Annotated in this window: 56 protein-coding genes (2 of these 56 cut by a window edge); 17 read left to right on the forward strand and 39 right to left on the reverse strand. The window is 72.6% G+C overall.

What is annotated here, in order from left to right; all coding sequences use genetic code 11:
- On the forward strand, positions 1-135 hold the final stretch of the coding sequence (locus DMB42_RS07950) for a YeiH family protein (protein WP_125632114.1). It extends 963 nt beyond the left edge of the window; only the last 135 of its 1,098 coding nucleotides appear in the window; the start codon falls outside the window, past its left edge; its stop codon occupies positions 133-135.
- A 36-nt stretch (positions 136-171) separates the two neighbouring features.
- On the opposite strand, the gene DMB42_RS07955 is transcribed toward DMB42_RS07950, so the two are convergent.
- The 20 genes from DMB42_RS07955 to DMB42_RS08050 form a co-directional block, all read right to left on the reverse strand.
- The gene (locus DMB42_RS07955) at positions 172-711 is read right to left on the reverse strand and encodes an OsmC family protein (RefSeq protein ID WP_125632116.1); all 540 of its coding nucleotides are present in this window, start codon (positions 709-711) and stop codon (positions 172-174) included.
- Positions 712-733: 22 nt separating this feature from the next.
- Positions 734-1,354 carry a VOC family protein gene (locus DMB42_RS07960; RefSeq protein ID WP_125632118.1) on the reverse strand — a complete coding sequence of 207 codons (621 nt, stop codon included), beginning with the start codon at positions 1,352-1,354 and terminating at the stop codon, positions 734-736.
- A complete protein-coding gene (locus DMB42_RS54820) occupies positions 1,351-1,917 on the reverse strand; it encodes an alkylhydroperoxidase domain protein (RefSeq protein ID WP_125632120.1) in 567 nt (188 codons plus the stop codon). Before DMB42_RS54820 ends, DMB42_RS07960 begins: the two co-directional genes overlap by 4 nt.
- On the reverse strand, positions 1,914-2,498 hold the full coding sequence (locus DMB42_RS54825; RefSeq protein ID WP_125632122.1) for a CMD domain protein: 585 nt from the start codon (positions 2,496-2,498) through the stop codon (positions 1,914-1,916). Before DMB42_RS54825 ends, DMB42_RS54820 begins: the two co-directional genes overlap by 4 nt.
- Positions 2,495-3,487, reverse strand: coding sequence for a putative FMN-dependent luciferase-like monooxygenase (locus DMB42_RS07975; RefSeq protein WP_125632124.1), 993 nt, complete (start codon positions 3,485-3,487; stop codon positions 2,495-2,497). The genes DMB42_RS54825 and DMB42_RS07975 overlap by 4 nt, the downstream gene beginning before the upstream one ends.
- Positions 3,484-5,031 carry an ABC transporter ATP-binding protein gene (locus DMB42_RS07980; protein WP_125632126.1) on the reverse strand — a complete coding sequence of 516 codons (1,548 nt, stop codon included), beginning with the start codon at positions 5,029-5,031 and terminating at the stop codon, positions 3,484-3,486. Before DMB42_RS07980 ends, DMB42_RS07975 begins: the two co-directional genes overlap by 4 nt.
- Positions 5,028-5,816 carry an ABC transporter permease gene (locus DMB42_RS07985; protein WP_125632127.1) on the reverse strand — a complete coding sequence of 263 codons (789 nt, stop codon included), beginning with the start codon at positions 5,814-5,816 and terminating at the stop codon, positions 5,028-5,030. The genes DMB42_RS07980 and DMB42_RS07985 overlap by 4 nt, the downstream gene beginning before the upstream one ends.
- Entirely contained in the window at positions 5,813-6,742 is a 930-nt protein-coding gene (locus DMB42_RS07990; protein ID WP_125632128.1) for an ABC transporter permease, read from the reverse strand. Before DMB42_RS07990 ends, DMB42_RS07985 begins: the two co-directional genes overlap by 4 nt.
- Entirely contained in the window at positions 6,739-8,361 is a 1,623-nt protein-coding gene (locus tag DMB42_RS07995) for a TIGR04028 family ABC transporter substrate-binding protein (RefSeq protein WP_221762047.1), read from the reverse strand. The genes DMB42_RS07990 and DMB42_RS07995 overlap by 4 nt, the downstream gene beginning before the upstream one ends.
- 47 nt (positions 8,362-8,408) lie before the next feature.
- Complete coding sequence (locus DMB42_RS08000) at positions 8,409-10,037, reverse strand: ABC transporter ATP-binding protein (protein WP_125632129.1); 1,629 nt, start codon at positions 10,035-10,037, stop codon at positions 8,409-8,411.
- Positions 10,034-10,879, reverse strand: a complete 846-nt coding sequence (locus DMB42_RS08005; protein WP_125632130.1) for an ABC transporter permease — start codon at positions 10,877-10,879, stop codon at positions 10,034-10,036. The genes DMB42_RS08000 and DMB42_RS08005 overlap by 4 nt, the downstream gene beginning before the upstream one ends.
- 6 nt (positions 10,880-10,885) lie before the next feature.
- Complete coding sequence (locus DMB42_RS08010) at positions 10,886-11,791, reverse strand: ABC transporter permease (RefSeq protein WP_125632131.1); 906 nt, start codon at positions 11,789-11,791, stop codon at positions 10,886-10,888.
- Positions 11,788-13,389, reverse strand: a complete 1,602-nt coding sequence (locus DMB42_RS08015; RefSeq protein ID WP_125632132.1) for an ABC transporter substrate-binding protein — start codon at positions 13,387-13,389, stop codon at positions 11,788-11,790. Before DMB42_RS08015 ends, DMB42_RS08010 begins: the two co-directional genes overlap by 4 nt.
- Positions 13,386-14,477 carry an LLM class flavin-dependent oxidoreductase gene (locus tag DMB42_RS08020; RefSeq protein WP_125632133.1) on the reverse strand — a complete coding sequence of 364 codons (1,092 nt, stop codon included), beginning with the start codon at positions 14,475-14,477 and terminating at the stop codon, positions 13,386-13,388. Before DMB42_RS08020 ends, DMB42_RS08015 begins: the two co-directional genes overlap by 4 nt.
- Entirely contained in the window at positions 14,474-15,508 is a 1,035-nt protein-coding gene (locus tag DMB42_RS08025; protein WP_125632134.1) for an LLM class flavin-dependent oxidoreductase, read from the reverse strand. Before DMB42_RS08025 ends, DMB42_RS08020 begins: the two co-directional genes overlap by 4 nt.
- A complete protein-coding gene (locus tag DMB42_RS08030; protein WP_125632135.1) occupies positions 15,505-16,674 on the reverse strand; it encodes an LLM class flavin-dependent oxidoreductase in 1,170 nt (389 codons plus the stop codon). Before DMB42_RS08030 ends, DMB42_RS08025 begins: the two co-directional genes overlap by 4 nt.
- Positions 16,671-17,993, reverse strand: coding sequence for an NtaA/DmoA family FMN-dependent monooxygenase (locus DMB42_RS08035; protein WP_125632136.1), 1,323 nt, complete (start codon positions 17,991-17,993; stop codon positions 16,671-16,673). The genes DMB42_RS08030 and DMB42_RS08035 overlap by 4 nt, the downstream gene beginning before the upstream one ends.
- Entirely contained in the window at positions 17,990-18,901 is a 912-nt protein-coding gene (locus DMB42_RS08040; protein ID WP_125632137.1) for a glutathione S-transferase C-terminal domain-containing protein, read from the reverse strand. The genes DMB42_RS08035 and DMB42_RS08040 overlap by 4 nt, the downstream gene beginning before the upstream one ends.
- On the reverse strand, positions 18,898-19,416 hold the full coding sequence (locus DMB42_RS08045; protein WP_125632139.1) for a flavin reductase family protein: 519 nt from the start codon (positions 19,414-19,416) through the stop codon (positions 18,898-18,900). Before DMB42_RS08045 ends, DMB42_RS08040 begins: the two co-directional genes overlap by 4 nt.
- Positions 19,417-19,751: 335 nt before the next feature.
- The gene (locus DMB42_RS08050; RefSeq protein ID WP_125632141.1) at positions 19,752-21,092 is read right to left on the reverse strand and encodes a lanthionine synthetase LanC family protein; all 1,341 of its coding nucleotides are present in this window, start codon (positions 21,090-21,092) and stop codon (positions 19,752-19,754) included.
- Positions 21,093-21,202: 110 nt separating this feature from the next.
- On the opposite strand from DMB42_RS08050, the gene DMB42_RS08055 reads away from it, so the two are divergent.
- Positions 21,203-21,742 (forward strand): hypothetical protein, encoded by a 540-nt coding sequence (locus DMB42_RS08055; protein ID WP_125632143.1) that lies wholly within the window; start codon positions 21,203-21,205, stop codon positions 21,740-21,742.
- Here DMB42_RS08055 and DMB42_RS53025 read toward each other — a convergent pair.
- Complete coding sequence (locus DMB42_RS53025; RefSeq protein WP_185844517.1) at positions 21,728-21,943, reverse strand: hypothetical protein; 216 nt, start codon at positions 21,941-21,943, stop codon at positions 21,728-21,730. The two genes, DMB42_RS08055 and DMB42_RS53025, sit on opposite strands and share 15 nt — an antisense overlap.
- Here DMB42_RS53025 and DMB42_RS08060 point away from each other — a divergent pair.
- Positions 21,942-22,823 (forward strand): NAD(P)H-binding protein, encoded by an 882-nt coding sequence (locus DMB42_RS08060; RefSeq protein ID WP_185844518.1) that lies wholly within the window; start codon positions 21,942-21,944, stop codon positions 22,821-22,823. The genes DMB42_RS53025 and DMB42_RS08060 overlap by 2 nt on opposite strands.
- Positions 22,824-22,859: 36 nt before the next feature.
- On the opposite strand, the gene DMB42_RS08065 is transcribed toward DMB42_RS08060, so the two are convergent.
- Positions 22,860-23,348 (reverse strand): helix-turn-helix domain-containing protein, encoded by a 489-nt coding sequence (locus DMB42_RS08065; protein ID WP_125632147.1) that lies wholly within the window; start codon positions 23,346-23,348, stop codon positions 22,860-22,862.
- A gap of 69 nt (positions 23,349-23,417) precedes the next feature.
- On the opposite strand from DMB42_RS08065, the gene DMB42_RS08070 reads away from it, so the two are divergent.
- Positions 23,418-24,836 carry an MFS transporter gene (locus tag DMB42_RS08070; protein ID WP_221762048.1) on the forward strand — a complete coding sequence of 473 codons (1,419 nt, stop codon included), beginning with the start codon at positions 23,418-23,420 and terminating at the stop codon, positions 24,834-24,836.
- Here DMB42_RS08070 and DMB42_RS08075 read toward each other — a convergent pair.
- The 6 genes from DMB42_RS08075 to DMB42_RS08100 form a co-directional block, all read right to left on the reverse strand.
- Positions 24,833-25,834: a LacI family DNA-binding transcriptional regulator gene (locus DMB42_RS08075; protein WP_125632148.1), complete on the reverse strand. Its 1,002-nt coding sequence runs from the start codon at positions 25,832-25,834 to the stop codon at positions 24,833-24,835. The two genes, DMB42_RS08070 and DMB42_RS08075, sit on opposite strands and share 4 nt — an antisense overlap.
- Positions 25,835-25,841: 7 nt before the next feature.
- Positions 25,842-26,708 carry an RNA polymerase sigma-70 factor gene (locus tag DMB42_RS08080; protein WP_260477555.1) on the reverse strand — a complete coding sequence of 289 codons (867 nt, stop codon included), beginning with the start codon at positions 26,706-26,708 and terminating at the stop codon, positions 25,842-25,844.
- 57 nt (positions 26,709-26,765) lie between these two features.
- Positions 26,766-28,058 (reverse strand): ArsB/NhaD family transporter, encoded by a 1,293-nt coding sequence (locus DMB42_RS08085; RefSeq protein ID WP_125632152.1) that lies wholly within the window; start codon positions 28,056-28,058, stop codon positions 26,766-26,768.
- Positions 28,059-28,208: 150 nt separating this feature from the next.
- Entirely contained in the window at positions 28,209-28,970 is a 762-nt protein-coding gene (locus DMB42_RS08090; RefSeq protein ID WP_125632153.1) for a hypothetical protein, read from the reverse strand.
- A gap of 177 nt (positions 28,971-29,147) precedes the next feature.
- Positions 29,148-29,447, reverse strand: a complete 300-nt coding sequence (locus DMB42_RS54140) for a CGNR zinc finger domain-containing protein (protein WP_221762049.1) — start codon at positions 29,445-29,447, stop codon at positions 29,148-29,150.
- 138 nt (positions 29,448-29,585) lie between these two features.
- Positions 29,586-32,327, reverse strand: coding sequence for an AAA family ATPase (locus DMB42_RS08100; protein ID WP_260477556.1), 2,742 nt, complete (start codon positions 32,325-32,327; stop codon positions 29,586-29,588).
- Between the two features lie 102 nt (positions 32,328-32,429).
- On the opposite strand from DMB42_RS08100, the gene DMB42_RS08105 reads away from it, so the two are divergent.
- Positions 32,430-33,044: a LysE family translocator gene (locus DMB42_RS08105; protein ID WP_125632155.1), complete on the forward strand. Its 615-nt coding sequence runs from the start codon at positions 32,430-32,432 to the stop codon at positions 33,042-33,044.
- A gap of 3 nt (positions 33,045-33,047) precedes the next feature.
- Complete coding sequence (locus tag DMB42_RS08110) at positions 33,048-33,587, forward strand: TetR/AcrR family transcriptional regulator (protein ID WP_125632157.1); 540 nt, start codon at positions 33,048-33,050, stop codon at positions 33,585-33,587.
- Between the two features lie 16 nt (positions 33,588-33,603).
- Here DMB42_RS08110 and DMB42_RS08115 read toward each other — a convergent pair whose 3' ends face one another.
- The 6 genes from DMB42_RS08115 to DMB42_RS08140 are packed head-to-tail and all read right to left on the reverse strand — an operon-like array spanning position 33,604 to position 42,125.
- The gene (locus tag DMB42_RS08115) at positions 33,604-34,800 is read right to left on the reverse strand and encodes a hypothetical protein (protein WP_125632159.1); all 1,197 of its coding nucleotides are present in this window, start codon (positions 34,798-34,800) and stop codon (positions 33,604-33,606) included.
- A gap of 9 nt (positions 34,801-34,809) precedes the next feature.
- Positions 34,810-35,190: a RidA family protein gene (locus DMB42_RS08120; protein ID WP_125632161.1), complete on the reverse strand. Its 381-nt coding sequence runs from the start codon at positions 35,188-35,190 to the stop codon at positions 34,810-34,812.
- Positions 35,191-35,199: 9 nt separating this feature from the next.
- Positions 35,200-36,276: an alanine racemase gene (locus DMB42_RS08125; RefSeq protein ID WP_260477557.1), complete on the reverse strand. Its 1,077-nt coding sequence runs from the start codon at positions 36,274-36,276 to the stop codon at positions 35,200-35,202.
- Between the two features lie 43 nt (positions 36,277-36,319).
- Positions 36,320-37,849, reverse strand: a complete 1,530-nt coding sequence (locus tag DMB42_RS08130; RefSeq protein WP_125632166.1) for an amidohydrolase family protein — start codon at positions 37,847-37,849, stop codon at positions 36,320-36,322.
- Between the two features lie 8 nt (positions 37,850-37,857).
- Positions 37,858-41,445, reverse strand: coding sequence for a DUF4153 domain-containing protein (locus DMB42_RS55955; protein WP_125632168.1), 3,588 nt, complete (start codon positions 41,443-41,445; stop codon positions 37,858-37,860).
- Positions 41,442-42,125, reverse strand: a complete 684-nt coding sequence (locus tag DMB42_RS08140; protein WP_260477558.1) for a response regulator transcription factor — start codon at positions 42,123-42,125, stop codon at positions 41,442-41,444. Before DMB42_RS08140 ends, DMB42_RS55955 begins: the two co-directional genes overlap by 4 nt.
- Positions 42,126-42,197: 72 nt before the next feature.
- Here DMB42_RS08140 and DMB42_RS08145 point away from each other — a divergent pair, with 72 nt between their 5' ends.
- The 4 genes from DMB42_RS08145 (at position 42,198) to DMB42_RS08160 (ending at position 45,904) form a co-directional block, all read left to right on the forward strand.
- Positions 42,198-43,052: an arylamine N-acetyltransferase gene (locus tag DMB42_RS08145; protein ID WP_125632172.1), complete on the forward strand. Its 855-nt coding sequence runs from the start codon at positions 42,198-42,200 to the stop codon at positions 43,050-43,052.
- A gap of 39 nt (positions 43,053-43,091) precedes the next feature.
- On the forward strand, positions 43,092-44,159 hold the full coding sequence (locus DMB42_RS08150; protein ID WP_125632174.1) for a protein kinase domain-containing protein: 1,068 nt from the start codon (positions 43,092-43,094) through the stop codon (positions 44,157-44,159).
- A complete protein-coding gene (locus DMB42_RS08155) occupies positions 44,156-45,607 on the forward strand; it encodes a glycosyltransferase family 39 protein (protein WP_125632176.1) in 1,452 nt (483 codons plus the stop codon). The genes DMB42_RS08150 and DMB42_RS08155 overlap by 4 nt, the downstream gene beginning before the upstream one ends.
- Before the next feature lie 105 nt (positions 45,608-45,712).
- A complete protein-coding gene (locus DMB42_RS08160) occupies positions 45,713-45,904 on the forward strand; it encodes a hypothetical protein (RefSeq protein WP_125632178.1) in 192 nt (63 codons plus the stop codon).
- Between the two features lie 20 nt (positions 45,905-45,924).
- On the opposite strand, the gene DMB42_RS08165 is transcribed toward DMB42_RS08160, so the two are convergent.
- On the reverse strand, positions 45,925-46,236 hold the full coding sequence (locus DMB42_RS08165; RefSeq protein WP_125632180.1) for a DUF3817 domain-containing protein: 312 nt from the start codon (positions 46,234-46,236) through the stop codon (positions 45,925-45,927).
- A 2-nt stretch (positions 46,237-46,238) separates the two neighbouring features.
- Positions 46,239-47,021, reverse strand: a complete 783-nt coding sequence (locus DMB42_RS08170; protein WP_185844519.1) for an SURF1 family protein — start codon at positions 47,019-47,021, stop codon at positions 46,239-46,241.
- 105 nt (positions 47,022-47,126) lie between these two features.
- Between DMB42_RS08170 and DMB42_RS08175 the strand changes: the two genes are divergently transcribed.
- From DMB42_RS08175 to DMB42_RS08185, 3 genes are all read left to right on the forward strand, one after another.
- On the forward strand, positions 47,127-47,306 hold the full coding sequence (locus DMB42_RS08175) for a hypothetical protein (RefSeq protein WP_125632182.1): 180 nt from the start codon (positions 47,127-47,129) through the stop codon (positions 47,304-47,306).
- A gap of 153 nt (positions 47,307-47,459) precedes the next feature.
- Complete coding sequence (locus DMB42_RS08180) at positions 47,460-48,332, forward strand: metal-dependent hydrolase (protein ID WP_125632184.1); 873 nt, start codon at positions 47,460-47,462, stop codon at positions 48,330-48,332.
- A complete protein-coding gene (locus tag DMB42_RS08185; protein WP_125632186.1) occupies positions 48,325-49,779 on the forward strand; it encodes an NAD(P)/FAD-dependent oxidoreductase in 1,455 nt (484 codons plus the stop codon). Before DMB42_RS08180 ends, DMB42_RS08185 begins: the two co-directional genes overlap by 8 nt.
- Positions 49,780-49,788: 9 nt before the next feature.
- On the opposite strand, the gene DMB42_RS08190 is transcribed toward DMB42_RS08185, so the two are convergent.
- Together DMB42_RS08190 and DMB42_RS08195 are read right to left on the reverse strand one after the other, a co-directional pair.
- Complete coding sequence (locus DMB42_RS08190; protein ID WP_125632188.1) at positions 49,789-50,502, reverse strand: glycoside hydrolase family 25 protein; 714 nt, start codon at positions 50,500-50,502, stop codon at positions 49,789-49,791.
- Between the two features lie 244 nt (positions 50,503-50,746).
- Positions 50,747-52,471 (reverse strand): gamma-glutamyltransferase family protein, encoded by a 1,725-nt coding sequence (locus DMB42_RS08195; protein WP_185844520.1) that lies wholly within the window; start codon positions 52,469-52,471, stop codon positions 50,747-50,749.
- Between the two features lie 95 nt (positions 52,472-52,566).
- Between DMB42_RS08195 and DMB42_RS08200 the strand changes: the two genes are divergently transcribed.
- Both DMB42_RS08200 and DMB42_RS08205 read left to right on the forward strand, forming a co-directional pair.
- Positions 52,567-53,676 carry a sensor histidine kinase gene (locus tag DMB42_RS08200; protein WP_125632190.1) on the forward strand — a complete coding sequence of 370 codons (1,110 nt, stop codon included), beginning with the start codon at positions 52,567-52,569 and terminating at the stop codon, positions 53,674-53,676.
- On the forward strand, positions 53,673-54,320 hold the full coding sequence (locus tag DMB42_RS08205) for a response regulator transcription factor (RefSeq protein ID WP_125632192.1): 648 nt from the start codon (positions 53,673-53,675) through the stop codon (positions 54,318-54,320). The genes DMB42_RS08200 and DMB42_RS08205 overlap by 4 nt, the downstream gene beginning before the upstream one ends.
- Here DMB42_RS08205 and DMB42_RS08210 read toward each other — a convergent pair.
- Positions 54,301-55,806: an FAD-dependent oxidoreductase gene (locus tag DMB42_RS08210; protein ID WP_125632194.1), complete on the reverse strand. Its 1,506-nt coding sequence runs from the start codon at positions 55,804-55,806 to the stop codon at positions 54,301-54,303. The genes DMB42_RS08205 and DMB42_RS08210 overlap by 20 nt on opposite strands.
- 57 nt (positions 55,807-55,863) lie before the next feature.
- On the opposite strand from DMB42_RS08210, the gene DMB42_RS08215 reads away from it, so the two are divergent.
- Positions 55,864-56,061 carry a helix-turn-helix domain-containing protein gene (locus DMB42_RS08215; RefSeq protein WP_221762062.1) on the forward strand — a complete coding sequence of 66 codons (198 nt, stop codon included), beginning with the start codon at positions 55,864-55,866 and terminating at the stop codon, positions 56,059-56,061.
- Positions 56,058-56,181 carry the start of a Clp protease N-terminal domain-containing protein gene (locus DMB42_RS08220; RefSeq protein ID WP_229824380.1) on the forward strand. The gene runs 350 nt beyond the window's last position, so the window shows 124 of its 474 coding nt (coding positions 1-124); its start codon is at positions 56,058-56,060; the stop codon falls past the right edge of the window. The genes DMB42_RS08215 and DMB42_RS08220 overlap by 4 nt, the downstream gene beginning before the upstream one ends.

A 56,181-nucleotide genomic window follows, 5' to 3' on the forward strand; every position in this document is an offset into this window, starting at 1 on the left:
CTGGAGTTCCGGGTCTCGGCGCTGCGGGAGGCCGGGTGGCGGCCGGTCGTCGTGTTCGCCACCGCGACAGTGGTCAACGTGGTCGTCGCGCTGGCCCTGGCCCTGGCCCTGTTCTCCGGCTTCACGGCCGGCTGACGGCCGGCCCCGCCTTCGGGGGGCGGGGCCGTCCGGCTACGCGACGGGCAGCCCGGCGGGGTCCGCCACCCGCACGATCGAGCCGCTGATCTCCTGCGGGTTGCGGATCAGGTTGAGGATCGGGCACACCCGCTCGACCTCGGCGTGCAGCCTGGCCAGGTCCTCGTCGGAGGCGGGCGAGGCGATCTGCACCTCGTAGGCGAAGTTGTGCGGGTGGACCGGGACGCCCTGGTCGCCCGGGAGCTGGGCCCTCGGGTCGTACTCGGCGCGTACGTCCACCTCCAGGGAGTCGATCGGCACCTCCAGCTCGGCCGCCTTGATCAGGAAGATGTGGGTGACACAGCTTCCCAGCACGCCGGCCTGCAGCTCCGGCGAGCCGGGGCCGAGGTCGTAGCCGGCGAAGTCGGGGCCGCTGTCGCTGATGATCTGGAAGTCCCTGATCCTGATCCGCCGGATCCCGCTGCGGCCCTCGGCCGTCACGTGGGCGTGCAGCGGCACCGGGCCGTTCGACGGGGCCTCGCGGCGGGCCAGCAGGGCGGCGCGCTTGTGCGCCAGGTACTCGCGAAGGGTGCTCATGGGTCTTTCTCTCTCGAAGGGTTCAGCTCAGGGTCACGTGGCCGAGCGGCGTGTCGATCACGGCCCGCAGACGGGCCTCGGGCCCCTCGGAGACGTCGCGCGTCACGCCGAGCGCGGCCAGGTCGCGCCGCAGCGCCTCGGGGTCGGGATGGACGGCGGCGAAGGAGACCAGGCCGACCTGCGGGAGGTCCGTGGCGGCCGGGTGGGTGGTCGTGCCCCAGTCGATGAGGAAGGGCACGGGCCGGACCGCCGCCGGGTCCTCGCGCCGGGTGAGCCGCCACTCCAGCAGCTCCCCCGACGGCGTACGCCGGGACAGCGGCTGCACGTCGCCGGGGTCGTAGCCGCCGCGGCGGGCCAGCTCCACGGTCTTGTCGATGTCCTCGGGATGCACGGCCCAGGCGGCCAGGCGCGGCTCGGTCAGCGTCTCCAGCCCGAACGCGCGCGGCCGCACCCCGGCCTCCGGGTCCGGCCCGATGATCTCCAGGTACTCGGTGGGCCCGAAGCGCACCAGGTAGTTGGCGGTGCCGCCGGGGTGGCTGCCGCCCGCGACGGGCCGTACCCCGGTGCGCGCGGCGAAGTCCTCGACCCCCGCGAGCAGGTCGGGAACGGCGTAGACGAGGTGGTCGAGGTGACGGTCGGTCATCGGTGGTCCTCCGGTTCTCCGAGTGAGAGCATGAGCCGGTTCGCCCAGTTGAAGAAGGCGGCGGCGTGGATGGTGTCGCTGATCGCCAGGTCGTCGAGCCCGGCCGCGCGCAGCGCCGCGATGTGCTCGGGCCCGAACTCGACGGGCGTCGCGGCGAGCGCGACCGAGGCGTCGATGACGGCCCGCCAGCGGCCTTCCTGTGGCGCGTCCACCCCGTCGTCGAGCAGCCGCTGCACGTCCTCGTGGCGCTTGGAGTGGTGCGCGGCGAAGCGGGCGTGCACCGACGCGCAGAACACGCAGCCGTTACGCCGCGAGGTGGCGGTCGCGGCCAGCTCGCGCTCGGCGCGCGGCAGGCCGCCGTCGGCGTTGTAGAAGATGTCGTTGTCGGTCTTTGTACGCGCGTGCAGGATCTCGGGGTCGCGGGCCAGCAGCAGGAAGTACGGCGACGACGCCCGTGCCCGGTCGACCAGCGCCTCGTAGTGGGCCTCGGTCAGCTCCTCCGGCGCGAGCGGCGGCAGCCAGGGCTTCCAGCCGAGCTGTTCCTGGGTGAATCCGGTCGTCATGCCGCGACCTCCGCGTTCAGCAGCCGGAGCCCGCCGACCACGCGTACCTGGAAGGCGAGGAAGGCGACGAGCTGCGACAACGTCACCACGCCCGTGGGGCCCCAGCCCGCCGCGGCCAGCGCCTCCAATGCCTGCCCGCTCGCCTCGCGCGGCCGGAAGACCAGCAGGTGCGCGTGCTCGAACGCGGCCGTGAGCCGGACGCCCAGATTGCCGGGTTCGCGCACCTGGTAACGCAGGCCCTCGTCGCTCTCGGCGGCCAGCGGCGCGGGATAGACCCCGTACGGGCCCGCGGTGGCGCCCGCCTCGATCTCGGCCTCGACGGCCTTGAGCAGGCCGGGGGCCAGGTCGGCGAGCCGGTCGGCGTAGAAGCCGGCGACGACGGCGTCGCGATGGAGTCCGGCCACGAAGGCCGCGACGGCGTCGCGTTCGACGAGGGTGACCTCGCCCTCCTCGTCGGGCGTGAACAGCGCGTCGAAGCCGCGCTGGGCGTGCTCGCGCGCGGCCGGCCGCAGGTCGCGCAGCTTGTCCAGGCGGGAGCCCGGTCTTATCCCGGCCAGATGGTCGATGACGTCGTTGATCATGTCGAGCTCATTTCGGTGGAGGGGAGCCAGCCGAGCGCGGGCGCGACCTCGGTCGCCAGCAACTCGATGGAACGCAGGACGAGCGGATGCGGCGGGTCCACCGAGTGCACCTGGAAGACCAGGTCGGTGGCCCGTTCGAGGGTCGGGTCGGCGCACAGGCTGTCGATGACGTCCTGCGGGGTGCCCACGTGCACGTCGAAGGCGGCGATGCGGCTGTCGAGGTCGTCGGCGGGCAGCTCCCACGGCAGCCGGCCGCGGCCGAGGCCCAGCTCGGCCACGCGGAGCGCCTCGGCGCGACTGTCGGCCACGAACGCGGTCCGCGAGGCCACGATGCGCGGGACGGCGCCCTCGGGCAGGTTCTCGTGGTAGGCGTCCACGATCGGCCGCTGGAGATCGGCCAGCGTCGCCTGCGGGTCGTCGGCCGGCCGCGGCTGCGTGCGCGACAACATGAGCCCGTTGCCCGCCCGGCCCGCGCGTGCTCCCCCGGAGGCCGAGAACGTCGCCTCCCAGATCGCGCCGAGCAGCCGGGGCGCGGGCGGGTAGAGCCGGCTGCCGCCGCCCAGATCCTCGCCCGACCAGGCCCTGACCAGCACCGACAGGTGCTCGGCGTACAGGGCGGCGCGGTCCGCGCTGTCGTGCCCGAACGGCCCGAACGACGACGGCGTGCCGCCGCTGCCGACGCCGACCTCCAGCCGCCCGCCGGTGAGCAGGTCGAGCACGGCGGTGTCCTCGGCCACCCGTACCGGGTGCTCGAGGGGCAGCGTGATGATGCCGGTGCCGAGGCGGATGCGGCTGGTCCTGGCCGCCACGTGGGCGAGGAAGACCAGCGGCGCGGGCAGCCCGCCCTCCGCGCCGTCGAAGTGGTGCTGCGCCACCCAGGCGGTGTCGAACCCGAACGACTCCGCGTGCGCGATCTGCTCGGCGGCCAGCCGGTAGCGCTCCGCCGGGGGCGCCTCGTCCAGGACCCGGGTGAAGAAGCCGAGCCTCATCGGACCGGCTCCGGGATGGCGGCGAGCAGCTCGCGGGTGTAGTCGTCGGCCGGGTCGGTGAAGACCCGCCGGGTGGATCCTGATTCCACGATGCGTCCTTTGTTCATGACGGAGACGGTGTGCGAGATCTGCCGCACCACCGCCAGGTCGTGCGAGATGAAGAGGTAGGTCAGGCCGAGGTCACGCTGGAGCTGTTCGAGCAGCTCGAGGATCTGCGCCTGGACCGTGACGTCGAGCGCCGAGACGGCCTCGTCGAGCACGAGCACCTCCGGCCCGGCGGCCAGCGCGCGGGCGATCGCCACCCGCTGCCGCTGCCCGCCCGACAACTCGCGCGGCCTGCGGGACGACACGTCCTCGGGCAGCGCCACCCGGTCCAGGAGCTCCCGCGCGCGGGCCCGGCGGGCGGCCCGGTCGCCGAACCGGAAGTTGCGCAACGGCTCCTCCACGATGTCGGCGACCGCCTGCCGGGGGTCCAGCGACCCGTACGGGTTCTGGTGCACGAGCTGGACGTGGCGGCGGAAACCGCGGCCCTCGGGCGCCCCGGCGACGGTGACCGTTCCCGAGGTGGGCTCGGCGAAGCGTACGACCATGCGCGCGGTGGTGGTCTTGCCGGAGCCCGACTCCCCCACGAGCGCGTGCGTGGTGCCGCGCGGCACCTCGAACGAGACGCCGTCCACGGCCCTGAAGGCCCGCGGCCCGGACCGGAACTCCTTGACCAGGTCGCGCACCACGATCGCGGGCTCGGCCGCCACCGGCTCGCGGAAGGGACGCGCCGACAGCGCGGGGGCGTCGCGCAGCAGCCGCCCGGTGTAGGCCGCGGCGGGCGCCGCCAGGATCTCCCTGGTCGGGCCCTGCTCCTCGACGCGGCCGTCCTTCATGACGACCAGCCGGTCCGAGCGGCTCGCGGCCACGCCGAGGTCGTGGGTCACCAGCAGCACGGCCGTGCCGAACTCGGCGCGCAGGTCGTCGATGAGGTCCAGGATGCGCCGCTGCACGGTGACGTCCAGGGCGCTGGTGGGCTCGTCGGCGATGATCAGCCGGGGTTCGAGGGCGACGGCGATGGCGATCAGCACGCGCTGCCGCATGCCGCCGGACAGCTCGTGCGGGTACTGGCGGGCCCGCGTCTCGGGGTCGGGCAGGCCGACGCGGGTGAGCAGCTCGACGACTCGGCGTCGCATGGCCGCCCGGTCGCCGCGCTTGTGGATGCGCAGCACCTCGGCGATCTGCGCCCCGACCGTCTTGACCGGGTCGAGCGAGTTGGACGGATCCTGCGGGACCAGCCCGATCTGCGCCCCGCGTACGGACTCCATCCGCCGCGGCGACCAGGTGGCCAGGTCGTTCTCCCCCAGCAGGACGCGGCCGCCGTCGAGGGAGGCGTTGCGCGGCAGCAGGCCGATGATCGAGTGCGCGGTCGTGGTCTTGCCGGACCCCGACTCGCCCACGACGGCGACGACCTCGCCCGGCTCGACGGTGAAGGAGACGCCCCGGACCGCCGGGCGGCCGTCGTAGGAGACCGCGAGGTCGCGGACGTCGAGCAGGCTCACGAGGACTCCTTGGCGATCGAGCGGCTGATCCGGCCGGCGGCGAGCACGACCGCGACCACCACGGCCCCGGGCAGCGTGGTCAGCCACCACGAGGTGGCCAGGTAGTTGCGGCCCTCGGCGATGAGCAGGCCCCACTCGGGCGTGGGCGGCTCGGCGCCGTAGCCGAGGAAGCCGAGCGTCGAGATGGCCAGGATGGCCACGCCGAACTGGAGCGCGGCCAGCGCGATGACCGGACCGAGGGAGTTGGGCAGCACGTGCCGCCACAACACGGCGGGGAAACGCCCGCCGCTGCCGAAGGCGGCCTCGACGTAGTCCGTACGGCGCACCCGCACGACCTCGGCCCGCGACAGCCGGGCGAACGCGGCGACCGAGCCGATGCCGACCGCGACGGCCACGTTCACCGTGCCGGGGCCGAGCAGGATGATCACGACCAGGGCCAGGAGCAGCCCGGGGACCGACAGCAGCACGTCCACGACCCGCATGACGGCGGCGTCCAGCACCCCGCCCGCCGACCCGGCCAGCAGCCCGAGCAGCGTGCCGAGCAGCAGGCCGACCGCGACGGCGACGAACGCCCCCGACAGCGAGTGCACGGCTCCGTACACCACCCGCGCGAACACGTCGCGCCCGACGGCGTCGGTGCCGAACAGGTGCTGCCCGCTCGGCGCCCGCAACTTCTCGACCGGTACGCCGGCGATCGGGTCGTAGCCGGTGAACAGGCCGGGGACGACCGCCCACAGCAGCACCACGGCGATCACCGTCCAGGACAGGATCAGGCCGGCCCTCACGACGCCGCCTTCAGGCGCGGGTCGAGCACCGGGAACAACACGTCCACCACCAAGTTGACCAGGACGAACACCGCCGCGGCGAGCACCACGACGGCCAGCATCACCGGCGTGTCCTGCGCGGTCACGGCCTGCTCGGTGAGCCGCCCGACGCCGTTGCGGCCGAAGACCGTCTCCGTCACGACCGAGCCCGCGATCAGCTCGCCGAACGTCAGGCCCGCCACGGTCAGCGTCGGCAGCACGGCGTTGCGGGCCACGTGCCGCCACAGGATCCACCAGCGGGTCGCGCCCTTGGCCGCGATCACCGGCACGAACGGCTGCGCGTACACCTGGTCGATGCCACGCGCCAGCACCTGCGCGATGGGTGCGGAGATCGGCACGGCCAGCGTCAGCACGGGCAGGACGAGCTGTTGCAGCTCACTTCCCCCGATGACCGGCACCAGCCGCAGCCGGAACGAGAACACCTGGATCAGCAGGATCCCCAGCCAGAACGCCGGGACCGAGATGAACAACGACGGCACCGACAGCAGGGCCCCGCGCAGCCACGACGTCCTGCTGTAGCTCGCCACGAATGCGATGACCACGGCGAGCAGCACCGCCAGGACGAACGCCGCCGAGGCCAGCCGGGCCGTCTCGGGCAACGCCTCGCCCAGCCGCTCGACCACCGGGGCGCCGGTGTCGATCGAGTAGCCGAAGCCGCCGGTCAGGAAGCCGGACAGGGTGCGGAAGTACTCGGCGACGGGCGAGCCGCCGCTGTAGTACGCCCGGATCTCGGCGATCTGCTGCGGCGACAGGCCGAGCTCCGGGTTCTGGAACTTGATCAGGATCGAGTCGCCGGGCAGCAGTTGCAGCAGCGCGTAGCTCGCCGTGAAGGCGGCCCACAACACGAGCACCGCCTGCCCGGCCCTCGTCAGGACGTACCTGGTCATTGCTGGGTCTTCCAGGTCGAGTAGAACCACGGGCGGGCGACCGCCTCGAAGGCCACACCCTGGACGTACGGCGCGCCGCCGTACACCTGGGGCTCCTCGAACAGGGGGATGGCGTAGCCCTGGTCGATCACGTACCGCTGGATCTCGCCGACCTTGGCGTTGCGCTTGGCGTTGTCGGGCTCGGCGGACTCCTCCTCCAGCAGGCTGTCCAGCTTCTTGTCCTTGGAGAGGATGACGTCGCGGTTCTGGCTGTGGAAGTGGCTCTTGATCACGTCCTGGTCGGCGCGGCCGACCATGCTGTGGGCGACGCCGGTCTTCTCGGCGTCCTTGATGTCGACGGCCTGGGTGCCGGCGTCGGCGGGACGGATCTCCAGTTGCACGCCGAGCTTGGCCCACTGCTGGCCGACGAGTTCGAGCGTCTGCTTGGACAGCGGCTGCGGGCCGGCGACGAAGACCCCGAGCCGCAGCTTGGCGCCGCCCTTCTCCCGGACGCCGTCGGCGCCCTTGGCCCAGCCTGCCTTGTCGAGCAGGGCGTTCGCCTTGGCGGGGTCGTAGACCAGGTCCTTCGACAGGTCGGCGTACCCCTGGGCGAGGTGGCTGAGCACCGAGGTGGCGCGCGGGTAGCTCGCGGTGAACAGGGTGTCGACGACCTCCTTGACGTCGGTGCCCGCCTGGAGCGCCTTGCGCACGTCGAGGTCCTTCAGGATGCTGTTGGACGGCCGCAGGTACAGGCCGTTGTTCACACCCCTGGTCGGCTCGGCGTAGATCTGGAAGCCGGCGTCCTTGACGGTCTTCTCGTCGTACGCCTGGACGTAGCGTACGAAGTCGGCCTGACCGGACGTCAGCGCACCGACCCGCACGTTGTCCTCAGGCGTGACGATGATCTTGATCTCGTCCAGGTACGCCCGCCCCTGGTGCTTGGAGGACGGCGGCGCCCAGTTGTAGTCCTTGCGCGCGGCCAGGTCGATCTCCTTGTCGACGACCTGGTTCTTCAGCGTGAAGGGCCCCGAGCCGACGATGTTCTTGAGCTGGCACTGCTGCTCGTACGGCAGCGAGATCGTCTTCTTCGACACCAGCCCCGCCCCGATGACCGAGGTGCCCTGGAGGAACCCGGGCGAGGGCTTCTTGAAGTGGAACTTCACGGTCAGCGGGTCGACGACCTCGCTGCGCTCGTAGTTGTTGACGAACTCGGCGACGGGCAGCTTCAGCGCGGTGTCGCCGAGGCCGTAGACGTCGAAGTTGTCCGCGACGGTGGCGGCGTCGAGCGGGCTGCCGTCGCTGAAGGTCACGCCCTGGCGCAGGTGGAAGGTGTACTCGGTGGCGTCCTCGTTCACCTCCCACTTGGTGGCGATCCACGGCTCGATCTCCAGCGTCTGCGGGTTCTGCCAGGTCAGCTTGTCGGTGATCTGGTTGAGGATGCCGCCGTTGGGATAGAAGCCGGCGGCCGGCAGGTAGAGGCAGGTGGGCGGCTGGTGCTCCAGGTAGGTCAGCGTGCCGCCGTAGACCGGCTGACCACTGGTCGGGGCCGCGCCGGCAGCACCCCCTTGACCGCCACAGGCGCCGAGGAGCCCCACGACGGCGAGCATGACGGCTGCGGTGCGCAAGTTGGATGAGGACATGGGGGTACTGCCTTTCAGACAAAACATACCTAAAAAGTAGGAAAAGGCTACAGCAATCGTGGGACCGAAGCCACCAGGGCCCTCGTGTAGTCGTGCCGCGGCCGGGTGAACACCTCGCCGACCTCGCCCTCCTCGACGACCTGGCCGTCCTTCATGACCAGTACGCGGTCGCTGACGTGGTGCACGACACCCAGGTCGTGTGAGATGAACAACATCGCCGTACCGTCCTCGGCCTGGATGTCGGCGAGCAGGTCGAGCACCTGCGCCTGGATCGAGACGTCGAGGGCGGAGACCGGCTCGTCGCAGACCAGCACGTCCGGGCGCGGGCCCAGGGCCCGCGCGATGGCGACGCGCTGGCGCTGCCCGCCCGACAACTCCCGGGGACGGCGGCCGGCCGCCTCTGGGGGCAGGCCCACGCGGGCCAGCAGGTCGAGCACGCGGGCCCGGCGCTCGCCGGGCGGCAGCCGTAACGGCTCGGCGACCAGGCGGCCGACGGTGTGGCGGGGGTCGAAGGAGTCCAGCGGGTTCTGGGAGACGAGCTGGATCCTCGGCCGCAGCGGGCGGCGGCGGCTCTCGGGCAGGTCGCTCCACGGGCGTCCGTGCAGGCTGACCCGGCCGCCGTCGGGCTCCAGCAGGGCCAGGGCCAGCCGGGCGAGCGTGGTCTTGCCCGAGCCGGACTCGCCGACCACGCCCAGGGTCTCGCCCTCGTGCAGGGTGAAGGAGACGTGGTCCACCACGACCCGCCGCCCGTACGAGCGGGTGAGGTCCGTACCGGCCAGCACCCGCGCGTACGGGTCCGGCTCGCGTACGGCGATCGGCGGGCCGCCGGTGAGCCGGGTGCCCCGGGAGGCGGCCGAGGGCACGGCGGCCAGCAGCGCGCGTGTGTACTCGTGCGCGGGCGCGCCCAGGACGTCCCGGGTCCGGCCCTCCTCGACGACCAGGCCGTCCTTCATGACCAGGATGCGGTCGGCGATCGAGGACACGACGGCCAGGTCGTGGCTGATCAGCAGCAACGCCGTACCGGCCGCCTTGCGTTCGGCCAGCAGCCGCAGGATCTGGGCCTGCACGGTCACGTCGAGCGCCGTGGTGGGCTCGTCGGCGATGATCAGCCGGGGGTCGGCCGCGATGGCCGAGGCGATCAGCACGCGCTGCCGCAGCCCGCCCGAGAGCTGGTGCGGGCGCTGCCCGGCGCGCAGGGCGGGCTCGGGCACACCGGCCGCCGCCAGCAGGTCGAGCACCCGTTCCGCGCGCCGGGCGCGGGGCACGACGTCGTGCGTGGCCAGCACCTCGGCGATCTCCGCGCCCACGGTGCGCAGCGGGTCGAGCGAGACGAGCGCGTCCTGGAGCACCAGCCCGGCGAACCGGCCGCGCAGCCGCCGCCACTCCCGCTCGCCGAACGCGAGCGCGTCCTGACCGGCGACCGTGAACGAGGACGCCGACACGGCCGAGCCGGGCCCGGTGAGCCCGAGCAGGGTACGCGCGGTGACGCTCTTGCCCGACCCCGACTCCCCCACGATCGCCACGCACTCGCCGGCGGCGACCGACAACGAGATCCCGTGCACGACCTCGGCCCCGCCGAAGCTCACCCGCAATCCCTCGACGGCGACGAGCGCGGCCGAGGACGCGGGCCCGGGTGGTGCGGCGGGCGCGGTGTCCGCGCCCCGGACGGCGGTCATGAGCTTCTCCCTTCGAAGCGGCGCTGGAGCCGGCGTCCCACGACGGTCAGGCAGACCACGGTCAGCGTGATCGCGATGCCCGGGAACAGCGCCTCCCACCAGGCGACACGCAGGTAGTTGCGGCCCTCGGAGAGCATCGCCCCCCATTCGGCGGCGGGCGGCTGCGGCCCCATCCCGAGGAAACTGAGCCCCGAGCCCGCGATGACCGCCGTGCCGAGCCCGATCGTGGCCAGCACGGGGATGGGCCCGAGCACGTTCGGCAGCACGTGCCCGAACGTGATCGCCAGGCGGCCGCGGCCGAACGTACGCGCCTGCTCCACGTAGCCCGAGTGGCGCACCACGAACGTCTGGGCGCGGATCACCCGGGCGTAGTTGGGGATCTGCGCGACGGCGATCGCGAAGATCACGTTGACCGTGCCCGGCCCGGTGATCGCCACGACGAGCAGGGCGAGCAGCAGCTCGGGCAGCGTGGACAACACGTCGAACGAGCGGGCCAGGGCCTCGTCCAGCCATTTCGGCGACAACCCGGCGGCCAGGCCGAGCAGCACGCCGGCGACGACCGCGAGCACGGTGGCGCCGACGCCGATGCTGATCGAGTGCCGGGCGCCGTGCACGACCCGGGAGAGCACGTCCCGGCCGAGATGGTCGGTGCCGAGCGGGTGCGCGCCGCCCGGCGGGGACAGCGCGCCGAGCAGGTCGGCGGCCAGCGGGTCGACCCCGGTGAGCAGTTCGGGCGCCAGCACGGCCAGCGCCAGCACGGCGAGGAACAGGACCGGCACGGCCACCCGGAGCCCGGCACGGGCCGGACGGCGGCGCGGCAGCACGACAACGGGCACGCCCATCGCCGCTCAGCCCCTCGTCCGCGGGTCGATGACGCGGTAGGCCAGGTCGAGCAGGGTGCTGATGGTCACGTACGCGACCGCGGACAGCAGCACCACGGCCATCACCACCGGCATGTCCCGTCCCGTGACGGCCTCCATGGCGACCCGCCCGAGCCCGGGACGCCCGAACAGCACCTCGGTGATCACCGCCCCGCCGAGCAGCGTGCCGGTGAACCATCCGGCCAGCGTCACGGCGGGGATCAGCGCGTGCCTGAGGGCGTGCCGGGCCACCAGCGCGCGCTCGGTCAGCCCGCGAGCCCTGACGGTGACCGCGAACGGCTGCTCCAGGGCCCGTTCGAGCCCGCCGCGCAGCACCTGGCCGAGCACGCCCGCGATCGGCAACCCCAGCGAGAACGCGGGCAGCACCAGCGCGATCGGCCCCGTCGCCCCCGAGACCGGGAACCAGCCGAGCGTGAAGGAGAACACCGAGAGCAACACGATCCCGATCAGGAACGGCGGCACCGACACCGACACCAGCTCGGCCAGCGAGCCGGCGCCGCGCAGCAGCGGCCCACGCCCGGCGGTGACGATCGCGATCACCCCGGCGAGCACCACGCCGATCCCGGCCGCCGCGAGCGTGAGCTGCGCGGTGGGCAGGATCTGCGTGGCCAGGACCTCGCCCACCCCGAGCTGGAGCTGGTACGAACGCCCGAGGTCGCCGTGCACCAGCCGCCACAGGTAGGACAGGTACTGGACGATCTCCGGCCGGTCGAGCCCCCATTCCTGGACGATCCGCGCCCGGATCTCCGGCGTGTCGGCCCCGTCGCCGATCAGGATGTCCACGGTGTCGCCGGGAGCGAGCAGCAGCGCGAGGTAGGAGGCCGTGGCCGCCGCCCACAGGACGGCGAGCCCGGTCCCGAGCCGTCTGATCACGTCCCGATCCGTACGTCGTAGGCCCCGGCGGGCGTGCCGGACGCGGGGTCGAAGCCGAGCCCCTGGACGCTCTTCCACGCGGCGATCTGGTCGGCCGGCACGTAGAGCGGGAACACGACGGCCTTCTCCCGCACCACCGCCTGCTGGACCTGGGCGTAGAGCTTCTTCCGAACGGCCTGGTCGGAGGTGGCCGACGCCCGCGCGAGCCACCGGTCCACCCGGCCGTCGGCGAAGTGGGTGCGGTTGATCGCGCCCTCGCCCGGCAGGATGAGGTTGAGCGCCGCGCCGACGTCGGAGTCGCCGCGCGAGTTCTCGAAGATCTCGTACTCGTTCTCCTCGACGGCCTTCTGCGCGCTGCCCTGATCGACGATCTTGACCTGGAAGTCGATGCCCGCGCTCTGCTTGACCTGCGCCTGGATGGCCTGGGCGAGGATGTCGCGGCGGTCGCGGACGAACGGCGCCGAGGCGACCGTGCGCACGGTGAGCCGCCGGCCGTCCTTGACCCGGAAGCCCTCGGCGTCGCGCTGTCTCCAGCCGGCCGCGTCGAGCAGCTCGTTCGCCTTGGCCGGGTCGCCGGCGTAGGCGTTCTCCAGCGTGGCGTCGTAGAACGGGCTGCGCTCGCCGACGACGCTCCACGCCCTGGTGGCGGTGCCCTGGTAGACCGACCTCAGGACGGCGTCCACGTCCACGGCCTCGCGGAACGCCTCGCGTACACGCTGGTCGTCGAAGGGGGGACGACCGGTGTTGAAGTAGTAGGAGAAGGAGGTGCCGGAGTTGAGCGAGGTCCGCAGGGCCAGATCGGGGTCCTTCCGGATCAGGGCCACCTCGGTGGCCGGGACGCCCTCGATGACCTGCACCTGGCCCGACGTGAGCGCGCCCACCCGGACCGCCGCCTCCGGCAGGAACCGGTAGGTGATCTCGGAGAGGTAGGCGGGGCCCTGGTGCGCGGCCCCGGCGGGCGGCCACTTGTAGGCGGGGTTGCGGTGGTAGCGGATCTCCTGGCCGGCCACGTACCGGTCGAGGACGAACGGCCCGGTGCCGACCAGGTCCGTGCCGCCGAACTTGAGGTCCTTGGCGTGCTTGAGCGAGGCCGGCGAGATCTGCCCGGCGTACGGGGAGGCGAGGAAGTCGAGGAACAGCCCGTCCGGCTCCTTGAGCGTGATCTTGACCGTGTACGGCGAGACCACCTCGGCCCTGTCGAAGGCCCGTAACTGGATCGCCGAGACGGCCGGGTTGTAGCCGGGCACGCGGAACTGGTCGAGGTTGGCCTTCACCGAGGCGGCGTCGAACCGCGTCCCGTCGTGGAAGGTCACGTCCCGCCGCAGGTCGAGGGTGTAGGTCAGGCCGTCGTCCGACGCCTTCCAGGAGGTGGCCAGCCAGGGGTGGAAGGTGCCGTCCTCGGCCCGCGAGAGCAGCGCGTCGAACTGGTTGAACACCAGCAGCCGGACCTTGTTCTGCGCCCACTGCTGAGGGTTGAGGGTGATCGGCTGCGTCTCGATCGCCCAGGTCAGGGTGGTGCCGGGGGCCTGCTCGGCGGGTCCCTGGGCGCCGCACGCGGCCAGCGTGAGCGCCAGCAGGACGGGAGACAGGCGCCTCACGGTCGTTCCCAGGCTTCGGCGAGCAGCTCGTAGGAGCGCACGCGGTCGGTGTGGTCGTGGGTGATGGTGGTGACCAGCAGCTCGTCGGCCCCGGTGACCCGGCGCAACACACGCAGCCGTTCGGCCACGGTCTCCGGCGTGCCGACGAACTGGGTGTCGATCCGGTCCTGGACCAGCTCCCGGTCGGCGTCGGACCAGACGTGCGCGGCCGCCTCCTCCGGCGTCGGGTACGGCATCGCGCCCGCCCCGGTCCTGATGCTGCGCACCCACAACCCGTACGGCGAGGCCAGCTCGCGCGCCCTGGCCTCGTCCTCGGCGACGACCGCGTCGGCCGACACGATCACGTACGGCTCGGCCAGCTCGTCCGACGGCTTGAACGCCTCCCGGTACGCCTCCACCGCCTCCAGCACGCTGGACGGGCTGACGTGGTAGTTGGCCGCGAACGGCAACCCGCGTTCCCCGGCGACCTGGGCACTCTGCCCGCCGCTGCTGCCGAGGATCCATACCTGGAGGTCGGCCCCCTCCCCGGGCACGGCGTGCGCCTCGTGGGTGCCCTTGAGCAGGGCCAGCACCTCGTCGATCTGGTCGGCGAAGTCGGGTGTCTCCGCTCCCGGCTGCTGGAGCAGGGTGGCCTGGAAGGCCAGGTGCGGATGCCGGGCGAGCCGCGTCCAGTCGAACGGCGGCGGGATGAGCAGCCCGTCCACCACCCTGGCCTCCTGCCGTTCCGGAGGCCGGGCGTGGGCCAGTTCGGCCCTGCGCTGCCCGGACCGCCCGATCCCCAGATCGAGCCGCCCCGGATACAGCGCGTCGATGAGCCCGAACTGCTCGACCACCGACAGCGGTGTCTGGTGACCGAGCTGCACGGCTCCCGAGCCGACCCTGATCGTCGTGGTGGCCGCCGCCACCAGGCCGATCAGCACGGCGGGGGCCGAACTGGCCACACCCCGGGCGAAGTGGTGCTCGGCCAGCCAGTAGCGGCCGTAGCCGAGCGCCTCCGCACGGCGGGCGAGGTCGATGGTGTTGCGCAGCGCGTCGGCCGCGGTGCCGCCCGAGCTGATGGGGGCCAGGTCGAGGATGGACAGGCTCATGACGCGCTCCCCGGGAACGGGCGGCTGGGGATCTCCTTGCGCAGCACCGGCGCGATCTCGGCCTGGAACAGCTCCAGCGTCTCCCTGTGCTGCCCCGGCGTGAGGCCGTCGGCGTCGGCCTGCAAGTGCATGACCTCGTGCCCGAACCGCTTGTGGTACCGCAGCACCTTGTCGATGATCTGCTGCGGGCTGCCGACCAGGATCGAGCTGCGCTCGACGGCGTCCTCCAGCGTGGGGAAGACCGGCTCCACGCCGACCCGCCGGAACGTCTCCAGGCGGGCCTCGTAGATCGGCCGGTAGACGGCGAGAGCCTCCTGCGAGGTGCGGGCCGCGTAGAAGCCCGCGGTGCCGGCCCCGACCAGGGCGTCCGCGGGGTCGTGGCCGTAGTGCTCCCAGCGCTCGCGGTAGTGGTCGATCAGCTCGGCGTACGGCTCGATGGGGTTGGTGACGTTGGCGGAGAACAGGGGGTCGCCGTAGCGGGCGGCCAGGTCGACCGACTCCTTGCTGGTCGCGCTGCCGTGCCAGACCCTGATCGGGCGTTGCAGCGGGCGCGGCCAGGTCTCTGCGTCGGTCAGCGAGGGACGGAAGCGGCCCTCCCAGGTGACCTTGTCCTCCCGCCACAGGCGGCGGAACAGCTCGTACGACTCGCGGTTGCGCTCCCACTGGTCCTCGGTGGTGACGTGGAAGAGCTTGGCCTGCGCCGCGCCGTTCCCCTTGCCGACGATCAGTTCGAGCCGGCCGCCCGACAGGTGGTCGAGCGTGGCGTAGTCCTCGTACGCGCGGACCGGGTCGAGCAGGCTCAGCGTCGTGACCGCGGTGAACAACCTGATCCTGGACGTCCTGGCCGCGATGTTGCTGAGCACGACCGGGGGCGAGGAGGAGATGAAGGGGCGCTCGTGCCGCTCGCCGACCCCGTACCCGTCGAAGCCCAGTTCCTCGAAGAGCACCGCGTTCTCGACGACCTCGCGGAAGCGTTCTGTGGGTGATCTGCCGTCGTTGTGGACAATCAATGTGATGCCCAGAAATTTCATGACACCTCCGCGTACCTGCTCGCCGGGCGCGGCAGGCCGAGGAGCCCGCGTAACGTCCCGGCTTCGTACCTGCTCCTGAATGCCCCGCGCCCGCGCAGCTCGGCCGTCAGCTCCCGGCTGATCCGCTCCAGGTCGTACGACACCGCCCCCGGCCGCAGCCGGAACCCCTCGATCCCGGCCCGCCGCCACTCCAGCAGCAGCCCGGCCAGCTCTTCCACGCTCCCGGTGAAGATCGCCGCGTCGGAGGCCAGTTCGGCCCCGTCCAGCTCGTCGAGCCGGGCCTTGCGCCGAGCCGCGTCCGGGCCCAGGAAGACGACCAGGTCGGCGAAGATCTTCAGCTCGCCGGACAGGCCCCTGACCTCCTCGACGACGGCCCGCGCCTGCTCGGCCGAGTGCGGCGTGACGAAGACGACGTCGGCGCTGCTCGCCGCGAACTCGTACGGGAGCCGCGCGTGCGCCAGCGCGGTCACCACCGGCTGCCCCTGCGGCGACCTGGGCGTGATGGACGGGCCCTTCACCGAGAAGAAGCCGCCCTCGAAGTCGATGTAGTGGAGTTTGTCCCGGTCGATGAACCGGCCGGTGGCCACGTCCCTGATCTCGGCGTCGTCCTCCCAGCTGTCCCAGAGCCGCCGGACCACCTCCACCGCGTCGGCCGCCTCGGCGAACAGGGCACGTACGTGCGGGTCGGCCGACAGGTCCACGCCGCCGGGCCGGTTCAGCACCTGGTCGAGCGGGGGGAACCGGCGCCGTCCGAAGTGGGCCGCCTCGGCGGCCCGCGCCGAGACCTGCGGCCGCCAGCCCGCCCGGCCGCCGCTGACGTGGTCGAGCGTGGCGATGCCGATGGCCACGTGGAACGGCTCGGTGTGCGTGGTGGTGGCCGTCGGCACCAGCCCGATCCGGCTGGTGAGCGGCGCCAGCCGGGCCGCGAGCAGCACCGCGTCGAACCGGCCGCGTACCTGGTCGGCGCGGTCGTCGGGGCCGTCGGGCAGGGTGGACTGAAGTCCTAGGGCGTCCTCGATGGTGACGAAGTCGAGCAGCCCGCGCTCGGCCTCGAGGTCCAGGGCCGCCCAGTGGCGGGCCGAGAACAGGTCCGCGGCGGGGGCCTCGCGCCAGGCGGCGGGGTGCCAGCCCGCGCCGTCCAGCGCCACGGCCAGATGCAGCGTCATGACAGCTCCAGGTGGTCGCGCAGGGTGGTCCCGGTGTACTTGGTGCGGAAGACGCCGCGTTCCCGCAGCACGGGCACCACCCGGTCCACGAACTCGTCCAGCCCGCCGGGGGTCAGGTGCGGGACGAGGATGAACCCGTCGGCCGCGTCCGCCTGCACGTGCTCGTCGATCTGCCGGGCCACGCTCTCCGGCGTGCCGACGAACGTCTGCCGCCCGGTCACCTCGATGACCAGCTCACGGATGCTCAGGCCCTTCTCCCCGGCCAGCGCCCGCCATTTGGCCGCCACCTCGGCCCGGTCCTTGATCGGCACCCGTCCTTGGGAGACGCCTTCCGACAGGTCCGGCTCGATGTCGGGGAACGGTCCATCAGGGTCGAAGCCCGACATGTCCCGCCCCCACACCTGCTCCAGGAACGCGATCGCGGTCTGCGGGCCGACCTGCTGCCGCCGGATCCGGGCCGCGTTCTCGGCGGCCTCCTCCTCGGTGTCGCCCAGCGCGAACGTCACGCCGGGCATGATCTTGAGCTGGTGGGGTTCGCGGCCATACCTCGCCAGGCGGCCCTTGACGTCGGCGTAGAAACGCCGGCCGTCCTCCAGCCTGCCGTGCGGGGTGAAGATGACGTCGGCGTTGGCGGCGGCGAACTCGCGGCCGTCGTCCGAGTCGCCGGCCTGGATGATCACCGGGTGCCCCTGCGGGCCGCGCGGCAACGTGAACCGGCCCTCGACGGTGAAGTGCCTGCCCCGGTGGCTGACCGTGCCGACCGCGCCCACCCGCAGGAACCGGCCCGCGCCCTGGTCGGCGAGCACGGCGTCCGGCTGCCAGGAGTCCCACAACTCGCGGGACAGGCGCACGAACTCCGCGGCCCGCTCGTACCGGTCGGCGCGGTCCAGGTAGCCGCCCCGGCGGAAGTTCTCGCCGGTGAAGGCGTCGGAGGTGGTGACCACGTTCCAGGCGGCCCGGCCCTCGCTCAGGTGGTCGAGCGCGGCCAGCCGCCTGGCCAGCTCGTACGGCTCGTTGAAGGTGGCGTTGACCGTGCCCGCGAGCCCGAGCCGCTCTGTGACCGCGGCCAGGGCGCTGAGCACGGTCAGCGACTCGGGCCTGCCCACCACGTCCAGGTCGTGGATGCGGCCCTTGAGCTCACGCAGCCGCAGCCCCTCGGCCAGGAAGAAGAAGTCGAACGTGCCGCGCTCGGCCGTCCGGGCGAGATGGACGAACGAGGCGAAGTCGATCTGGCTGCCCGACCGGGGATCGGCCCATACGGTGGTGTTGTTCACGCCGGGGAAGTGCGCGGCGAGGTGCACCTGCTTCTTGCGCGTCACCGGCCCCGCCCGTGCGGCGTGTTCCAGGCTCCGGGCAGGCCCTCGATGCTCTCGCCGAAGGCCGGGCGCTGGTAGAGGTCGCGGGCGTAGCCCCAAAGGTGCTCGAAGTCGGGCAGCTCACGCTCGCTGATGAGGTGGTCGTGGTTGTGCAGCCCGTCGAACCTGACCAGCGTCACCCACAGCCGCACGTCCGCCTCGGTGATCGTGTCGCCGGTCAGGAAACGCTGCTCGGCCAGGCGTTCGTCCAGGCGTTCCAGTGCCGAGACGACGCGGTGGCGCTCCTCCTCGCGGGCGGCCACCGTGCCGGCCGGGGCCACGCGGGTGACGCCGGTGTTGACGTCGTGGTAGATCCACGCGTTCAGCTTGTCGATCTCGGCGCGCAGGTGCTCGGGGTAGAGGTCGACCGAGGTGTCGGCCCACTTCTCGAACTGGGTGGCCAGGTCGATCGTGATGTCGGGGAAGTTGTTGCTGACGATCCCGCCTCGTACCCGGTCCCAGAGCACGGGCACCGAGACGTGGCCCGGATAACCCCGCTCGGTGGCGTCGTACGCCTGCTCCAGCAGGGTGAACCCGTTGACCGGGTCCGGGCCCCTGTGCTCCCTGAAGGCCCAGCCGCGGCCGTCGCGCTCGTCGTCCACGTACGACAGCGAGACCACGTCCTCCAGGCGCTTGAGCCTGCGGACGATCACGGCTCGCTGGGCGTACGGGCAGGTCCAGGCGACGTAGAGGTGGTAGCGGCCGGGTTCGGCGCGGTAGCCGCTGGTCCCGTCGGCGGTGACGCGGTTCTGGAACGGGTAGATCGGGCGGTCCCAGCCGGCCGACAGGTGCAGGCGGCCGGGGCCGTAGCGGCCGTAGGCGACGCGGTCGACAGGGCTGGCGTAGACCGGCGTGCCGGTGGTGGCGGTCACAGGTTCTCCTGGTGGGGTAGGAAGCGGCCGAACCGGCCCTGGTGATAGAGGAGCGGGCGGCCGGTGTTGTGCGTGGCCGCCTCGCCGGCCGGGCCGACGACCAGCACGTGGTCACCGACCTCGACGGTCTCGTACGGCAGGCAGATCAGGTGCGCCGAGACGTCCGCGAGCAGCGGCGCGCCCAGCGGTCCCGCCCGCCAGTTCGTGGGCGCGGCGAACCTGTCGACGCCCTTGCGCGCGAACCGCGCCGCCAGCTCGGCCTGGTCGCTGGCCAGGATGTTGACCGCGAAGTGGTCGGCGCCGCGCAACCACGGCCAGGTGGTCGAGGACTGGTCCACGTAGAAGGAGACGAGGGGCGGTTCGAGGCTGACCGAGGAGAACGAGGTGGCGGTGAGTCCGACCGGGATGCCGTCGCTCTGCGCGGTGATCACCACCACCCCGCTGGCGTGCACGGCGAGCGCCTGGCGGAACACATCGGCGCCGACGGACTGCTGGTCGGGCAGCGTGTCGGTCATGCGCTCGCCTTCGTTCTGGACGGGCGGACAGGTCTGATTGCGATCACGGGAAGGCTCCTCACGGGAGAGAAGGCGTGCTCACGCGGCTCCCGGCGGCGCGGCCGGGAGCGCGGAAAGGGGGTTCGTCAGCGGAGGCGTGGACGGCGTCGGCCACGCTGGAGCGCTCAGAGGAAGGCGGGCTGCTGCTGGTCCGTGATCAACGACACTGGGCGCTGGCGACGTGGCCGAAGTCCACGTGCGGGCGCCTGGTCAGGAGAGTGCCCTGGCTCATGTCAACGACGCTAAGCCGCCGGAAGCCGGAAGTCAATATTCCCTACTGGTTTTAAAGGGAATACCTATTGTGCGGAATCGCGAAGTTTGGCCGGTGGCACCGGGATCGCCGGGAACGGGTTGTCGGGCAGCAGGATGACCCGGCGCGCCTGCCGGGGCTGCATGGCCGCGTCGAGGTGGAGCAGGGCGGCCCCGACGCCGGCCGCGCCGACCATGTAGCCGGTGTCCGCGCTCACCTCGCCGGGACGCAGCCGCCGGTACGCCTGGTACCAGCGGAAGCCCTGCCCGTCGTGGTTGTCGCCGCGCCCGATGAGGTGACCGGCGAGCACGCGGGCGTACTCCAGCCGCGACTCGTCGCCGGTCGCCGCCCACAGGCCGACGAACAGTTCGAGCAGCCCGGCCGCGCCGCAACACTGGCAGGCCACGTTCCAGAAGCCGTCGGTCTGCCGGTGGGGCGCGCCGCTCTCGACGATGCCGTGCGCGAGCCGTTCGGCCCAGTCGAGGTGCCCGGCGTCGCCGGTCACCCGGTAGAGCTCGTAGAACATGCGGGCCACGCCCGCCGAGCCGGAACAGAAGCCCAGGTAGTGCAGTTCGCGCCCCTGCGGCACGTGGTGCGGGACGACCGCGCACCGGCCCGCCACCGCGATCACCGCGAACACCACGCCGGCGCCGCGGCCGGCCGCCTCCAGGAAACGCCGTTCGCCCGTGACGCCGTAGAGCCTGGCCAGGAGGAACGCGGTGCCCGCCGTGCCGGACAGGAAGCCCGGGGTGACGGCGTCGAGGGGCAGGTCGGCGCAGTCGCCGAAGCGGTGGCCGGGCACGGCCAGCCCGGCGATACGCTCGCCCGCCGCCACCGCGGTCTCCTCGTAGCCGCGCACGCCGAGCGCGGCGGCCGCCTGGAGCAGCCCCAGCACGATCCCGCCGTCGCCGCGCTGAGCCGGCTCGCGCGTCCAGCCGACGCCGCCGTCGAGCGGGCGCGCGGCGCGCACGATCGTGTCGGCCACCGCGACGGCCTCCTCCTCGAAGAGCCCGTCGCCGAAGGCCCAGCCGGCCTCGATGAGCGCGACGAGGGTGCCGGTCAGGCCGTGGTAGAGCGACAGGTCGGCGCGTTCGCGCCAGGTGGCGGCCAGGTAGCGGGCGCCCTTGCGGGCGTCGTCCAGGTACGCCTCGTGGCCGGTCGCGGCGGCCAGCTCCAGGAAGAACAGCACGATGCCGGCGGCGCCCGCGTACAGGGAGGCGGCGGCGCGGGCGGCGGCCGACCTGCCCCTGGCGTCGGGGTTGGCACGCCAGTGACGGCCCCTGCCGTCGTCCACGGCGGCGGTACGGATCCAGCGGCCCGCCATGATCGCGGCGGTCAGCGGAGTCTCGGCGCGCTCACTCGGCGAGCGGGTCCGGTCCAAGCCCATGCTCCATTCTCCCACACTTCTGGTAGGAAAATCGGTGTTTCGCCAAGGGTTCGCCTCCATCATCCCGGGTAACGGAACGGTGACGTAACGTACTGAACGGGGAGGGCGTCGTGAAGCGTGCCGTCAGCTGTGCCGCGATCCTGGCCCTGGCCGCCACGGGCTGCACGAACATCGGGTTCGACACGGGCCAGCACCTGCCGCAGAACGACGGCGCGAACGCCGACCTCAAGGGCGTCGTGCACGTGCGCAACGCCTACCTCCAGGCCGCCCCGGGCCAGGCCACCTCCCCCACCTCGCCGGCCTCCGAGCAGACCCTGTACGCCGTGGTGATCAACGACGGCGACAAGCCCGACCAGCTCCAGCACATCACCGTCGAAGGCGGCGGCGGGACGGTGCAGCTCTCCGGCGCCGCCGCCGACATCCGGCCCGACCAGCCCGTGGGCGCCAACCAGCAGCCCCTCGGCACGGTCACCGGCGTACGCGGCACGTCCGTGCCCATGATCTTCACCTTCCGCGACGCGGGGGCCGTGCGCGTGATCGTGCCCGTGAAGTCGAACACGAGCCAGTCCCCCGCCGGTTCGGCCGGCCCCACCACGATGACCACCCCGGCGGCGCCGGGGCACGCGCCGCGGCATTCACCCGCCCACTGACGGCCTGAGCGCCTCCAGGAGCCGGTCCAGCTCGGCGGCGATCAGCGGCAGGTCGGCCTCCGGGTCGGCGGAACGGGCCAGCAGCATGCCGCCCTCGCAGATCGAGCCGAAGACGAGCTGCGCGCGAGCGGGCACGTTCCCGCCCGCGATCCGCCCGCCCTCGGCGGCCCTGCGCATGCCGCCGAGCAGGACGCGCAGCATGTGGTCGTACTCGATCTCGCGGACCGTCTCCCAGCCCAGCACCGAGGGCGCGGCGGGCGGCCCCCAGGGCGGCACCGGCAGGCAGGTCGTGGAGCAGCTCCTGCGGCGCGACCAGGCCGTCCGCGCCTTCGTGCACGCCGACGACGAGCGCGCCGGGGAGCTGCGCAAGCTGGGCGCGGACGTCGTCGTCGGCGACCTGCGCGAGATCAGGGACGTGCGGCCCGCGATGCGCGGGATCCGGCGGGCGTACTTCACCTATCCGGTGACGGCCGGGCTGCTCGACGCAACGGGCGCGTTCGCGGCGGCGGCCAGGGAGGAGGGGGTCGAGCGGGTGGTCGAGGTCTCCCAGCTCGACGCCTCCCCAGAGGCCGGCACACCGCGCATGCGCCGCCATTGGCTGTCGGAGCAGGTCTTCGACTGGGCCGGGGTGGGCGCGGTGCACCTGCGCGCGGCGGTCTTCTTCGAGAACCTGGCCGTCGTGGCGGACGCGTACGGCGAGCTGGCGCTCCCGCTCGGCCCGCCGGACACGCTGATCCCGCTCGTCGCCGCCTCCGACGTGGCGCGGGTGGGCGCGGGCCTCCTCCTGGACCCTGCGCCGGCCGGTCCGGTGTGCCTGCTGACCGGCCAGATGGCGACGGCCGGGGAGGCGGCCGACGCCCTTGGGGTGCCGTACGCGGACCTGCCGCCCGAGGAGTGGGAACGGCGGGCGCACGACGTGTACGGCGACCCGTACGCCGTCGAGCACCTGACCCACCTGTGGGCGATCTTCCGCTTCATCGGCTCGAACGACCATCCCCTCTACCGCGTCACCGAGAACATCGAGCACGTCGGCGGACGCCGTCCGGTGACGCTGCGCGAGTTCGCCGCCGCCCGGGGCTGACCGGCTCCCCGGGCCCAGGGCGGGTCGCCGGGCGGGTCAGCGCATGCCCGCGAGCACCAGGCGGCCGACCGCGTCCCGCCCGGCGGCCTCCGCCGCCGCCTCCTCCTGCTCGGTGGCCACCCGTACGTCGTAGGCGGCGCGGGCCGTGGCGATCTCGCTCTGGTGCTCCTCGGTCCAGGTGACCAGGGCGCGGATGGTGGCGTGCAGCGTGCCGCCCAGGGGCGTCAGCGCGTAGTCCACGCGGGGCGGCACCGTGGCATGGACGGTACGGCTGACCAGGCCGTCGCGCTCCAGGTGGCGCAGCGTCCTGGTCAGCATGCGCTGGCTCACGCCGTCGATCATCCGGCGCAGCTCGGTGAAGCGCAGGCTGCGCCGGTCGAGCAGGGCGATCACCTGAAGGGACCACTTGTCGGCGATCCGGTCGAGGATCTGCCTGACCTCGCAGTCCTCCCGCTGGTCCCATTGCAGCACGTCGTAGTCGGTATCCCCGCAGTGACCGAGGGACATCGAAGTTCCGTCTTCCATAGGCACCAATGGTCACCAAAAATGCTGCTGGTTACAAGAAGGAACCGACCATTGTGGAAGGAACGCATCATGTCTCCCTTGAACCAGCGCATGGACGCACGTGCCTGGAGCGTACTGTTCGTGCTGGCCGGGGCCGTTTTCCTGGAAGGCATCGACGTGGCCATGCTGAACGTGGCGCTGCCGTCGATCCGCGCCGACCTCGGCCTGTCCACCGGCATGCTCAGCGGCGTGGTCAGCGCGTACGTGCTGGGGTACGGCGGTTTCATGCTGCTGGGCGGCCGGGCCGCCGACCTGCTCGGCCGCCGCCGCATGTTCCTGACCTGGCTGACGGTGTTCCTGCTCTTCTCCGGCCTGGGCGGTCTGGCGACCGAGGGGTGGATGTTGCTGGTCGCGCGGTTCGTCACGGGCGTCGCCGCGGCGTTCATGGCGCCCGCCGGTCTGGCGCTGGTCACCGGTAACTTCCCCGAGGGCCCGCAGCGCACCAAGGCCCTCGGCGTGTACGCCGGGACCGCGGCGGGCGGCTTCTCGCTCGGCCTGGTCGCCGGCGGCCTGCTGGCCTCGATCGGCTGGCGCTGGGTGTTCTTCGCGCCGGTGGCGATGTCGGCGCTGATCCTGCTGGCCGCCGTCCCGCTGGTCAAGGACTCCGGCGAACGGGTGCGGGGCTCGTTCGACCTGGCCGGGGCGCTGACCGTGACCGGCTCGATGTTGCTGCTCGTGTACGGCGTCGTCCGCCTGGAGGCGCCCGCCGACGGGACGTGGATCACGGTCGCGGTCTTCGCCGCCGGGCTGGCGCTGCTCGCCGCGTTCCTGCTGATCGAACGCCGCTCGGCCGACCCGCTGGTCCACCTGGACGTCCTGCGCTCGGGGCCGCTCGTCCGCGCCAACCTGGGCGCGCTGCTGTTCCTCGCCTCCTTCGCCGGGTTCCAGTTCCTGGCCACGCTCTACCTCCAGGAGGTACGCGGCTGGAGCACCCTGCAGACGGGCCTGGCCATGCTGGTGATCGGCATCGACACGGTCCTGGCCCCCACGCTCACGCCCCGGCTGGTGAACAGGTTCGGCAACGCCCGCGTGCTGTTCGCCGGGATCGTGTTGGCGGCGCTGGCGTACGTGCTGTTCCTGCCGGTCGGCCCGGACTGGACGTACGCCGCCATGTTGCCCACCATGCTCCTGCTCGGCCTGGCCTTCTCCCTGACCTACGGCCCGCTGACCATGGCCGCGACCGAGGGCGTGGCCGAGGACCGGCAGGGCCTGGCCGGGGGCCTGCTCTACACGGCGATCCAGTTCGGCACCGCGCTCGGCCTGTCGGCGGTGACCGCCGTGAACGTGGCCGCGCTCGGCGGCGGCTCGGCGACCAGCCTGGACTCGCTCAGGACGGCCCTGGTCGTCCCGGTGGCCGCCGCGGCGGTGGCCGTGCTGGTGACCGCGTTCGGCCTGCGTGCCCGCGCCGCCGAACCCACCGCGCGGCCCGTGCCCGAGACCGTCGGCTAGGACGATCCCCTGCGCAGGAACCGCCATGGCCGGACGATCTCGCGGCCGGGCGGCGGCTCCTCGGCCTGGAGCCGGTCGAAGAGCAGGTCCACGACGTCGGTGAAGTCGTGCCTGAGCGGGCCGACGGTGCTGAGCGGCGGGTTGCTGATCAGTCCCTCGTCGATGTTGCCGACGCCGACCACCGCCAGGTCGTCGGGGACGCGCAGCCCGGCGTCCCTGGCGGCCTGGACGACGCTGATCGCGGCCCGGTCGGTGGCGGCGAAGACCGCGTCGGGGCGGCCGGGCGAGCGCAGCAGCTCGGCGGCGGTCCGGTAGGCCGACACCCGGTCGTCGGCGCCGGGGATGACGACCCGCTCGGCGACGCCGTGCCGGTCGAGGGCCGTCGTGTAGCCCAGCAGGCGGCCGACCGGCCGGTCGCGGGTGAGCTCGCAGCGCTGGCCCATGAACACGATCCGCCGCCGTCCGCCGGCCAGCAGGTGCTCGACCGCCTCGGCGCACGCCTCGGTCTCCGGAGTGCGTACGACGTCGCAGCCCTCGGGCACGTCCTCGTTGCGCAGCGCCACCATGGGCAGCCCGGCGGCGGCCAGCTCGGCGAGCAGGTCGCCGGTGAGGTGGTCGCCGGTCACGTTGAACAGCGCGCCGTCGGCGATGCCGCCGAGCAGCACGTCGGTCGCGGACCGGGCGCGGGCCGGCGAGCAGACGGCCAGCGTGACCACCGAGTAGCCGCGGGCGTCGGCCCTCTCGTGCAGGTCGGCGGCCAGCCGCTCGTCCGCGGGCACCCCGCCGAACGAGCCGAGCACCAGGCAGACCCGCTGGGTGCTGCGCCGCCGCAGGCTGCGGGCCGCCTGGTCGGGGGTGTAGCCGAGCTGCCTGGCCGCGTCGAGCACCCGCTGCCTGGTCTGCGCGCCGACGGGACGGTCCCGCCCGCTGAGCACGTAGGAGACGGTCGCCACGGACACGTTCGCCAGTTCGGCCACCTGCCGCGCTGTAGGTCTCACCCCTAGATCATGGCTCCTTGCGCACCCGGGAGAGCTTGTCGGGGTTGGCGACCGTGTAGATGTCGCGCACCTGCGACCCGTCGGAGGTCAGGTCGACGACCATCACGGCGAACGGCGCGTTCTCCACGAACACCACCGCCGAAGGGTCCCCGTTGACCTCTCTGTACTGGATGTCCAGCCCCTCCATCGGCTGCGCGGTGCGCGCGACGAGCAGCCGGGCGACCTTGTCGCGGCCGTGGACGGGACGCGGCCCGCCCACCACCGACTTGCCGCCGCCGTCGGCCCACAGGGTCACCTCCGGCGCCAGCAGCTCCATCAGCGCGTCGAGGTCCCCGCCGAAGGCCGCGGCCACGAACCGTTCGGTCACCTCCTGCTGCACGCGCGCCTCGACCCGGTTGCGCGGCCGACGGGCCTGGACGTGCTCACGGGCGCGGTGCGCGAGCTGACGCACCGCCGCCGGGCTGCGGCCGATCATGCCGGCGATCTCGTTGTGCTGGTAGGCGAACACCTCGTGCAGGATGAACACGGCCCGCTCCAGCGGCGTCAGCGTCTCCAGCACCACCAGCAGGGCCAGCGACACCGATTCGCCCCGTACGACCTCCTCCGCCCCGTCGGCGGCCGAGACCAGCGGCTCGGGCAACCACGGCCCGACGTACGTCTCGCGCCGGCGGCGCAGCGCCGACTGATGGGCGAGCACCTGGTTCACGGCGATCCGCACCAGGTAGGCGCGCGGGTTGCCGATCTCCGCCGGGTCCCTCGACGACCAGGCCAGCCAGGTCTCCTGGAGCACGTCCTCGGTGTCGGAGACGCTGCCGAGCATGTTGTACACGATGGAGAACAGCAGCTCCCGGTGGTCGGCGAACACGTCCGTCATTCCAGGCATCATGTCCCCTGAGAGCCTTTACGGCCTACGGGTGTGACATGACGTGCGTCACATCAGGTAACGCAGCCACAGGTACGGCGTGGCCAGCGCGACGGTCGTCGCCGTGACGATCAGGCCGTACTTCGTGAACTGCCAGAAGCTGATCGGGGTGCCGTTGCGCGCCGCGATGCCGAGGATGACCACGTTCGCCGCCGCGCCCACGGCCGTGGCGTTGCCGCCCAGGTCGGCGCCGAGCGCCAGGGCCCACCACAACACCTGCGCCGGCCCGTCGCCGCCGTTGGCCTGGACGAGGTCGGCCACGATGGGGCTCATGGTGGCCACGTACGGGATGTTGTCGACAATGGCGGACAGGCCCGCCGAGGCCCACAGCAGGACCATCGTGGTCAGCCCGAGCTGGCCGTGGGTGGCCTGCGCGGCGGCCTGGGAGACCTGGGCGATCACGCCGGTCTCCACCAGCGCCCCGACCATGACGAACAGTCCAGCGAAGAACACCAGCGTGGGCCACTCCACCTCGCGGATCGCGTCCTCGGTGGTCACCTTGGTGACGGCCACGAGCACGCCCGCGCCGAGCAGCGCCACCACGGACGGCTCGTAGTGCAGCACGGGATGCAGCACGAACGCGGCCATCACCACCGCGAGCACGGCCAGCGACTGCCACAGCAGCCTGTGGTCGGCGATCGCCTCGCGCTCGTCGAGCGCCATGATCTCGGCCGCCAGTTCGGGGTCGTAGGTGAACGACCGGCGGAACATCACCCGGCACAACCCGATGAAGACCACGATCAGCACCACGATCAGCGGTGTCAGGTGGACGAGGAAGTCGTTGAAGGTCAGCCCGCCCCGGCTGGCGATGATGATGTTCGGCGGGTCGCCGACCAGGGTGGCGGTGCCGCCGATGTTGGAGGCCATCGCCTCGGCGATCAGGAACGGCGCGACCGGCAACGCCAGCCGCTCGCAGACCAGGAACGTCACCGGCGCGATCAGCAGCACGGTGGTCACGTTGTCCAGCAGCGCCGACGCGCCCGCGGTGATCAGGATCAGCAACACCATGAGCCGGAACGGCCGCCCTCTGGCGCGTTTGGCGGCCCAGATCGCCAGGAACTCGAAGACGCCCGTCTGCTTCAGCACGCCGACGATGACCATCATGCCGAGCAGCAGGAAGATGACGTTCCAGTCGATGCCGGTGTGCTCGTCGAAGAAGGCCGCGCCGCCGTCGGTGGCGTGCAGCAGCAACATGAGCCCCGCGCCGCCGAGCGCCGCGGCGACCCGGTGCACCTTCTCGGTGGCGATCAGCGTGTACGAGGCGAGGAAGACGGCGACCGCCAGCCACGCGGTGACGGTCACGGCGGACCGCCCGGGGAAAGCTGCAAGGGGAACTCCACGATCGACAACGGAATCGCCGACCAGACTTCCCGGCACACCTGCGTACAACCTATCAAGAGGCGTGACCGGCGGGCCGGCTCCCGCCGGTCACGTCCCTCGGGCCCGCCGTCGTCAGCCGACGGTGAACTGGCCCTTGAAGTCGCCCCTCAGCACACTGCCGGTCGCGCCCGACACACACGTGCCCGAGCCGCCGAGCAGGGAGGTGTCGAACCGGCCGTTGAACGTCCGGCCCCTGAACAGCCCGGACTGGATCGTGCCGGCGACCTTGGCCGTGTCGTTGTCGGTCTCGACGATGCGCACGGCGGCCTTGCTGGTCCGCGTGGCCCCGTTGACGGTCCAGTCGATGGTGATCGCACCGTTGCCGCCGGCGGCGGTGTCGCGGGCGAAGGCGGTGCCGTCGTTCCACTTGCGGAAGCCGTCCCCGCGGTCGCGGAAGACGCCCTCGGAGCTCCCGCGCTCCTCGCGGTCATGGATGATGCGGTCGGCCAGGCTGCGGTCGTGCCGGTCGTAGATGATGCGGTTGGCGAGGTTGCGGTCGCGGTCGCGGAACATGCGGTCGAAGATGTTGTCGTCCTCGAACACGTGTCCCGCGGCGCGCCCGCCGCAGCTCGGCGTCACGCCGTTGAAGCTGGCCCGCATGCGGGCCGCCGTGACGCCCGAGCCGCTGCGGTCGACGCAGTTCCACGGGGCCCTGCGGCTCCAGGAACGCTCCAGATGCAGGAGCCGCTGCGCCCCAGGCAGATACTGGGCCTGACCGGACACCGTGCAGGAAATCGCCACCGCGGCCTGCGCGGCCCCCGGGACGACGGCCGGCGTCAGTGCGGTCAGCCCGGCGACGGCCAGGGCGGGCAGAGACGTGACGAGAGTGGGCATGAGTCTGCTCCTTTGCGAGACGGGACGGACCGACCCGTCGCGGCAGGACAGGTCGTCGCGAGCGGGCCGGCCGGGCCCGCCATCGCTCTCCAGTGAGAGGTCCCGATCTCGGACGCTACGAACAGGGACGCAAAGATCGCCCCAAAAAGCCGCACGTGGCGTCCCTGATGTACGGACTCACCCCCGCCTGTCCCGCCACCGCGTCTGCTCGGCCCGGTTGCCGCAGAGCTCCATCGAGCACCACCGCCGCGTACGGGAGCGGGAATGGTCGTAGAAGGCCCATTCGCACTCTTCGTTCGCGCACGCCTTCAGCCGGGCCCAGGTGCCGTCGGCCATCGCCCGCGCCACCACGCCGACGACCCGCGCGACCGCCCCCGCCGGTCCGGGCCGGTCGGAGGTGAGCACGGCCTGCCTGCCGGTGAACTCGACCACCACGCCCGACCAGAGCGCTGCTCGGCGGCGCGCTGACCACGGCACTCGGTCCCTGGCCCGCCACCGCCCTGGGCGCCGCCGCCATGGCCCTCTCGACGGCCCCGGTCATCCTCTCCCCGACCCGCGCCGTCACCACACTCACCGACGCCACCTGACCACCTGGGACGAACGGTCATGCGGCCGTCAGGACAGCAAATTGTGGGTGCGGGCGGCGGCCGCCGCCTGCGTACGGGTGGCGACGTCGAGCTTGCCCAGGATGTTGGACACGTGCACGCTCACCGTCTTCTGCGCGATGAACAGCCGCCCGGCGATCTCCCGGTTGGTCAGCCCCTCGGCGACCAGCCGCAACACCTCGACCTCGCGCGCCGTCAGCGCCCCCTCGGGCTGCCCGCCGCCGAACCGGGCCCGCCTGCCGAACTCCAGCAGCGCGGCCTCCAGCGGCGCGGCCCGCAGCCTGCCGGCCGCCCCCTTGGCCAGGCTCCACTGCTCCTGCGCCTCTTCCCGCTCGCCCGCCGCGAGCAGGGCCTCGGCCAGCCGCCAGCGGGTCCTGGCCACCTCGTAGACGAAGCCGAAGTCGAACGCCGCGACCACCTTGCGCCACAGCTCGACGTCGAGCCGGCCCTGGAGCCGCAGCCACTCGGCCTCCACCCGCAGCGCCCACGCCCGCCCCTCGGGACCGAGCTGGACGAACTCGCCGGTCGGGCCCCGCGTGGCGGCGAACCGGGCACGGGCCAGCAGGTCGTCGGCGCCCTCCGTGGTGCCGAGCTCGGTCATCGCCGACAGCCCGACGGCGGCCAGCCGCAGCGTGCCGGACTCGCCCTCGTCGAGCGTCGCCAGGGCCGCATGGACGTGGTCGAGCGCGGCGGCCGGATCGCCGTTCCACAGGGCGTGCTCGGCGGCCATGCCCCGCGACATGTACGTGGCCAGGGCGTCGTGCCAGAACGGCCGCAACCACTCAAGGCGTGCCTCGACCGCGGGCAACCCTCGCCCCACCTCGATGAACAGCGCGAACGACGACAGGATGGCCTCCGACAGCGTGCCCACCCGCGCGCCGAACCCGGCGGCCACCGCCTCCGCCGCGTCCCACTCACCCGCGACGTAGTGGATGAGCAGGCGCAGGAAACGCAGGTCGGTGCCGTAGGTGCTCCAGTTGAGGCCGGTGTCGACGGCCAGCTTGACGCCGGCGTCGGCCACCTCGGCGGCCTGGGCGAGCATGCCCTGCTCGTAGTGGATGCGGGCGTGATGGAAGCGGGCCCGCAGGTCCATCGCCAGGACGCCCGTCTCCCGGGCGGAGGCGCTCTCGACCAGCGAGTGGGCCCGCGCCACGTCGCCGTGGTTCTCGACGTAGCTGGCCAGCGTGAGCAGCGCGCCCACCTCGGCGTCGACCGCGCCGCTGGCGCGGGCCGTCTCCAGGGCGCGGGCCGTCAGCGGCTCGACCTCGTGGTGGCGCGGGCCCCACAGCAGTGTGCGGGCCTGGGTGGCGAGGGCGCGGGCGAGGCTCGGCGCGTCCTCGGCGCTCTCGACCGCGCGCTCGGCCGCCGCGATCGCGCCGGGCGGGTCGTTGGTCTCGAAGAGGTAGTAGGCCAGCCGCTCGTCGACCTCGGACGTCGGCGGCAGCGCCCGCAGCCGGGTGACCGCCCGGTGGTTGTCGCCGCTGTCGGCCGCCGCGACGGCGCTGCGGAAGGCGAGGGCGGCCCGGCTCTCCCCGGCCAGTTCCTCGGCGCCCTCCACCCGGTCCCACAGGCCGAGCGCCTGGTCGTAGTGGTTGTGGGCCTCGGCGGGCGCGCCCAGCCGCTCGGCCTCGCGGCCCGCCTGCGCCGAGGCGGCGACCGCCCCGGCCAGGTCGTGGCTGGCGAGATGGTGGTGGGCCAGCTCGGCGGACGAGGTGAGCAGACGCGCGAAGTCGGCGTGGAGCCGGGTGCGCTCGCCGGGCAGCAGATCGGTGTAGACCGCCTCCTGCAACAGGGCGTGGCGGAAGGCGTAGCCGTAGCCCTGGACCTTCAGCAGGCCGCGCGAGACGATCTCCCTGACCGCCTCCTCGAACTCGGCCAGCGGCAGCCCCGAGACCTCGCGCAGCAGCTCGTCCTCCACCCGGCGGCCGGCGACCGCGGCGGCGCGCAGCACCCGCTGCCCGGCCTCGGACAGCACCTCGACCCGCGACAACAGCAGGCTGGCCAGCCCGTCGGGCAGGCTGTCGCCCTCGGACATGGCCGCGAACAGCTCTTCGGCATAGAACGGGTTGCCGCCTGCGCGCGAGACGATGAGCCCGAGCTCCTGCGCGTCCACCTCACCCAAGGTCGTGACATAGTCCGACATCTCGCCGGACTCCAGCGGGCCCAGCTCCACGTTCGTCACCGACGGCAGCCGCTTCAGCTCGGCCAGCACCGCGCGCAGCGGATGGCGGCGGTGGAGGTCGTCGGTGCGGTAGGTGCCGACCACGCAGACGCGCTCGCTCTGGAGCATGCGGCTGAGGAAGACCAGCAGGTCACGGGTGGAACGGTCGGCCCAGTGGAGGTCTTCGATCACGAACAGCACCGGCTGGACGTCGGCCAGCAGCCCGAGCAGCGACCCGAACAGCCGCTGCTGGGTGAGCCCGGCCGAGGGCGCCCCGGTGTCGTGGCCCGGCAGGAGCTGGCCCAGCATCGGATGGGCGGCGACGGCCTCGCGCACGGCGGGCTCGGCGCCGCGCAGCGCGTCGGCCAGCGGGAGGTAGGGCAGCGCGTCGCCCAGCTCGGCGCACTGGCCGACCATGACGTGGAAGCCGCGCTCACGCGCCTCGGCCACCAGCTCTCCGGCCAGGCGCGTCTTGCCGATCCCCGCGTCGCCGCCGACGAGCGCGACCCCGGCCGTGCCGTCGGCCGCGGACTCCAGCACACGCACGAGCTTGGACAGCTCGGCCGAGCGCCCGACGAGAAGACCGTTCACGCCAGCAAGTGTGCCACGCGGCGCCGACACTTCATTGGTCCACGTCATCGTCGTGGAATTGGCCCTCTTCGTCATACCAAACCCATTCTACGCTGCTGTTTCGTGATCTCCTTGACGACTTTCCTGCTCTTCGCCACGGCCTCCCTGGCCCTGGTGCTGGTCCCCGGCCCCAACCACCTCTACATCGCCGCCAGGGGCCTGGCCCAGGGCAGGGCGGCCGGCCTGGCCAGCGCGCTCGGCGTGGAGGCCGGCACGCTGGTGCACATCGCCGCGGCGGCCGCCGGGCTCTCGTACGTGATCTCGCGGTCGGCGGCGCTGTTCGCGATCGTCAAGTGGGCGGGCGTGGCCTACCTGCTCTACCTGGGCGTACGCGCCTTCACCGGCAAGGACGCGCAGGCCGGGGCGCCGCCCGCGCAACCGCTGGCCAAGGTGTTCCTCGAAGGGGTCCTGGTCAACGTGCTCAACCCCAAGGTGGCGCTGTTCTTCCTGGCCTTCCTCCCGCATTTCGTCGACCCGGGGGCCGGCTCGCCCGCGCTGCAGATCGTCGTGTTCGGCCTGACGCTGCTGTTCCTGGGCCTGATCTCCGACCTCGTGTACGCGCTCACCGCCGGCGCCCTCGGCACCCGCCTGACCCGCGCCGCCCGAACCCTGCGGTACGTCAGCGGCGTCGTCTACCTGGGCCTCGGTGTGGCCACGGCGTTCGCCGGGAGAAAATGACCTATGGCGCCGAGGAAGCAGCAGGAGATCTTCGACGCGACGCTGTGGATGGTCGCGGAGAAGGGCTATGACGGGCTCACGGTCGAGGGGGTCGCCGAGCGCTCGGGGGTCAACAAGACGACCATCTACCGGTGGTGGCCGTCGAAGGCGGCGCTGCTCGGGGCAGCGCTGGTCGAGTCGGACGTGCTGGGGTTCGAACCGCCCGACACCGGCTCGTTCCGGGGCGACCTGGTGGCCCTGGTGGAGCAGGTTGTACGGCTGCTCACCGAGCCGCCCGGCAGCGACATCGCGGTCACGGCCCTGGCCGCCGCCGTACGCCATCCCGAGCTCGACGCCCGCCGGTTCTTCGCCGACCGGTTCGCGCGGGAGCGGGTGATCTTCGAGCGCGCGGCGCGCCGGGGCGAGCTGAGCGCGTCGGCCGACCCGCTGCTGATCGTGGACCTGCTGGCCGGGGCCGTGTGGATGCGCGCGGTCTTCCGCGGTCTGCCCCTTCCGGAGGGCTATGCGGAGAAGGCCGTGTCGGTCCTGCTCGACGGCCTCTGAGCGGACGTGCGGGGTTTCAGCCGGCGGCGGCCAGGGCTTCCGGGATGCGGTCGAGCACCGGGTGGGGCACCAGCCCGTAGGCGTAGAAGTCGACCGCGAGAGCGCCTGCCGCCTTCGCGCCCCTGGCCTTGGCCACCAGGCGGTCGGTCGAGTCGCTGTCGGGGTAGCCGGGCCGCAACACCGCCCGCACCTCGCGGTCCTTGCCCACCGAACGCAGGTAGGCGCCCACGTCGTCGGCCACCCGCGCCGCGTCCCGCGCGTACGCCAGCACGCCGAAGGCGGGCACCAGGTCGCCGAGCGCCACCAGGTCCACCCCGAGCTGCCAGGCGTCGTGGGCGGCCAGGCCCGGCGTCGGCAGGCCGTCCCGGTAGCCCTTCACCGCCCCCGTCGAGTCGATGAAGACCAGCTTGCAGCCCTCCTCGGCGACCGCCGACGACACCTCCGACACGAGCGTGGTGACGGTCTCGGAGCGCGCCCGCGCGTACGCCACCACCTCGGGCCCGGCGTAGGCGGTGAGCGCCGCCCTGGTCACCTCGCCCTGTGCGGCCGGGTCGCCGTCGAAGACCCCGCCCACGATCCGCGCGCACTCCTCGCGCGCCACCTCGGCGTTGACGCCCAGGTCGGTGGCCCTGCGCATGCAGTAGTCGCAGAAGCAGAGCCCGAACAGGAACGAGTCCATGGGCCCGAGCTGCACGAAGGAGCGCTGCGGTTCGACCGGTGTGAAGTGCAGCGCCTCGGCGACCACGCTGTCGACGCCCAGCCTGGCCACCGCCCTGGCCAGCGCGACGGAGTACTCGCGCACGTCGGGATGCGCGGGGCACAGGTCGATGAGCGAGCCGCGGTCGCCGAAGCAGTCGCGCACGGTCACGTCGGGGTGCTCGGTGCCGAGCGTGGCGTTGCGGAGGAAGACCGTCCAGCCGTGGAGCTTCAAACCGCGCCCGGCGCACGCCTCGCGCAGGCGGGTGAGGGCGTGGACGTGACCGGGCACGGGAGCGAGCCGGAGCCCGTCGAACAGCTCGGCCGGCGGGGTGAAGTGGGCGCCGTCGTGCCTGACGGTCAGCCTGGACAGTCCGTGCGGGGTGACGTCGAGCGCGGCGTGGTGGACGGCCCCGACCGTGACGCCGTCCACCCCGTACGCGCTGATCCTGTCGAGCACCCGCTCGACGCCCTCACCGTGCAGGTCCTCGGCGAAGACGTATACCGAACTGTCCACGTGCAGACCTTACGCGCTCTTGTGCGCGACGAAGTCGATCTCCACCAGGATGTTCATGAGCTGCGAGCCCACCGTGGTCCGTACGGGGTACGGCTGGGTGAAGTAGCTCTTGTACACCTCGTTGTAGGCGGCGAAGTCCTCCTTGACGTCCTGGAGGTGGACCGTCGACTTGATGACGTCGTCGAAGCCCAGGCCGTGGGCGGCGAGGATGGCCCCGAGGTTCTTCATGACCTGGTGGGTCTGGGCGGCCACGTCGTCGCCGACGATCTCGCCGGTGTGCGGGTCGAGCGGGCCCATGCCGGAGGTGTAGACGAAGTCGCCCACCACCAGCCCCTGGGAGTAGGCGCCGACCGGGGCCGCGCCCTCGGTGGTCTTGAGCTCTTTCTTCACGAAATCTCCCTAGAAATCGGTGTGTATCGTGCCGACGACACGGTAGTCCCGGTCCACCAGAGGCAGCACGCGCCACTTGTCGAACGCGGTGCACGGATGTGAGATGCCGAAGGCCAGCAGGTCGCCGGGCTTGAGGCCGTCGGCTCGTACCACGGTGTGCTGGTCCTGCATCTTCATGATCGTGACGCCGTCCCTGCGCGGCACCGGCAGCCCCTCGTCGTAGGGCGCGTCCCGCTTGCCCATGCCCACGACCGCGAGCCCCGGCTCGGGCGTGGACAACACGTGCGCCCACACCTCCAGAGCCGGCCGCAGCTCGCCCCCGATCCGGTTGAACGGCGTGCGCTCGCGGTAGTAGCCGTCGTCGTGGGTGACGTACGCGCCGCTGCGCAGCAGGATCCGGGCCTGCGTGGTGACCAGCTCGCGGCCGATCACGTCGAACCACTGGCTGCCGCCGACGGTCAGGATCGGGTTCCGGACCCGGACGTGCTCGACGGCGTCCTGCAACGTGCCCAGGTAACGGCGGACGTCCTCCGCGCTCTTCAGCGCGCCTTCGTACCCGGCGACGCCGGCCAGCTCGACGCCGGGCGTCTCCTGGACGTACGCGGCCACCTTCAGCAGCTCGTCGAGCGTGCGGCAACCGGCTCGCCCGCCTTCGTGCCCGAGTTCCACGAGCACCCGGAACGGCCGCGTCGAGGCGTGCCGGGCCAGGATGTCCACCCCGGCCTCGGAGTCGACGAAGCTCAGGAACTCGAACGCCGGATCGCGGTCGAGCTCTCCGGCCGCCCAGGTCAGCCCGGCCGAGTCGACGACCTGGTTGGCCACCATGATCCGGTCGCCGCCGTAGCCGCGGGCGATCCGGGCCTGCCGGGTCGTCGCGACCGTCAGCCCCCACGCGCCCGCTTCGAGCTGCATCGCGGAGATCTCCGGCGACATGTGCGTCTTGACGTGCGGGGCCAGCTCCATGCCGTGGTCGCGGACGAACGAGGCCATCGTGGCCACGTTGTGCTCCAGCGCGTCGCGGTGCACGATCATCAGCGGAAAGCCGAGCTCGCCGTCGAGGACCGACTGCCCAAGGATTACCTGCACAACACCCCCCATTTATCCGCGTATGACCTTATCCCAGCCGGGATCAGCGTGATCGGAGCGCCCGTCCCGGAACGGCCCCGGTCAGCTCGCCCCCCGCCAGCACGCGCACGCCGGACACGAGCACGTCGTCCACGCCGCTCGCCGGGGTGCGCGGGTCGGCGTACGTCGCCCGGTCGGACACCGTGAGCGGGTCGAACACCACCAGGTCGGCGACGAACCCGTCACGCACCAGCCCGCGCCCGTTGCGCCCGAACCGCCGGGCCGGGTGGGAGGCCAGGTGCACGATCGCCTGCTCCCACGTCCAGTCGCCCAGCTCGCGGACGTGCCGGCCGAGGAACCTGGCGAAGGCCCCGAACCCGCGCGGATGCGGATGACCGCCCACGTAGATGCCGTCGGAACCGCCGGTGTGGGAGGGATGGCGCAGGATCCGGCGTACGGACTCCTCCCCCACGGGGCCCTCGTCGGGCCGCGCGGAGACGCACCCGGCCTCCAGCCGCGTCTCCACCAGCAGGTGGCGGCAGAACGCGGCGGGGTCCATGCCGGCCCGCCCGGCCGCCTCCGGCAGGGCCAGCCCCTCCGCCCACTCCAGGCCGGGCGCGTGGGAGACGGTCAGGCGCGGCCAGAGGTCGCCGAGCCCCGCCCACCAGTCGTCGAGCTCGGCCGAGGCGATCATCTCCAGCGCCAGGTCCGTCTGGGCGCCCGGCACGGACGGCGGCAGCACCACCATGGCCAGGATCGTGCTGCCACGCAGGTAGGGGTAGGTGTCGAAGGTGAGGTCGACGCCCTCGTCGTGCGCCCTGCCGACCAGCGGCAACAGCACGTCGGCGGGCCCGTGCAGGTGGGAGACGTGCACGGCCGTGCCCGAGCGCCCGGCGATGTCCACGACCTCCTCCATGCCGACCGCGGCGTTCGCGCCGTAGGCCCGCATGTGGGTGACGTACGGCAGGCCGTCGAGCGGCGTGCACAGGGCGGCCAGCTCCGCGGCGTCGGCGTAGCGGCCCGGCAGGTATTCCAGCCCGCTCGACAACCCGACCGCGCCCTCGGACAGGCCGCGCTCGACCCGTTCCACCATCGCGGCCAGCTCCGCGCGCGAGGCCGCCTCCGGCGAGGGGCCCATGACGTCGAAGCGGATCGTGCCGTGCGGCAGCAGGTAGGCCGTGTTCAGCGCCACCGCGCGGTCGTAGCCGGCGAGCAGCTCTGCGACGCTCAGCGGGCCCTCGTGCAGGGCGCCGTTGACGGCGGCGAAGTAGCGGGAGGCGTAGGCGACGGTCTCGGCGGACCCTGGGGCGAAGGACAGACCATCCTGTCCAAGGACGAACGTGGTCACCCCCTGCCGGAGCGCCGCGAGCTGCACGGCCGGGTCGAACACGGCCGCGTCGCCGTGGGCGTGGCAGTCGACGAAGCCGGGCGCGACGAACCGTCCGGTCGCGTCGATCACCGTCCCCACCTGCGCGCCGCCGAGCCTGCCGACCGCCGCGACCCGGTCGCCCGCGATCCCCACATCCGCCCGGTACGGCGGCGCGCCCGTGCCGTCGAGCACCCGGCCGCCGCTGATGACTACGTCGAACCTCACACCAAGATTCAATCAGAGCCGCGCGCCGGCGCCGATGCGCAGGTGGCCGAGGGATCGACGGGCCGCTCGGCCAGCAGGTCCCGGGCCTGTGCGCGGGCGAGGTTCCAGCCGTTCCAGGGATCGGGGTGGCCGAGCCCGTTCGCGCGGACCACGTCGGCGAGCACGCAGCTGCGCTGCGGCTCGGGCAGCCGGTCGAGGGCGGGCACGGCCTCCGCGCCGAGGTCGCCCAGGTAGTCGGAGTCCATCTTGGTGACGCCGCGCACCTCGACCTGGGTCTGCGCGACCTGGAGGTCGGGGTTGACCACCGCGAACGCGCCCAGGCCGAGCCCGGTCACCAGGACGATCGTACGAGGCAGCCAGCCGGAGCCTCGTCCCGCCAGGCGTACCGCGCCGGCCAGCAGCACCAGCGCGAACAGCGCGCCCAGCCACCACACCGTCGCCTGCACCGAGATGCGCAGCCGGGACAGGCCGTACGCGTCGGTGTAGAGGCTCATCCGGTGCAGGGCCGAGGCCAGCACCACCATCGTCAGCCCGCACAGGAGGCCGAGCATGACGGCCAGCAGCCAGCGTTCGCGGCGCTCGGTCCGCAGCAGCCCGCCGGCCACCGCGACGATGCCCAGCACGAACACGCTGACCACGACGAGCTGGAAGAACCCCTGCCTGGCGTACTCGGCGTAGGTCAGACCTGCCGTCCGCCGCACCCAGCCGTCGCCGCCGAACAGCGCCGTGATCTGGACCGCCACGAACGACGAGAACAGCAGGTTCACCGCGACGAGCGGCACCAGCCACACGCTCCTGCTCACGCCGAACTTGTGCTCGGGACCGACCGGGTCGATCACCGGCCGCAGCGCGACCAGCACGGTGGCGGCCAGCAACACGGCGACGAACCCGAAGACGAAGATCCGGCCCGGCAGCGAGTCGGCCCAGGCGGGGGTGGCGGTCAGGCGCTCGACGTACGAGGCGAAGACGGCGTCGGCCGAGACGAACAGCAACCCGAACACCCCGACCAGCACGACCGTGATGCCGAGCCCCGCGAGCACCGGCATGATCCGCCGCCGGGCGGTCAGCTTCCTGAGCGGCCCGGCCAGGAACCACGGCACGGGACCGAGCGCGAGCAGCACGGACGCACCGCCCCTGATCACGCCCAGCCAGCCGGCCCCCGCCCCGGACACCGCCAGCGCGCCCAGCCCCGCGCCCCCGACGAGCAGGATCGCGACCAGCCAGTCCGCGTCGCGCACCGCCGCCATCGAGATCAGCCAGTACGCCGTCACCCCGAACGCCAGCGTCCAGGGGGTCATCCTGCGCAGCACGGCCGGCAACGCCGCCGCGCCGAGCACCATGGCGACGAGCACGATCCCCAGCCCGACCTGCGCGTCGGGCAACGCCACCGCGGCGAACACCCCCGCGCCGGCGGCGGCCGGCGGCAACCAGCGCGGCGCGGCGGGCAACTCGGGCCTGGGGAACAACGGCGGCGGCACATACCCCTGCGCCATCCCCGCATACCCCTGCCCCTGCCCGTGCGCGGGCCCGCCGTGCCCCTGTGCGGGGCCCATCTGCCCGTGCGTGGGGCCCATCTGCCCGTGTGAGGGCCCACCGTGGCCCTGTCCGGGGCTCGCCTGGGCCTGTGCGGGGTCGCCATGGGGCCGTACGGGCATCCCCGCCTGGTACGCGACCTGATACGCCGCCGCCCGACGCCCCGACCCCGCCCCGAGCGCCATGCCGAGCGCGCCGCCCAGCGCCGTCACCATGACCAGCGTGACCAGCGCCAGCCCGTCACCGACGGCCACGGAGACGAGCACGGCCGCGAACAGCCCGCCCAGGAACCCGACGACAACCCCGAGCACCCCACCCGCGATCATCCTGGCGAACCCCCCACCCCCCGCCGCCACCCCACCGACTCCAACCCCACTCCCCGGCCCACCAGCACCAGAAGCCCCCGCCACCCCCGCAGAAGCCACCCCCCTGCCAGCCCCCGCCTGCGCAAGAGGCGAGGACGCCCCCTGCACCCCACCCGCCTGCGCAAGCGGCCAAGCCGCTGCGTGGGCCGCACCCACCGGGGCGAGAGGCGCGGACGCGCCGTGGGCCGTCCCGGCCTGTGCGAGGGGCCACGGCGCGCTCGCCGGCGCAAGGGGCCTCGCCGACGGTGCCGCTTGCGCGCCCGAGGCCGGCACGCCCGCGACCGTCACATCTGCGGTCGTCGCGCCGGCAACCGGCACACCCGACGCCGGCACACCCGAGTCCGGCGCATCTGAGGTTGAGGCAGCTGAGGCCGAAGCGGCTGCCCCCGCGAGCGCGCCGGACCCAGCAAGCGCATCGGACCCCGCAAGCGCGTCGGACCCGGCAGGCGTCTCGGCCTGCGCAAGCGCGCCCGACCCAGCGAGCGCGTCCGAGCCCGTGGGCTCGCTCGGGGCCGCGAGCGTGCCGGTGCTCGCGAGTGTGCCCGTCTCGGAGGGGTGCTCTGGAACCGCGCCCACAACAGCGCCTGCCGCCGCGAGGGGCGGCGTGCCTGGGGGCGGGGTCGTCGGGGCAACCCCGGTTGGTGGGGGGATGGCGGGTTGGGGGTCGGGTGTTCTGGCCGACCCCATCTCGAACGGTGTCTCCGCCATCGTCGTCCTCCCTGGTAGGTCGACGACCATGCGGCACCCCGCGCAGTCGTCGATCCGGATCGACCCCCCGTGCAGCTCCACGACCTCCTTGACGATCGCCAGCCCCAGCCCCGCGCCCCCCGAGTCGGCCGCCCGCCCCGCGTCGAGCCGCGAGAACCGTTCGAACACCCGCCCCCTGGACGCCTCCGGGATGCCCGGCCCCTGATCGGCCACCACCACCCGCGCCCCGGCCCGCTCCGCCCCGCACGTCACGGTCACCACACCCCTGGGAGGGCTGTGCCGTACGGCGTTGTCGAGCAGGTTCGCCAGCACCTGCGCCAGCAGGTCGGGGTCGGCGCGCACCACGAGCCCGGCGGGCACCGACGGCGAGATCGTGACGTCCTCGCGCGCCAGCGACGCCTCGCGTACGGCCTGCTCCACCAGCGGGGCCAGCTCGACGGCCTCGGGTTCGATCAGCCGTACGCCGGAGTCGAGCCTGGACAGGTCGAGGAGCTGGGCGACCAGGCGGCCGAGCCGGTCGGTCTGGGCGAGCGCGGTCCGCATGGTGACCGGGTCGGGCGCGGAGACGCCGTCCACGACGTTCTCCAGCACCGCGCGCAGCCCGGTGATGGGGGTGCGCAGCTCGTGGCTGACGTTCGCGATCAGCTCGCGCCGCTGCCGGTCCACCTCGCCGAGGTCGGCGGCCATCGCGTTGAACGCCCTGGCCAGCTCGCCCACCTCGTCCCGCGAGGTGGCGCTGACCCGCAGACCGTAGCTGCCCTTGGCGATCGTCTGGGCGGCCCTGGCCATCTGGCGCAGCGGCTTGGTCATGCCCATGGCCAGCACCTGGACCATGATCAGGGCGAGGATGACCGCGACCACGATCCGTACGTCCCTGGTGAACCCGGCGTTGAGCCCGACCTCGTTCACCACGAACGCGGTGCCGACCGCCAGCACGATGACGATGCCCAGCTTGACCTTGATCCGGCCCAGGAAGTCGAGGGGCCTCATTGACGTACCAGGGCGTAGCCCACGCCGTGGACGGTGCGCACCACGTCGGAGCCGAGCTTGCGGCGCAGCGCCCGGACGTGGCTGTCCACGGTCCTGGTCGCGGCCGCCTCGGAGAAGCCCCACACGTCCGACAGCAGCCGGTCGCGCTCGAAGACCTGCCCGGGACGCTCGGCCAGCCGCCGCAGCAGGTCGAACTCGGTCCTGGTGAGCTGGGCCTCGATCCCCCGTACGAACACCCGGCGCGCGGCCGTGTCGATCTCCACCTCGCCCACCCGGATCACCGTGTCCTCGGCCGCGAGCTGTCCGGCCCGCTCGACCCGGCGCAGCAGCGCGTGGATCCTGGCCACCAGCTCACGCATGCTGAACGGCTTGGCCAGGTAGTCGTCGGCCCCCACCCCCAGCCCGACCAGCACGTCGGTCTCCTCGCCGAGCGCGGTCAGCATGAGGACGGGCACCGGCCGCGCCGCCTGCATCCGGCGGCACACCTCCAGCCCGTCCATGCCGGGCAGCAGCCGGTCGAGGATCACCAGATCGGGCTCCGCCCTCCCGTACTGGACCAGCGCGTCCTGCCCGTCGCCCGCCACCCGGACGTCGAAGCCCTCGGCTGCCAGCCGGTTCCGTACGGCCAGGGCGATCGTCACATCGTCCTCGACCACGAGAATGCACCGCTGCTCTGCCACGTACGAAAGACTAGAAGTGCGCCGTGCAGACGACACTCCATAATTTGTGCACATCTGGTGCAGACTTGCCCGGTGAACACCGCTGGCTATCTCAGCCGTCTGGGCCTGTCCCGCCTGATAGACGCCCCCGCGAGCGCCGAGGGCCTGCGCGCGCTCCACGTCGCGCACGTCGAGAGGGTCGCCTACGAGGCGCTGGAGATCTGGCTGGACCGGCCCACGTCCCTCGATCCCGTCGAGTCCGCCGACCGCATCATCAGGGGCCGCGGCGGCTACTGCTACCACCTGAACGGCGCCTTCTCCGAGCTGGTCAGGAGCCTCGGCTACGACGTGACCAGGCACGTCGGCGGCGTCCAGAACCCGGGAAGCGAACCCGGCATCATCGGCAACCACCTGGTGCTGACCGTGCGCGGCCTGCCGACCGCCGGTAACCCGGGCGGCGAGTGGCTGGCCGACCTCGGGCTCGGGGACGGCCTGCACGAGCCGCTGCCGCTGGTCGCGGGCACGTATCGGCAGGGTCCCTTCACGTACGTGTTGCGCCCGTCGGAGATCGCGCCCGGTGGGTGGCGGTTCGACCATGATCCGAGCGGTTCGTTCGTGGGCATGGATTTCGAGCGGATCCCCACAGACATGTCCGCCTTCGCTGATATGCACACTCATTTGTCGACGTCACCGTCGTCCGGGTTCGTACGAACCGCCGTGGTGCAACGGCGGGACGCCTCGGGCGTGGACTCCCTGCGCGGGCTCGTCCTGTCCCGCCTCGGCAACGGCACCCACTCGGTCACCCTGGACACGGCGCGCGACTACTACGCGGCGCTCGCCGACGTGTTCCTGCTGACCTTCGACGACCTGAGCAGGCAGGACAAGGAGGGGCTCTGGAGCAGGCTGCACGACGCCCACGAGTCCTGGCTGACCGGGCGGACCACCTGATGGTCGCGCGGGACGGCCGAGCGCTATCGTGCACTCGACATGGCTGAGACCAGGAAGCTCGCCGGGCGCTACCGGCTGCTCAACACCCTGGGCGCAGGGTCCGTACGGCTGGCCTTCGACGAGATCGAGCACCGCGACGTCGTGGTCAGGGAACTGCGCATCCCCGTCGAGCTGCGCGAGTCCGCGCTGCATGAGGCACGCAAGGCCGCCGGGCTGCGGCACGCCTCCATCGCCCGGGTGATCGGCGTGCTGGTCGAGGACCGGGTGCCGTGGCTGGTCATGGAGTTCGTCTCGGGGATGTCGCTGGAGCAGGCCGTACGCTCCCGGCAACCGCTGCCCGTCGTCCAGGCGGCCAGGATGGGCGTGTGCGTGTTGTCGGCGCTGGCCGTCGCGCACGCGGCCGGAATCGTCCACGGCCAGGTCAGCCCCGGGAACGTGCTGCTGACCGGCACGGGAAGGGCGGTGCTCACCGGGTTCGGGGTGCCGAGCCTCAGCATGCGGCCCTCGGCCGACCTGTGGTCGCTGGCGGCCACGCTGCACTTCGCCGTCGAGGGCCGCCCGCCCGGCCAGGTGCCCGCCGAGGGCGCCGACCCGCTCAGATCGCTGATCCGGGCCATGCTGCATCCAGCCGGGTCGCCGCCGGTCGAGGTGGTACGCGAGACGCTCGAAAGACTGGCCGTCGACCAGCCTCTCGACCAGGTCATCCGCACCCTTGGACCGCTCCCGCCCGCCGAGGTGGCCGAGATCGGGCTCGCCCTGCTCGACCAGCTCCAGGCCAGGGACGGGCACCACGGGGCGGTGCAGCCGGGCAGCATCCTGATCTCCGACCAGGGGCGGGCCACGCTGGTCGCCCCGCTGCGGTCGGGCACCGTACCGGCGTACACGGCTCCGGAGGGGGTCGCGAGCCCGGCCGCCGACCTGTGGTCCCTGGGGGCCACCCTCTTCACGGCCGTGGAGGGCGCGCCGCCGGCGCCGGGGGCGTCGCTGGCGCGGGCCGGGGCGCTGGCTCCCGTCCTGTTCCGCCTCCTGTCGGGCAATCCCGCCGACCGCCCGGCCCTCGACGTCCTCCGCCACGAGCTCCGGGCCGTCATGGGCCACCGCCGATGACCTCCGTCCCCGCCGCGCCGGCCGCAGAACGTGCCGGGGCGGCGCGCCGGGCCGGCCGGTGGGAGGTGGCCGCGCCCGTGGCGGTCGCCCTGGCGGTCGGGTCGTGGGGGCTCTCCGGGCCGTCGCTGTGGCGGGACGAGTCCGTCAGCGTGCTGGTGGCGCGCATGCCGTTCGCCGAGCTGCGCCGGTTCCTCGCCGACCTCGACGCCGTGCACGCCCTCTACTACCTGCTCCTGCGCCCCTTCGCCGCCCTGCCGGGACCGCTGGAGATCATCGTCCGCCTCCCGTCCGTGCTGGCCTTCGCGGCCGCCGCGTACGGGGTCGCGGCCCTCGGCCGCCGCATGGCCGGCCCCCGGGCCGCCCTGTACGCCGGCCTCCTGTACGCCCTCACCCCCATGGCCGCCCGGTACGCCCAGGAAGCCCGCTCGTACGCCCTGGTCAGCGCCGTGGCCGTGCTGGCGACGTGGTTGCTGGTCAAGCTCCTGGACCGTCCCTCCACGGCCGCCTGCCTGGCCTACGGCGCGAGCGTGGCCCTGCTCGGCTGGCTGCACCTGTACGCCCTGCTCCTGATCCCCGCCCACCTGCTCACCGCCTGGCTGCCCGCCCTGCGCCGCACCCTGCGGGCCCGCGCCGGGGCGAGCGGGCCCGGACCGTCCGGCACGGTCCGCTCGCTCGCCGCTGTGGCCGCCGCCGTGGCCGCCGCCGGTGCGGCGCTCGTCCCGCTGCTGGTCCTGGCGGCCGGTCAGAAGGACGCCCAGGTGTTCTGGCTCAAGCCGCCGGGCTGGGCCGAGCTGGCCGCCTTCCCGGGGGAGGTCGCGGGGGCGGGCGCGGTCGTGTTGTTCGCCGCCGCCGTGTGGGGGGCCGGGCGGGCCCCGGCGGTGGCGGTGTGGGCGGCGCTGCCGGTGGTGCTCTCGTTCGCGATCTCGCAGGTCCAGCCCGTCTACCACCCGCGTTACGTGCTCTTCGCGGTCCCGCTGCTCGCGCTGCTCGCCGGGATCGGCCTGGCCGCGCTGCCCCGGCGGGCGGTGCCGGTCGTCGTCCTGGCCCTGTTCGCGGCGCTCGTGCTGCCCGCGCAGGTGGCGCTGAGGCAGCCCGCCTCCCGCCCCGACGACCTGCGCACGCTGGCCGCCACGCTGGCCGCCGAGGAACGTCCCGGCGACCGGGTGCTGTTCGTGCCGGGCCGTTTCCGGTTGTTCGTGGCGGTGTACGGCGGCCCGTACGAGCGGCTGACGGACCTCACCCGCGCGCCCGGCGCGCCCGGCCCGGAGACGGCCGCCGAGCTGGACGCCGCCCTGAAAGGCGTGGACCGGGTCTGGCTCATCTCCCCTCGGATAGGGACGAAGTACGCCGACGACGAGCGTTACCGCACGCTCCAGCGAACGCTCACACCCGGACAGACCCGCACGTACGGCTCGATCCACCTAAGCCTCTGGACCCGCAACAATTGAGATACATCGCGTCATGGAACCCGGGGCGCGGCTTCAGTCGTTGGACAGGCGACGCAGAATGTGGAAGAGGCGGGGCGCGTGCTCCGCGTTCGGAGGAAGCCAGGGATGTCGCCAGTTCAGAAGTACGCCATCGGCGCAGGCGCCGCGGTTCTGCTCTCGCTGATCTTCTTGCCGGGCTGGGTCACCCTGCTGGTGGTCCTCGGCGTGGTCGCGGCCCCGGTGGTCGGCTACCTCATGCTCGACCCGTCGCAGCGTGAGCGGCTCAAGCGGGCCCGCAGGCGCGGCATCGGAAGCTGAGCCGCATCGCGGCGGGGGTCTCAGGCCCCCGCCGCGCTCAGCTCCGAGCGCACCCGGCCGTGCACCTTGCGCTCGACGTAGAACGACAGGAACGGGACCGTGCCGCCGAGCATGACCCCGAGCATGTACGGCCAGCTCCAGCGCGCCTTCATGCCCAGGTTCATGACGGTGATGAGGTAGATCATGTAGAGGCCGCCGTGGATGGGGGCGATGATCTTCGACATCTCCGCGGCGCCGAAGCCGTAGCGCAGGACCATCGCGACGCACAGGATGAGCAGCATGACGCCGACCACGTAGGCGAGCACCCGGAAGGGCTTGAGAGCCGATTCCACCGTTAACCTTCCAGAACCATTTCGGGGGACTTGTCGCGGTCCCGATCAGTCCGTACGGCATCGCGTACGAAGTGGAACCACATGAAGACGGCGAATCCAGCGAAGATCCACCAGTTTGCGGCATAAGCCAGATTACGCCAGGTCAGCGTGCCACCGACCTCGGGCGGCCGGATCTTCACCTGTTGGAGCGAGCCCGACGGCGGCTGCGCCACCATGAAGCCGGTACGCAGCTTCTGGCCGGTCCACAGGTTGATCAGCTCGCCGCTGGACACGGTCTGCACCTGGCCGGCGGGCAGGCCGTCCACGCGCCGCTGGACGCTGTCGGTGCCCTGCTGGCCGCGTAGCCGTCCGGCCACGGTGACCCGGCCCTGCGGCACGGCCGTGACGCCCGGATCGTCCGCCTTCGCCGCCCAGCCGCGTACGACCGGCATCAGCGTGCCGTCGTCGAGCCGCAGCGGGGTGAGCACCCAGTAGCCCTGGTCGCGGGAGACGTTGCCGCCCGGGGCGTCGACGTCGGGCCGCCGGTCGGCGACCAGGAGCTGGCGCGCGGCCTCGTACGTGCCCTCCGCCGAGACCCTGCGGCCGACGGCCTCGCCCGGCATCTGCCCGCCCACCGGGGCGAGCGTGGCGACCCCCACGGGAGCCGGATCGACGGCGGCGTGCGGCTTGCCGGAGTCCTGGAAGACGCCGAGCTGCCAGCGGCCGAGCAGGATGAACGCGACAAGGACCCCGATCGTCAGCAGGTGCAGCCCCACGACGCGGGGCGAGAACAGGGTCCGGAGCATGGCTCAAAGCTATCCGCCGGGTGGAGTGGTCCCCTCATCAGCCCATGCCAATAGTTGGTGGCAAAGGGTGCAATTGGACCATGTCATCACGCTAGGCTGCTGGCCATGTCTGACCAGCATATCGACCCGGCGGGCAACACCCAGCAGTTCCGCGCCTTCGCTCAGCGCCGTGAGCAGGAGGCGGAGGCGGAGGCGACCCCCAAGAAGTCGCCGCTGCTGCCGATCCTCGCGGTGGCCGTGGTGATCGTGATCATCGGCGTGGCCGCCTTCCTGCTGCTCCGCTAACACACAACCGCACACCGACCTCTCACCCGCCCCGACGCCGTGGCGGGTCTTTGTCGTTTCCGCACATCCCCGACATACCGGCCGGTCGGTGTGATGCTCCTCATACGCCACCAGCCCTGGACCGGCGGCGGCAGGCTGACTACATTGGACTTCATGTCCAATAAGTTGCCGGACATCAGGCCGCGCCGGGTGCGTTTCTCCTGGGAGAACACGCCGCTGCACTGGGTGCCCGGCGACCCCACCAGCACGCACGTCATCAACGCGCTGCACCTGCTGCTCCCCGCCGGCGAACGCTGGTTCGTGCACGTGTTCAAGCAGGCGCTCCCCCTCGTCACGGACGAAGGGCTCAAGGAGCGGGTCAAGGGATTCATGGGGCAGGAGGGCACACACGCGGTCGCGCACCAGCGGGTCCTCGACCACATGAAGGAGCAGGGCCTCGACCCGGCGCCGTACGTGGAGAACGTCGAGTGGCTGTTCGAGCGCCTGCTCGGCGACGGAACGGCGCCCCCGGCGGCCAGGACGGGCTGGCTCAGGGAACGGCTGGCGATGGTCGCCGCGATCGAGCACTACACGGCCGTGCTCGGCCAGTGGATCCTCGACGCCCGCCCGCTGGACGAGGCCGGGGCCGACCCGGTGATGATGGACCTGTTGCGCTGGCACGGCGCGGAGGAGGTCGAGCACCGTGACGTGGCGTTCGACCTGTTCACCCACCTCGACGGCGGCTACGCCCGCCGCGTGCGGACGATGGCGCTGGCCGGGCCGCTGCTCGTGTGGCTGCTCCACCGGGGCTCCCGCTTCCTCATGGCCAACGATCCGCTCGTCGCCGGACGCATCACCCCCAAGTGGACGCACTTCCTCCACCGCTCCGCGCAGGGCCGTGTGCCCACGCTGCGCGGCCTGGCCCTGGCCGCGCTGCGCTACCTGCGGCCGGGCTTCCACCCGAGCCAGGAGGGCGACCTGCGCCAGGCGCTGGACTACATCGCCGTCTCGCCCGCCCACGCCGAATACAGGAGGTTCAGTGGCTGAGCCAGGATTGGTGATCATCGGCACCGGCTTCGCCGGGATCGGCATGGCGATCAAGCTCAAGGAGGCCGGCTACCACGACTTCGTGATCCTGGAGAAGGCCGCCGACCTCGGGGGCACGTGGCGGGACAACACCTACCCCGGATGCGCGTGCGACGTGCCGTCGCCCATGTACTCCTACTCGTACGAGCTGAATCCCGGATGGTCGCGGATGTTCGCCCCGCAGGCGGAGATCTGGGACTACATGCGTACCTGCGCGCACAAGTACGGCATTACCCCCCACATCCGCTACAACAAGCACGTCACAGCCCTGGAGTACGACGACGACCGGCGGGACTGGACGGTCACGACGGACGACGGCGCAACCTTGCGGACGAACGCGGTCGTCTCGGGCATCGGCGCCCTCCATATCCCGAAATTTCCAGAAATTTTGGAGAGGGAGTCCTTCGCCGGCCCCTCCTTCCACTCCGCCGAATGGGACCACTCGGTCGACCTGACCGGCAAGCGCGTCGCCGTCATCGGCACCGGCGCCTCCGCCGTCCAGTTCGTCCCCCAGATCGCCCCCCGGGTACGCGAGCTCACCGTCTTCCAGCGCACGCCCCCGTGGATCCACCCCAAGCCCGACGTCGCCTTCTCCCCCGCCGCCCGGCGCGTCCTGCGCCTGCCGGGCCTGGCCAGGACCCTGCGCGACGGCGTCTACTGGGCGCTGGAGACCCGGGCGCTCGGCTTCGCGGTCCACCCGCACCTGATGAAGGCGCACAAGCTCATGGCGGTCAAGCACCTGGAGGCCCAGGTGCCCGACCCCGCCCTGCGCCGCAGACTGACCCCCGGCTACACGATCGGCTGCAAGCGGGTGCTCATCTCCAGCGACTACTATCCGGCCCTGACCAGGCCGAACGTCACCCTGGTCACCGACGCGATCACCGAGATCAGGCCCCGCTCGATCGTGGACGAGACCGGCCGCGAGCACGAGGTGGACGTCATCGTCCACGGCACCGGCTTCAAGGTCGTGGACGCCCTCCAGGACCAGCGCATCACCGGCCGGAACGGCCTGAAGATCCAGGACGCCTGGCAGGGCGGCATCGAGACGTACTACGGCATCACGACCGCCGGCTTCCCGAACCTGTTCTTCCTGCTCGGCCCCAACACCGGCCTCGGGCACAACTCGGTCGTCTTCATGATCGAGTCGCAGGTCCGCTACGTCATCGAGTGCCTGCGCCTGCTGTCCAGGACCGGGGCCAGGGCCCTGGACGTCAGGAAGGGCGCCCAGGACGCCTTCAACCGGCGGCTGCACGCGCGCCTGGACCCGCTCGTCTGGAACGCCGGCGGCTGCCGTTCCTGGTACCTGGACGAACACGGAGTGAACCGGACGATCTGGCCGGGCTTCACCTTCGAGTACTGGGCCCGCACACGCAAGGTGCGGGCCGGGGCGTACGAGCTCATCCACTGAGGGCGCGGGTCACCTGCGGCCGAGCCCCTTGAGCTGGGCGGCGGTGAGGGCGGAGACGTTCTGGTCCACCGGCGCGTCGGCGTACTGGTGGATGGTCCAGCTCTTCCAGTCGGCGGGGGCGGTCACCGAGCCGGGGCCCACGCCGTAGCGGGCCACCCACAGCGGGTACTGCTGGAGGCCGCGGCCGTACTCGTCGGCGAAGTTCCAGCCGCTGTAGAACAGCGGCGTGATGCCGGTCTTGGCCTGGACGTGCGCCAGCCACGTCCTGGCCCAGGCGTTGACCTCGGTCACGGACCGGCCGTCGGTGGTCTCCAGGTCGAGCGCGAGCAGGTCGCCCTTCGCGGCCGGCTGCCGGTTCACCACGGACAGGAAGTGGTCGGCCTCGGCGATCGCGTCGTTGGAGGGGTGCCCGTAGTGGTAGGCGCCCCGCACCTTGCCCTTCGCGCCCAGGTCGGCCCAGTGGCGGGCGAAGGAGGCATCCACGCGGGTGGCGCCCTCGGTGGCCTTGACGATGCCGAACGCGGCGCCGCTCGCGGCCCAGTCGTGGTCCGGCTGGTAGTGGGAGACGTCCTGGCCGTAGGTGAGGCCGTCGGCGTGGACGGTGGCTTGGACGGCGGTGGACGCCTGGGCGGGGGCGGCGGTGGACGCCAGGCCGAGGGCGGGAGCGGCGGCGGTGGCGGCCAGCAGGGCGCCCGCGAGGAGCTTCTTGACGTTCGGCTGCACAGATTCCTCCTGAGGGCGCGCGAAAGCGGCCCGCGGGTGTTGTCCGGGATTTCGCTCGATTCGAAGCGACGGAGGCTGGAAGAGGTGCGGCCGGGATCCACCCGGCGGCACGGCGCACAAAACCGTCGCGATGCCCGTTACAACCCCGTGACCTGCGCAAACATTCCCTCATGCCGGAGTCAAGCCATGACACCGGTCACACCCGCCAGGGGCGGCGGCCCGCCGGCGCCGGCGCCGTACGGGCTCAGCGAGGGTGGACGACCAGGGCGCTGCCGCCGCCCCGGCGTACGGGCTCGGCGACGGCCTGGACGAGGTCACGGCCGCGGAACTCCAGGGCCGTGGCGGCGCCGATCTCGGGGTTCAGCACGAGGCTGTGCCCCTTGGCCTCCAGCTCGGTCCGGTACTTGTCGAGGAACGCCTGCTCGGCCTGCGTCTGGGCGGTGTTGCGCTGCGTGGCCCGGGGGGCGGCGAGCGCGTCGGGCAGGCTCATGCCGAGCTCGTACCGGTTGACCAGGATCTGCAGCACGGTGGTGATGATCGTGGAACCGCCGGGCGAGCCCGCGGCCAGCACCGGCCTGCCGTGGTCGAACACCAGCGTGGGCGCCATCGACGAGCGTGGCCGCTTGCCGGGGCCGGGCAGGTTGGGGTCGCCGGGCGCGGGGCCGAACGTGAAGTCGGTCAGCTCGTTGTTGAGCAGCACGCCGCGGCCCGGGACCACGATGCCGTTGCCGCCGGTCGACTCGATGGTGAGGTTGTAGGCGACCACGTTGCCCCACCGGTCGGCGACGACCAGGTGCGTGGTCTCCGGTCCCTCGTCGGCGATCGGGGTCGCGGTGCCGGTCGGGGTGGCGCAGGGGCCGTACCGGCCGTCGGGGTTCCCGGGGGCGACCGGGCTGGTCAGGGCCCTGTCGCCGATCAGGCAGGCCCGTTCCTTGGCGAACCCGTCGGACAGCAGCTCGCGCAGCGGCACGCCGGGGAGGTCGCCGACGTAGGCGTTGCGGTCGGCGAAGGCCAGCCTGGAGGCCTCCAGGTACTCGTGCACGCCCACCTTGGGCAGGGCTTCGAGGATGTTGAGCGCCTCGCCGACGGTCGAGCCGCCCGACGACGGCGGGGCCATGCCGTACACGTCCATGCCGTTGTAGGAGACCTTGGTGGGTTCGCGCAGGAGGGCGCGGTAGGCCCGCAGGTCGGACAGCTCCATCAGGCCGGGCCTGACGTTGCGGGTGCTGCCGGGGGTGACCGGCGGCTTCTTCACGGTGGCCACGATCTCCTTGCCCAGCCGGCCGCCGTACAGCCAGCCGGGGCCGCGCCGGGCCAGTTCCCGGTACGTGTTCGCCAGCTCGGGGTTCCTGAACACCGAGCCGACGGGCGGCGGCGCGCCGTTCGGGAGGTAGAGGGCGGCCGTCGAGGTGATGTCCTTGAAGCGGGCGACGTTCGCGGCGGTCTGGTCGTAGAAGGTCTGGTCCACGACGAAGCCGCGTGAGGCCACGTCGATGGCGGGCTGGAGGGCCTGGCCGAGCGAGAGGGTGCCGAACCGGCGCAGGGCCAGGTCCCAGTGGGCCAGCGTGCCGGGCACGCCCGCCGACAGGCCGCTGGTGACGCCCTCGTCGAACGGGATGCCCTCGAAGCTGGTGGAGTTCATGGCGCGCGGGGCGGTCTCGCGGCCGTCGATGGTGAAGACCCGGCGCTGCTTGGCGTCGTACAACACCATGAAGCCGCCGCCGGTCAGCCCGGCGGAGTACGGCTCGGTGACCCCGAGCACGGCTCCGGCGGCGACGGCCGCGTCCACGGCGTTGCCGCCCCGTTTCAGCACGGAGATCGCGGCCTTGCTGGCGTCGAGGTCGACGGTGGCGACGGCGCCGCCGTACCCCTCGGCGACGGGGTTCTTCTGCTGGGGGTCGGCCGACGCGGGCGCGGCGGGCAGGAGGGAGATGAGGACTGCTGCTGCGGAATAGATCACACGGCGCATGGTGTCCACCATGACCCAGCTACGCCCGTCGTGGTAGGGCCCCCTCACACAAGGGGGTGATGTCCTGCGCTCCGCCGGTGGCCTAGCGTGGTGGCGTGCGCAGGAAGTCCGGTTTCGACCCCTATCTCGCCCTGATCGTGGCGGTCGCCCAATTGGTGATCGCCCAGGGCGCGACGTGGGGGCAACGTCTGCTGAGAGAGCCGCTCGATCCCTACGCGTACGCGTTGCTGCTGCTCGGGCCGCTCGCCATCCTCTTCCGCCGGCGGTTCCCGCTGCTGACGGTCTCCGTCGCGCTCGCCGCGATGGACCTGTTCCTCATCGGCGGCTACGCCTACGGCCCCGCCTTCCTCAGCCCCGGCGTGCTGCTGTTCCTCCTGGTCACGGGTGGCAGGCGGCTGATGGCCTGGACGATGGCGACCATGACGGTGACCTCTCTCCTCAGCTACGCCTGGTGGGTGGGCAACCGCGACCTGTTCCACAGCCTGTCGATCACGGCGTTCATCATGCTGTTCATGGTCGTGGCCGAGCTGGTCAGGATCGTCAGGGAACGCCGGGCCGAGCGCGAGCGCGTCGCCGAGGAGGAGGCCAGGCGCCAGGCCAGCGAGGAGCGCCTGACCATGGCCCAGGAGCTGCACGACGTGCTGGCGCACAACATCTCGCTCATCCACGTGCAGGCCAGCACCGCGCTGCACCTCATCGACGCCAATCCCGAGCAGGCCCGTTCGGCTCTGGCCACGATCAAGACGGCCTCCAAGGAGGTGCTCGGCGAGATGCGCTCGGTGCTCAACGTGCTGCGCGAGGGCGCGCCGCGCTCCCCGACGGCCGGGCTCGACCGCCTCGACGACCTCGTCGAACGTTCCGGCATGGAGGTCTCGCTCAAGCGGGTCGGCTCGCGGCCGCTGCCGCCGCAGATGGAACGGGCGGCGTACCGGATCGTGCAGGAGTCGCTCACCAACGCTGCCCGCCACGCGCCCGGCTCGCGGGTGTCGGTGCGCCTGGAGTACGGCGCCGAGGAGCTGCTCCTCGTGGTCGCCGACACCGGCGCGACGAGACCCGCCGTGTTGTCGGAGGAGGGCAGCGGCAACGGCATCCCCGGCATGCGCGAGCGTGCCTCCGCCCTGGGCGGCACGCTCGTCGCGGGCCCGTCGGGCGACGGCTTCCAGGTCGAGGCCCGTCTGCCCCTACCCGAGGAGACCTCATCATGATCAAGGTTCTGCTGGCCGACGACCAGGCGCTGGTCCGCGCGGGCTTCAAGGCGCTGCTGGACGCCCAGCCCGACATGACCGTGGTGGCCGAGGCGTCCGACGGCGCGGAGGCGGTGCGCCTGGCCGGCGAGCACGCTCCGGACGTCGTGCTGATGGACATCCGGATGCCGGGCACCGACGGCCTGACCGCCACCCGCCGGATGCCGCCGGGCCCGCACATCATCATCCTGACCACGTTCGAGCTGGACGAGTACGTCTTCGAGGCCCTGCGCGGCGGCGCCTCCGGCTTCCTGGTCAAGGACACCGAGCCGGCCGAGCTCATCCAGGCCGTACGGGTCGTGGCGGCGGGCGAGGCGCTGCTGTCGCCGAGCGTGACCCGGCGGCTGATCGCCGAGTACGCCTCGCGCGCCAAGGAGCCGGTCTCCACGCAGGGCCTCGACCAGCTCACCGACCGCGAACGCGAAGTGCTCTCCCTGGTCGGCACCGGCATGACCAACGACGAGATCGCCGCCAAGCTGTTCATGTCGCCGGCCACCGCCAAGACCCACGTCAGCCGGGCGATGATGAAGCTGCACGCCCGCGACCGCGCCCAGCTCGTGGTCATCGCCTACGAGTCGGGCCTGGTCAGGCCGGGGTGGCTCTGACGGCGAGCGCTTCCGTCCCGAACCACTCCCGCGTGGCCTCGGCCAGGCCGTCGGTCCCGGCCCAGGCCACGTACCCGTCGGGGCGGATCAGCAGCACGTCGGCGGGCGGCTCGGCGCACCGCGCCCGGACCACGTCGATCCAGCCGCCACCGGGCCGGTCCGGGCCGGTCCCGTCGTGCGGGCCGGTCAGGGCCTCGCCGGGCCCGTCGCGCAGGTCGAGCAGCACCGGCCGCCCGGCCCGCATCAGCTCGGCCACCCGCCGTTCCCCTCCGGCGGTGCTCAGCCGCAGGTCGGAGACGAACCGGCCGGTGAGCGGATGCGCCCGCTCCCCCTCGGGCGGGTAGCGGGTGTCGGAGCCGTGCAGGAGCGCGGCGAGGTGGCGCAGCGGCTGCTCGTAGGCGAACAACTCGCCCAGCAGGGCGCGCAGGGCCGCGCCGTCCTCGCCGGGCGCCCGTTCCAGCGCCACCTGGGCGCGCGTCTGCGCGAGCGCCCGCCCGGCCATCGGACGGCGCTCCCCCTCGTACGTGTCCAGCAGCCCGGCCGGCACCCGTCCGCGCAGCACGGCGGCCAGCTTCCAGGCCAGGTTGGCGGCCTCCGTCATGCCGACGTTGAGCGCCGACCCGCCCGCGGGGAACAGGTGGGCCGCGTCCCCGGCCAGGAACACCCGGCCGGCCCGGTAGCGCTCGGCGAGCCTGGCCTGCGCGACCGTGCTCGACAACCAGATCGGCTCCCCCAGCGGCAGGTCGGCGCCGATCACCCGGCGCACGGCCGCCCGGAAGTCCTCCATGGTCACCGGGCCGTCCGGCGGGGCGCCGCGCTCGCGTACGCCCGCGATGAGCACGCCGGACTGGAGCGAGGTGAGCAGCAGGCGGCCGGTGGGGGTGCGGTTCCAGCCCGGTCGCAGGCCTTCGACCGGCAGGTCCTCGAACGGGCCCGGCACGTCCCCGGCGAAGTGGCCGAGCCGCAGCACCTCGTCGTCGGTGGTGCCGGGGAAGCCGATCCCCGCCAGGGCGCGTACGGTGCTGTGCCCGCCGTCGCAGCCCACCACGTACCGGGCTCGGGTCCGGCCGGTGGACAGCTCCAGCGTGACGCCCTCCGCGTCCTGGGCCAGCCCGGTGACCTCGCAGCCCCGCCTGATCTCGGCGCCGAGTTGTTCGGCCCGTTCGGCCAGCAGCCCTTCGAGCCGGGGCTGCTGGATCAGCAGCAGCCGCAGCGGCATGTCGTCGTGCCCGGCGAAGCGCAGCGGCACCCCCCCGAACGGGAAGCCCGGCGGGCGGCCCGCGAAGGCGCTGCCCTCGGAGAGGCGTTCGAGCAGGCCGCGGTGGTCGAGCAGCTCGACGATCTGGCCGCCGAGCCCGTTGGCCTTGGGCAGCTCACTCGGTTCGGGGCGTTTCTCCAGCACGATGGGGCGTAATCCGGCCAGCGCCAGCTCGCCCGCGAGCATGAGCCCCACAGGGCCCGCTCCCACGATCATCACGTCGTCCATGCCCGTCAGGCTAGATTGACAAAATCCATCCTGTCAATCTAGCCTGACAACGTGGACATGGAAGAGCTGTCTCAACGCATCAGGTCGAACGACCCCGCCCTCGGCCTGCGGGCGGTGGGCGCGCTGCACCGGCTGGCCGAGCAGGTGGAGGCGGAGTCGGTGGCGCTGGCCAGGGAGCAGGGCTGGACCTGGGAGCAGATCGGCGACGCGCTCGGAATGTCACGGCAGTCCGTGCACGCCAGATACGGAAAGTGAGGATCGCCATGTTCGGCAAGGAGAAGAGTCCGTTCGCGGCCGTCGTCAGCGCGGCACTCGACGAGGCCAGGCAGCGCGGCGACCGGCGGCTCGGCACCGAGCACCTGCTGCTCGGCCTGC

The sequence above is a fragment of the Nonomuraea sp. WAC 01424 genome, from assembly GCF_003947315.1.
Taxonomy (GTDB): domain Bacteria; phylum Actinomycetota; class Actinomycetes; order Streptosporangiales; family Streptosporangiaceae; genus Nonomuraea; species Nonomuraea spiralis.

Coding starts and splice junctions, on each gene's coding strand:
- DMB42_RS08000 (WP_125632129.1), bottom strand. CDS start 10,037: ATGACCGCCGTCCGGGGCGCGGACACCGCGCCCGCCGCACCACCCGGG.
- DMB42_RS08070 (WP_221762048.1), top strand. CDS start 23,418: ATGTCTCCCTTGAACCAGCGCATGGACGCACGTGCCTGGAGCGTACTG.
- DMB42_RS07990 (WP_125632128.1), bottom strand. CDS start 6,742: ATGACCAGGTACGTCCTGACGAGGGCCGGGCAGGCGGTGCTCGTGTTG.
- DMB42_RS08195 (WP_185844520.1), bottom strand. CDS start 52,471: ATGCGCCGTGTGATCTATTCCGCAGCAGCAGTCCTCATCTCCCTCCTG.
- DMB42_RS08110 (WP_125632157.1), top strand. CDS start 33,048: ATGGCGCCGAGGAAGCAGCAGGAGATCTTCGACGCGACGCTGTGGATG.
- DMB42_RS54825 (WP_125632122.1), bottom strand. CDS start 2,498: ATGATCAACGACGTCATCGACCATCTGGCCGGGATAAGACCGGGCTCC.
- DMB42_RS08155 (WP_125632176.1), top strand. CDS start 44,156: ATGACCTCCGTCCCCGCCGCGCCGGCCGCAGAACGTGCCGGGGCGGCG.
- DMB42_RS08030 (WP_125632135.1), bottom strand. CDS start 16,674: ATGACGCTGCATCTGGCCGTGGCGCTGGACGGCGCGGGCTGGCACCCC.
- DMB42_RS08020 (WP_125632133.1), bottom strand. CDS start 14,477: ATGAGCCTGTCCATCCTCGACCTGGCCCCCATCAGCTCGGGCGGCACC.
- DMB42_RS08160 (WP_125632178.1), top strand. CDS start 45,713: ATGTCGCCAGTTCAGAAGTACGCCATCGGCGCAGGCGCCGCGGTTCTG.
- DMB42_RS54820 (WP_125632120.1), bottom strand. CDS start 1,917: ATGACGACCGGATTCACCCAGGAACAGCTCGGCTGGAAGCCCTGGCTG.
- DMB42_RS08210 (WP_125632194.1), bottom strand. CDS start 55,806: ATGGACGACGTGATGATCGTGGGAGCGGGCCCTGTGGGGCTCATGCTC.
- DMB42_RS08150 (WP_125632174.1), top strand. CDS start 43,092: ATGGCTGAGACCAGGAAGCTCGCCGGGCGCTACCGGCTGCTCAACACC.
- DMB42_RS08170 (WP_185844519.1), bottom strand. CDS start 47,021: ATGCTCCGGACCCTGTTCTCGCCCCGCGTCGTGGGGCTGCACCTGCTG.
- DMB42_RS08180 (WP_125632184.1), top strand. CDS start 47,460: ATGTCCAATAAGTTGCCGGACATCAGGCCGCGCCGGGTGCGTTTCTCC.
- DMB42_RS08005 (WP_125632130.1), bottom strand. CDS start 10,879: ATGGGCGTGCCCGTTGTCGTGCTGCCGCGCCGCCGTCCGGCCCGTGCC.
- DMB42_RS08090 (WP_125632153.1), bottom strand. CDS start 28,970: ATGCCCACTCTCGTCACGTCTCTGCCCGCCCTGGCCGTCGCCGGGCTG.
- DMB42_RS07995 (WP_221762047.1), bottom strand. CDS start 8,361: ATGTCCTCATCCAACTTGCGCACCGCAGCCGTCATGCTCGCCGTCGTG.
- DMB42_RS08065 (WP_125632147.1), bottom strand. CDS start 23,348: ATGGAAGACGGAACTTCGATGTCCCTCGGTCACTGCGGGGATACCGAC.
- DMB42_RS08215 (WP_221762062.1), top strand. CDS start 55,864: ATGGAAGAGCTGTCTCAACGCATCAGGTCGAACGACCCCGCCCTCGGC.
- DMB42_RS08050 (WP_125632141.1), bottom strand. CDS start 21,092: ATGGGCTTGGACCGGACCCGCTCGCCGAGTGAGCGCGCCGAGACTCCG.
- DMB42_RS07975 (WP_125632124.1), bottom strand. CDS start 3,487: ATGAGGCTCGGCTTCTTCACCCGGGTCCTGGACGAGGCGCCCCCGGCG.
- DMB42_RS08205 (WP_125632192.1), top strand. CDS start 53,673: ATGATCAAGGTTCTGCTGGCCGACGACCAGGCGCTGGTCCGCGCGGGC.
- DMB42_RS07960 (WP_125632118.1), bottom strand. CDS start 1,354: ATGACCGACCGTCACCTCGACCACCTCGTCTACGCCGTTCCCGACCTG.
- DMB42_RS07955 (WP_125632116.1), bottom strand. CDS start 711: ATGAGCACCCTTCGCGAGTACCTGGCGCACAAGCGCGCCGCCCTGCTG.
- DMB42_RS08025 (WP_125632134.1), bottom strand. CDS start 15,508: ATGAAATTTCTGGGCATCACATTGATTGTCCACAACGACGGCAGATCA.
- DMB42_RS08045 (WP_125632139.1), bottom strand. CDS start 19,416: ATGACCGACACGCTGCCCGACCAGCAGTCCGTCGGCGCCGATGTGTTC.
- DMB42_RS53025 (WP_185844517.1), bottom strand. CDS start 21,943: ATGCTGCGCGTCCTGCTCGGCGGCATGCGCAGGGCCGCCGAGGGCGGG.
- DMB42_RS08175 (WP_125632182.1), top strand. CDS start 47,127: ATGTCTGACCAGCATATCGACCCGGCGGGCAACACCCAGCAGTTCCGC.
- DMB42_RS08060 (WP_185844518.1), top strand. CDS start 21,942: ATGTGGTCGTACTCGATCTCGCGGACCGTCTCCCAGCCCAGCACCGAG.
- DMB42_RS08080 (WP_260477555.1), bottom strand. CDS start 26,708: ATGACGGACGTGTTCGCCGACCACCGGGAGCTGCTGTTCTCCATCGTG.
- DMB42_RS55955 (WP_125632168.1), bottom strand. CDS start 41,445: ATGAGGCCCCTCGACTTCCTGGGCCGGATCAAGGTCAAGCTGGGCATC.